The following is a 53,198-nucleotide window of genomic DNA, read 5'->3' as shown; positions in this document are numbered from 1 at the left end:
GCCGCCGAGCAGCTGGCCGCGCACATGGTGCCCGCGGCGTTCGTCGCGCTGGAGTCGCTGCCCATTACCCCGAACGGCAAGCTGGACCGCAAGGCGCTGCCCGCCCCGGCCTACAACATGCTCTCGACGGCCGGGTATCGCGGCCCGCGTTCGCCGCGCGAGGAGATCCTGTGTGGTCTGTTCGCCGAGGTGCTGGGCGTGGAGCGGGTCGGTATCGACGACGGCTTCTTCGACCTGGGCGGGCACTCCCTGCTGGCCACCCGTCTGGCGAACCGCATCCGCGCCACCCTCGGCGTCGAGCTGCCGGTCCGCCGTCTCTTCGAGACACCGACCGTCGCCGGACTCGCCGCGGCGCTCGACGAGAACGAAAGCGGGAACGAGCCCGGGCGCGGCGCACGTGCCCGCCTGACGCGGGCGGTTGAGCGCCCCGAGCGGGTGCCGCTGTCGTTCGCCCAGCGCAGGCTCTGGTTCCTGGACCGCTTCGAGGGGCCCAGCGCCACGTACAACATCCCCGCCGCGCTGCGGCTGACCGGTGACCTGGACCGCACCGCGCTCGAAGCGGCGCTGGCCGACGTGGTGGCCCGGCACGAGCCGCTGCGCACCGTCTTCGGTGAGGACGCCGACGGGCCGTACCAGCGGGTGCTGCCCGTGGACCAGGGCCGGCCCGGACTGGACGTCGTGTCTGTCGCGGACGCCTCCCAGCTGGACGCCGGGCTGCGTGCCGCGGCCCGGCACACCTTCGACCTGGAGCGGGAACTCCCCTTCCGGGCACGGCTCTTCGAGCTTGCGGAGCAGGAGCACGTACTGCTGCTGACGGTGCATCACATCGCCGGTGACGGCTGGTCGATGGGCCCGCTCTCGCGCGACCTGACCGCGGCCTACGCGGCTCGCTGCGCGGGCGTCGCTCCCGTGTGGACGGAACTGCCGGTGCAGTACGCGGACTTCGCGCTGTGGCAGCGCGAGGTGCTGGGCTCGGAGGAGGACCCCGACAGCGCGCTCACCGGGCAGGTGGAGTTCTGGCGCGAGGCGCTCACCGGCCTGCCGGAGGAGCTGGACCTGCCCCGCGACCGCACCCGGCCCGCCACCCCCTCGTACCGCGGCGACTTCGTGGAGTTCGAGGTGCCCGCCCAGGTGCACGAGCGGCTGGTGTCGCTGGCGCGGGAGAGCGGCGCGAGCGTGTTCATGGTGGTGCAGTCGGCGCTCGCGACGCTGCTGTCGCGGCTGGGCGCGGGCACGGACATCCCGATCGGCACGCCGATCGCGGGTCGCACCGACGGCGCCGTGGAGGACCTCGTCGGGTTCTTCGTGAACACGCTGGTACTGCGCACCGACCTCACCGGCGAGCCGTCCTTCCGTGAACTCATCGGTCGGGTCAAGGAGTTCGACCTGGCGGCCTACGCGCATCAGGATGTGCCGTTCGAGCGGCTGGTGGAGGTCCTCAACCCCGAGCGGTCGATGTCCCGCCACCCCCTGTTCCAGACCATGCTCACCTGGAACGACGCCACCCTCCTGGGTGCCGACGCCACCGCCGGACAGCAGCTGCCCGGCCTCACCGTGACGGGACACTCCGTCGGGACCGGGGTCGCCAAGTTCGATCTGTCCTTCGCCCTTCAGGAGCGCACCGGCGACGGCGGCGGGCTGCACGGGGCGCTCGGGTTCAGCACCGACCTCCACGACCGCGACTCGGCCGCCCGGATCGCGGAGCGGTTCGTCCGTGTCCTGGAAGCCGTCGTGGCCGACCCGGACCTCCCCGTGAGCCGGGCCGACATCATGGCGGAGGCCGAGCGCACCACGGTGCTCCAGCGGTGGAACGACACCGCACGCCCCGTGCCCGCCCTGGCGCTGCCGCAGCTGTTCGAGGCGCGCGCTGCCCGTGCTCCCGAGGCCGCCGCCGTCGTATGCGGCGACCGGAAGCTGACGTACGGGGAGCTCAACGCGCGGGCCAACCGGCTCGCACGGCTGCTCGTACGGCACGGCGCCTGTCCCGAGCGGCGGGTCGCCGTCAGGCTGCCGCGCTCGGCCGACCTGGTGACGGTCCTGCTCGCCGTGCTGAAGTCCGGTGCCGCCTATGTGCCGCTCGACCCCGACTTCCCGGACGAGCGCATCAGCTACATGATCGAGGACGCGCGTCCCGTGCTCGTGGTCGACGAGGAGTGGCTCGCCGCCGCGGACCTCGGCGGCCTCGACGCGGCCGACCTGCCGCCGGTACCGCTCGCGTCCGCCGCGTACGTGATCTACACCTCGGGTTCCACGGGACGGCCCAAGGGCGTTGTCGTCGGACACGCGGCGCTCGCCAACTTCCTCCAGGACATGGGGGAGCGGTGTGCGCTGACGCCGGACGAACGGCTGCTCGCCGTGACGACCGTCGGCTTCGACATCGCGGCGCTCGAACTGTACGTACCCCTGCTGGCCGGCGCCGCCGTGGTGCTCGCCGACCGGGACACCGTGCGCGATCCGCGGGCCCTCGCCGAGCTGATCGACGGGGCCGGGATCTCGGTCGTGCAGGCGACGCCCAGCCTGTGGCACGCGATCGTGGACGAGCACGCCGGCGCACTGTCGGGCATCAGGGTGCTCGTCGGCGGCGAGGCGCTGCCCGCCGACCTCGCCGCGTCCCTCGTCCGGCACGCGCACTCGGTGACCAACGTCTACGGTCCGACGGAGACCACCATCTGGTCCACCGCCGGAGCGGTCGACACCGACAGCGCACGCCGGGGCTCGATCGGCCGGCCGATCGCCAACACCCTGGTGTACGTGCTGGACGCGGCCCTGCGCCCGGTGCCCGCCGGAGTGGCCGGTGAGCTGTACATCGCCGGCGCGGGCCTGGCCCGCGGCTACCTGGACCGCCCGGCCCTGACGGCGGAACGCTTCGTCGCCGACCCCTACGGCACCCCGGGCACCCGCATGTACCGCACCGGCGACCTGGTGCGCTGGTCGGCCGACGGCGAGCTGGAGTACCTCGGCCGCGTCGACCACCAGGTCAAGGTGCGCGGTTACCGCATCGAGCCCGGCGAGATCGAGGCCGTCCTGCTCGCGCACGAGTCCGTGACGCGCGCCGCGGTCCTCGTCCGCGAGGACACTCCGGGGGACCGCCGGCTGGTCGCCTACGTGACCGGCACCGCCGACCCGGCGGAGCTGCGCGAGCACGCGGCGCGCCAACTGCCGGAGTACATGGTGCCGTCGGCGCTCGTGACGCTGGACGCGCTGCCGCTGACCCCGAACGGCAAGCTGGACCGCCGTGCCCTGCCCGCCCCCGACAGCACGGCACAGCCCACGGGCCGGTCGCCGCGTTCGCCGCGCGAGGAGATCCTGTGCGGTCTGTTCGCCGAGGTGCTGGGCGTGGAACGGGTCGGCATCGACGACGGCTTCTTCGACCTGGGCGGCCACTCCCTGCTCGCCACCCGCCTGGTGAGCCGCATCCGCTCCACGCTCGACGTGGAACTGTCCGTGCGGCAGCTCTTCGAACGCCCGACCGTGGCACGGCTCGGCGCCGTCCTGGACACCGCGTCCGGCTCCGCCCGCCGACCGCTGACCAGGGCGGAGCGTCCGGCCCGGATCCCGCTCTCCTACGCCCAGCAGCGGCTGTGGTTCCTGAACCGTCTGGAAGGCCCCAGCCCCACCTACAACATGCCGACGGCGCTGCGCCTCGACGGCGCGCTCGACCGGGCGGCGCTGACCGCGGCGCTGCACGACCTCGTGGTCCGCCACGAGTCCCTGCGCACCGTCTTCGCCGAGGACGGCCAGGGCGCCCACCAGGTCGTTCTGCCGCCCGAGGCGGCCCGCCCCGAACTGCACACCGTCCACACGGACGAGGACGGCCTCACCGAGGCGCTGACCTCGACGGCCCGCTACGCCTTCGACCTCGCCGCCGAACTCCCGCTGCGGACCTGGCTGTTCGAACTGGGACCGGAGCGGCACGTGCTGCTGGTGCTGGTGCACCACATCGCGGGCGACGGCTGGTCCGCGGGCCCGCTGGCCCGCGACCTCACCGGCGCGTACGCGGCCCGCAGCGCGGGCGCCGCTCCCGGCTGGTCCGAACTGCCCGTGCAGTACGCGGACTTCACGCTGTGGCAGCGCGAGGTGCTCGGCTCCGAGGACGACCCGGACAGCGTCCTCGCACAGCAGGTCTCCTTCTGGCGCGAGGCCCTGGCCGAGCTCCCGGAGGAACTCGCCCTGCCCGCCGACCGCCCCCGCGCCGACATCGCCTCGCAGCGCGGCGGCCGGGTTGCCTTCTCCGTACCTCAGGAGGTGCACGAGCGGCTGGTGGCGCTGGCGCGGGAGAGCGGCGCGAGCGTGTTCATGGTCGTGCAGTCGGCGCTCGCGACGCTGCTGTCGCGGCTGGGCGCGGGCACGGACATCCCGATCGGCACGCCGATCGCGGGCCGCACCGACGACGCGGTGGAGGACCTCGTCGGGTTCTTCGTCAACACGCTGGTGCTGCGCGCCGACCTGTCGGGCAACCCGTCCTTCCGTGAACTGGTCGGCCGGGTCAAGGAGTTCGACCTGGCGGCCTACGCGCATCAGGACGTGCCGTTCGAGCGGCTGGTGGAGGTCCTCAACCCCGAGCGGTCGATGTCCCGCCACCCGCTGTTCCAGACCATGCTCACCTGGAACAACCTCGACCAGCAGGGCGCGGCCGAAGCGGCCCGGAGCCTCTCCGGCCTCACCGTCCGACAGCAGCCGCTCCCGACGGGCGCGGCCAAGTTCGACCTCCTCTTCCGCATGGTCGAACAACACGCCCAGGACGCGCGTCCCGACGGCATCGCCGGTGTCCTCGAATTCAGCTCGGATCTGTTCGACGCGGTGACTGCTGAGCTGTTGGCCGAGCGGTTGGTTCGGGTGCTGGAGGCTGTGGTTGCTGATCCGGGGGTGCGGGTCGGTGGTGTGGATGTGCTCTCCGATGCTGAGCGGGGCTTGGTGTTGGGGGAGTGGATCGATACGGCCCGCAGTGTTTCGGTGTCGGCGTTGCCGCAGTTGTTTGAGGCGCAGGTGGAGCGGACTCCTGATGCGGTTGCGGTCGGGGAGTTGACCTATGCCGAGGTGAATGCGCGGGCGAATCGGCTGGCGCGGTTGCTGGTGGAGCGGGGTGCTGGTCCGGAGCGGCGGGTGGCGGTGGTGTTGCCGCCGTCTGCGGAGCTGGTGGCTGTGCTGCTGGCCGTCGTGAAGGCCGGGGCGGCCTACGTCCCTGTCGATCCCGGGTATCCGCAGGAGCGGATCGACTACATCCTGGAGGACGCCGACCCGGCGCTGGTCATCGACGAGCAGTGGCTGGAGCAGGCCGACTTCGACGATCTGTCGGCGGAGAACCTGCCTGCGGTGGAGCTGTCGTGGCCGGCGTATGTGATCTATACGTCGGGGTCGACGGGGCGTCCGAAGGGTGTGGTCGTCGAACACGCCTCGGTGGGTGCGTACTTGGTGCGGGCGCGGGAGGTGTATCCGCAGGCGGCCGGGGTGTCGCTGGTGCACTCGTCGTTCGCGTTCGACCTGACGGTGACCGCACTGTGGTCCCCGCTCGTCAGTGGCGGCCGGATCGTCGTCGGGGATCTCGACGAGTCCGTGTCGGACGTGACCTTCATGAAGGTCACCCCCTCGCACCTGGGCCTGCTGGAAGCGCTGCCCAAGGCGGCGTCGCCGTCGGGCACGCTCGTCATCGGCGGTGAAGCCCTGCGCGGTGAAGCCCTGGCGGGCTGGCGGGAGGCGCACCCGCAGGTCCAGGTGATCAACGCCTACGGCCCGACCGAGGCGACGGTCAACTGCGCCGAGTTCCGCCTCGAACCGGGGACGGAGACACCATCGGGTGCGGTGCCGATCGGCCGTCCGTTCGCCAACACCCGCACCTACGTCCTGGATGCGGCGTTGCAGCCGGTACCCGTCGGCACCCCAGGTGAGCTGTACGTCGCGGGCGTGGTCCTGGCCCGCGGCTACCTGGACCGCCCGGCCCTGACGGCGGAGCGGTTCGTCGCCGACCCCTACGGCCCGGCCGGCTCGCGCATGTACCGGACCGGTGACATCGCCCGCTGGAACCGTGACGGTCAGCTGGAGTACGTCGGCCGTGCCGATGACCAGGTCAAGGTGCGCGGTTACCGCATCGAGCTGGGCGAGATCCAGTCCGCCCTCGCAGCCCACCCGCACATCGCGCAGGCAGCCGTCATCGTCCGTGAGGGACGGCTGCTGGGTTACGTCGTCCCGCAGGACGAAGCCCCCGCCGCAGACACGCAGTTGCTGCGCAAGTCGCTGGCCGAATCCCTGCCGGAGTACATGGTCCCGGCCGCGATCGTCGTCCTGGACGCACTGCCGCTGACCTCCCACGGCAAGCTCGACCGCCGCGCCCTGCCCGACCCCGAGTACAGCGAGGGCGCCGGATCCCGGGAGCCGGTCTCGGTGAAGGAGCAGGTGCTGTGCGGGCTCTACGCAGAGGTCCTGCGTGTGCCCGAGGTCGGTGTCGACGACAGCTTCTTCGACCTGGGCGGCGACAGCATCATGTCGATCCAGTTGGTGAGCGCGGCACGCCGGGCCGGACTGCGGTTCTCTCCCCGGGACGTCTTCGAGTGCAGGACGGTGGCGCGCCTCGCCGAGGTCGCCCAGGACGCCGACGGGGCCGCCCCGGCGGCACCGGACGACGGGGTGGGCGAGGTCCCGCTGACGCCGATCATGAAGGAACTGGCGTCGCGCGGCGGTCCGTTCGCGGAGTTCAACCAGTCCACCGTCGTACAGGTCCCCGCCGAGCTGACCCGCGAGAGCCTGACGAAGGCGCTGCAGGCGGTACTTGACCACCACGACGCCCTGCGGTCGCGGCTCACCGTGCCGGACGGGAGCGACGAGTGGTCGCTTGAGGTGACCGCGCCCGGTTCGGTGAGCGCCGAGGACTGTGTCGAGCGGATCGACGCTTCGGGGCTCGACGACGGGGCGCTGCGCGCCCTGATGGCCGAGCGCGGGCCACGGGCCCGTACGCGCCTGTCCCCGCAGGACGGGGTCATGGTGCAGGCGGTCTGGTTCGACCGCGGGCGTGAGCTGTCCGGTCAACTGCTGCTCGTGCTGCACCACTTGGTGGTCGACGGGGTGTCCATCCGGATCCTCGTCCCGGACCTGGCGCAGGCCTGGCGGGATGTGTCGGCGGGCCGGGAAGCGGCGCTCGAACCGGTGGGCACCTCGCTGCGCCGCTGGGCACGGCATCTGCACGAGCTGGCCCACGAGCCCGAGACCACGGCCGAGTTGAGCCATTGGACGCGGGTGCTCCAGCACGTGGACGCGCCGCTGGGCGGGCGGGCGCTGGATCCGGCGCGCGACACCGCCGGCACGACCGGTCACCTGACCCAGGAGCTGCCCTCGGAGGTGACCGAGCCCCTGCTCACGACGGTGCAGGCGGCGTTCCACGCCGAGATCAACGACGTGCTGCTCACCGCCTTCGCGCTGGCGGTCCGCGCCTGGCGGGCCAGGGCGGCGGAGCACGGGGTGCTGGTGGAGCTGGAGGCCCACGGCCGTGCGGAGGAGGCGATGCCGGGTGCCGATCTCACCCGTACCGTCGGCTGGTTCACCAGCACCTACCCCGTCCGGCTCGACACGGCCCGGGCGGCCGACGAGGGCGCGGCGCTGAAGCAGGTCAAGGAGCAGCTGCGGACGGTGCCGGGCAAGGGGCTCGGGCACGGGCTGCTGCGCCGGCTCAACCCCAAGACGGCGGCGATCCTCGCCCCGATGGCGCGTCCCCAGATCAAGTTCAACTACCTGGGCAGGTTCGCCTCCCAGGAGCAGCAGGCGGCCGACTGGGCGACGGCGCCCGGCACCGCCGGCATCGGCGGCGGCCGGGACGCGGGAATGCCGCTGACGCACGCCGTCGAGCTGAACGCCATCACGCGTGACGGCGAGGACGGTCCCGAGCTCCTCGCCTCCTGGACCTGGGCCCAGGGGCTGCTCACCGAGCAAGAGGTGCAGGAGCTTGCCCAGGAGTGGTTCCGGGCGCTGCGTGCGCTCGTCGACCACGCGGCCGAGGACACGGCGGGCGGGTTCACCCCGTCCGACGTACCGCTGGCCATGTTGAACCAGAGCGACATCGATCGGCTCGAAGCCGAGTGGAGGACGTCGGAATGAAGCGGTCCGCGTTGGAGGACATACTGCCGCTGTCTCCGTTGCAGGAGGGGCTGCTGTTTCACAACGTCTTCGACGAGAAGGCGCTGGACATCTACACGGTCCAGATGGTCCTGGACCTCGAAGGGGCGCTGGACGCCAAGGCGTTGCGGACCGCGGCCGGGGCGCTGCTGGCCCGGCACGCCAACCTGCGCACGGCGCTGCGCCACGAGGGGCTCAGCCGGCCGGTCCAGATCGTCCTGCGGGACGTACCCCTGGCGTGGCACGAAGTGGATCTGAGCGCGCTGGGGCAGGAGGAGCGGGAACGCGAGGCGCGCCGGGTGCTCGACGAGGACCGCGCCCGCCGCTTCGACCTGTCCGAGCCCCCGCTCGTACGGTTCACCCTGCTGCGGTACGGGCCGGACCGGCACCGCTTCGTGCTGACCAACCACCATGTGCTGTGGGACGGCTGGTCGCGGCCGGTGCTGCTGCGCGAGCTGCTGGCGCTGTACCTGAACGGCGGCGACACCTCACAGCTGCCGCGCGTCCGCCCGTTCCGCGACTATCTGGGCTGGCTCGCCGGACGTGACCGTGAGGAGGGCGAGCGCGCCTGGCAGGAGGCGCTCGCCGGTCTTGAGGAGCCGTTCCGGGTGGCGCCCGCCGCCTCCGGGCGGGTGCCCGTGGTCCCCGGGCAGATCGACCTCACGCTCACCCCGCAGGAGACGGCACGGCTGACCGAGCGCGCCCGCGAACTCGGCGTGACCCTCAACACGGTGGCGCAGGCGGCCTGGGCGATCGTGCTGGCCAAGGTGGTGGGCCGCACCGACGTCGTGTTCGGCGTGACGGTCTCCGGCCGGCCGCCGGAGCTGGACGGCGTCGAGAACATGGTCGGCCTCTTCATCAACACCCTGCCGCTGCGCCTGAGGCTGGACCCGGCGGAGCCGCTCGCCGAGCTGCTGGCCCGGCTCCAGGCGGAGCAGGCCCGGCTGCTGGACCACCAGTACCTGGGCCTGACCCGGATCCAGGAACTGGCCGGTGTGGGCGAGCTGTTCGACTCGGCGCTGGTCTTCGAGAACTATCCGCTCGACCCGGCGAGCGCCACGCAGACGGGTCCGGCGGCGCCGCGGCACGGCGTGCGGGTGACCGGCGTGGAGACCCAGGACGGCATGCACTATCCGCTGGGCCTGATCGTCAAGCCGGGCCGCGGGCTGCGGTTCCGCGTCGACTTCCGTCCCGACGTGTTCACCGAAGAGGCGGCCACGGCCGTCAGCGAGCGGCTGCACCGGGTGCTGACCGCGGTCCTGGACGAGCCGCGGCGCCCCGTCGGCACGCTCGACGTGCTCTCGGCCACCGAGCGCCACCGGGTCCTTCAGGAGTGGAACGACACCGGCCGCGAGGTCCGCGAGACCGACGTCGTCACCCTCTTCCAGGAGCAGGTGGCCCGCACCCCCGACGCCGAGGCGGTGGTGAGCGGCGCGGAGACCCTGACCTACGCCGAGCTGAACGCGCGCGCGAACCGGCTGGCGAGGCTGCTGGTCGCCCGGGGCGCGGCGCCCGAGCGGTTCGTGGCCCTGGCGCTGCCGCGCACCGTCCAGGCCGCGGTCGGCCTGCTGGCCGTACTCAAGACGGGCGCGGCATACCTGCCGCTGGATCCCGACTATCCGGCGGACCGTATCGCCTACATGCTGGACAGCGCCGACCCGGCGCTGCTGGTCACCACGCGGGAGCTGGCCCCGGCGCTGCCGGAGCACCCCGCACCCCGGATCGTCCTGGACGACGTCGATCTCACGCCGTACTCCGGCACGGACCTCGGCGACGCCGACCGCGTGCTGCCGCCGGCCCTCGCCAACCCCGCGTACGTCGTGTTCACCTCGGGCTCGACGGGCCGCCCCAAGGGCGTCGTCATCGAGCACCGCTCGCTGGGCGCCTATCTGGTGCGGGCCAGGGAGGCCTACCCGACGGCCGCCGGCACCACCCTGCTGCACTCGCCGATCTCCTTCGACCTGACGGTGACCGGGCTGTACACGCCGCTGGTGAGCGGCGGCCGGGTGCACATCGCGGAACTCACTGAGGACGCCGCCGGCGGCCCGCGGGCCACCTTCCTCAAGGGCACCCCCAGCGTGCTGGCGCTCCTCGACGCACTGCCGGACGAGGTCTCGCCGACCCGGACGCTGATGCTCGGCGGCGAACTGCTGGTGGGCGAGGCCCTGGACCGCTGGCGGGCGCGGCACCCGGACGCGACCGTGTTCAACGTCTACGGCGCCACGGAAGCCACCGTGAACAGCGTCGAGAACCCCATCGCGCCCGGCACGAAGGTGCCCGCCGGTGCCATCGCCGTGGGCCGCCCCTTCTGGAACACCCGGATCCATGTCCTCGACACCGGACTCCAGCCGGTGCCGCCCGGCACGGCGGGCGAGGTGTACATCGCCGGCACCGGACTCGCCCGCGGCTACCTCGGGCGGCAGGACCTGACCGCGGAGCGCTTCGTGGCCTGCCCCTACGGCGCGCCCGGCGAGCGCATGTACCGCACCGGCGACCTGGCCCGCTGGAACGAGTCCGGCGAGCTGGAGTTCGTCGGCCGGGTCGACGGACAGGTCAAGATCCGCGGCTACCGGATCGAGCTCGGGGAGATCGAGTCCGTGGTCTCCGGCCACCCGGACGTGGCGCGCACGGCCGTAGTGGTGCGCGAGGACGTGCCCGGCGACCGGCGGCTCGTCGCCTACGTCGTCCCCGAGCACGGTGTCGTGCCCGCGCCGGCCGCCGTCCGCGAGCACGCCGCGGCCGCGCTGCCCGAGTACATGGTGCCGGACTCGGTGATCGTCCTCGACGCGCTGCCGCTGACGCCGAACGGCAAGCTGGACCGCCGGGCCCTGCCCGCGCCCGAGTACGAGGCGGGCCCCGGGGGGCGTGCGCCGCGCTCGCCGCGCGAGGAGATCCTCTGCTCCCTCTTCGCCGAGGTGCTGCGCCGGCCGGTCATCGGCATCGACGACAACTTCTTCGACCTCGGCGGCCACTCGCTGCTCGCCACGCGTCTCGTCAGCCGCATCCGCTCCACGCTCGACGTCGAGCTGTCGGTGCGTCAGCTGTTCGACACGCCGACCGTGGCGGGCGTTGCGGAGGCCCTGGACACCGGCAGCGGCGGCCGCCGCGCGGTCACCCGCCCGGCACGGCGGCCGGAGCGCCTGCCGCTGTCGTACGCCCAGTCACGGCTGTGGTTCCTGCACCGCATGGAAGGCCCCAGCCCCACCTACAACATCCCGGTCTCGCGCCGCTTCCACGGGCCCTTGGACCGGGACGCGCTGCGGCAGGCCCTCGACGACGTCGTGGCCCGCCACGAGTCGCTGCGGACCGTGTTCGCTGAGGACGCGGAGGGCGCCTACCAGAGCGTGCGCGAACCGGCCGACGCCCAGGTGCCGTTCGTCACCGTCGCCACCGACGAGGACGGGCTGCCGGACGCACTGCGCGCCGCGGCCCGGCACGGCTTCGACCTGGCACACGAACTGCCCGTACGCGCCACCCTGTTCGAGCTCGGCCCCGAGGACCATGTGCTGCTCCTGCTGGTGCACCACATCGCCAGCGACGCCTGGTCCAGGCGCCCGCTCGGCCGGGACCTCGCCCTCGCCTACGCCGCCCGCTGCGCCGGCAAGACCCCGCAGTGGCGCGAACTGGCCGTCCAGTACGCCGACTACACGCTGTGGCAGCGCGAGACGCTCGGCTCCGAGGACGACCCCGACAGCCTCATCTCCCGCCAGCTCACCCACTGGAAGGAGGCCCTCGCCGGGCTGCCCGAGGAGCTCGACCTGCCCGCCGACCGGCCCCGGCCCGCGGTGTCCAGCCAGACCGGCGCCAGGATCGCCGTCCAGGTGCCGGCCGACCTGCATGCCGCCGTGGTCGAACTGGCCCGCAAGAACCGGGCGACCGTCTTCATGGTCGTGCAGGCCGCGCTGGCCGTGACCCTGTCCCGGGTGGGCGCGGGCGAGGACATCCCGATCGGCACCCCGATCGCCGGACGCACCGACGACGCCCTGGAAGACCTGGTCGGCTTCTTCGTCAACACCCTCGTCCTGCGCACCGACACCTCCGGCGACCCGACCTTCGAGGAGCTGGTGCGCCGGGTCCGCGAGAACTCCCTGGCCGCCTACGCCCACCAGGACGTGCCGTTCGAGCGCCTGGTGGAACTGCTCAACCCCGTCAGGTCGATGGCCCGCCACCCCCTGTTCCAGGTGATGCTGGCGTTCAACAACACCGACCAGCAGGCCGCCCACGAGGCCATCGAGCAGCTGCCCGGGCTGAAGGTGACCGGCCAGGCCGTCGGCTCCGCCGTCTCCCGGTTCGACCTGCTCTTCGCCTTCGGTGACGTGCACGACGGCAAGGGCGCCCCCGGCGGCCTCAACGGCATCGTGGAGTACAGCGCCGACCTGTTCGACGCCGCCACGGCCGAGGCGCTCGCCGAACGCTTCGTACGCGTGCTGCGCGTGCTGGCCGAGGCGCCCGAACAGCCGATCGGCCGGGCCGAGATCCTGGCCCCCGAGGAGCGCGCGCGACTGCTCACCCGCCCCACCACGCGGGAACTGCCCACGGCGTCCCTCGCGGAGCGGTTCGAGGAGCAGGCGCGCCGCACCCCGCGGGCCGTGGCCGTGCAGGACGGGGACACCGTCCTGACGTACGAACAGCTCGACCGGGCGGCCAACCGGCTCGCCGCGCTGCTGGTCCGCGAAGGCTCCGGCCCCGAGCGTCTGGTGGGCCTGGCCCTGCGCCGCTCGGCGGACCTCGTCGTCGCGCTGCTCGCCGTACTCAAGACCGGCGCCGGCTATCTGCCACTCGACCCGGAGTACCCGGCGGAGCGCCTCGCGCACATGACCGAGGACGCGCGGCCGGTGCTCGTGGTGACGACGGCCGAGGTCGCCGGGCGGCTGCCCGGCGAGGCGGGCCCCCTGCTGGTCCTCGACGCGCCCGGAACGGTCCGGGACCTGGCCGCCGCGCCCACGACGGCGCCGCACACCGGACCGCTGTCCCCGGACCGCCCGGTGTACGCGATCTACACCTCGGGCTCGACGGGCCGCCCCAAGGGCGTCCTGATGCCGGCCCGGGCCATGGACAACCTGATCTCCTGGCACCAGGAGGCCATGCCCCCGCGCCGGCCGGGCGCGGCCGTCGCCCAGTTCGCGGCGATCAGCTTCGACGTGTCGGTGCACGAGATCCTCTCCGCGCTGCTCGGCGGAAAGCGTCTCGTGCCCTGCCCGGAGGACATCCGGCGCGATCCGCGGCGCCTGGTGCGCTGGCTGGAGGAGCACGAGGTCGAGCAGCTGCACGCGCCCAACCTGGTCGTGGAGGCGCTCGCCGAGGCCGCCGCGGAACTCGGCGCCGACCTGCCCCGCCTGACCGACGTCGCCCAGGCCGGCGAGGCGCTCAACCTCACCCCGACCGTGCGGGAGTTCTTCGGCCGGCGACCGGGAGTGCTGCTGCACAACCACTACGGCCCCAGCGAGACGCACGCGGCGACCGGCGCCACCCTGCCCGCCGACCCGGCCGACTGGCCCGCCACCGCCCCGATCGGCACGGCGATCGACAACACCGGCCTGTACGTCCTCGACGACCGGCTGCGCCCGGTGCCCCCGGGCGTGGTCGGCGAGCTCTACGCGTCCGGCGCCGGCCTTGCCCGCGGCTATCTCGGCCGCCCGGGGCTGACCGCGGAACGCTTCGTGGCCTGCCCCTTCGAGCCGGGCGAGCGTATGTACCGCACCGGTGACCGGGTGCGCACGCGCGCCGACGGGCAGCTGGAGTTCCTGGGCCGCGCCGACCAGCAGATCAAGCTGCGCGGCTTCCGCATCGAGCCCGGCGAGGTGGAGGCGGCGCTCACCGCGCACCCGGCCGTCGCCCAGGCAGCGGTCGTACTGCGCGAGGACCGGCCGGGCGACCGGCGTCTGGTGGCGTACGCGGTGGCGGCCGGGGAGCTGCCCGGCACCGCCGAACTCCGCACCCACCTCGGCGAGCGGCTGCCGGACTACATGATCCCGGCCGTCTTCATGGCCGTGGACGCGCTGCCGCTCACCCCGAACGGCAAGCTCGACCGGCGTGCCCTGCCCGTCCCGGACTACGCGGCGCAGTCCGGCCGCGGCCCGAACGGGCCCCGCGAGGAGGTGCTGTGCGCCCTGTTCGCCGAGGTCCTCAAGGTGCCCGAAGTGGGCGTCGACGACGACTTCTTCTCCCTCGGCGGGCACTCCCTGCTGGTCGCCAGGCTGCTCGGCCGGATCCGGACCGTCCTCGGCGTCGAGCTGTCCATACGCAGCCTGTTCGAGGCGCCGACCGTCGCGCGCCTCGCCGAGGAGATCGACCGGGGCACCAGCCACGACCCGTTCGCCGAACTGCTCCCGCTGCGCGAGAGCGGCACCGACGCCCCGCTGTTCTGCGTCCACCCGGCCGCCGGCCTCGGCTGGTGCTATGCCGGACTGCTCGCCCACCTCGGCCCGGACACCCCGGTGTACGCGCTGCAGGCGCGGGGGATCAGGGACCGCGACGCGGTGCTGCCCGCCGGGACGAGCGAGATGGCGGCCCAGTACGCCGAACTGATCCGCTCCGTGCGGCCCGAGGGGCCCTACCGCATCATGGGCTGGTCCTTCGGCGGGCCCGTCGCCCAGGCCGTCGCCACCCATCTGCAGGCGCTGGGCGCCGAGGTGGAGCTGCTGTGCCTGGTGGACGCCTACCCGTCGAGCCTGCGCGGCCAGGACGCCCCCGAGCGCTCCGAGGCGGAGATCGTCGGCAACAGCCTGCGGGCCGTCGGCTTCGAGTTCGACACGAGCGAGCTGACCGACGACAACTTCCCGCTGGAGCGCTACCGGGAATTCCTGCGGCGCGAGAACCGGGCGCTCGCCGAGCTGAGTGCGGACGAAGTCGTCGCGGTCAAGAACGTGTACGTGAACAATGTGCGGATGATGCCCCGTCATGAGCCGGACGTCTTCCGTGGTGATGTGCTCTTTTTCACAGCGACCCGGGTTTCCGAGGAAAGAAGGAATCGCCGTGACGTCACTGCCTGGAATCCCTATACGGAAGGGCGGTTGGAAAACTACGATGTGGATGCCGAGCATGAGGAAATGCTGACCGAGCCGGCACCCACCGCCCGGATAGGGCGGATTGTTGCTGAGAAGTTGAACGAGCTGCGGACGAACTCCGCACCGATACAGGGGGTATGAAACGATGAGCAACCCGTTCGAGGACGCCGACGGCAAGTACGTGGTCCTGGTGAACGACGAGGGCCAGTACTCGCTGTGGCCGTCCTTCGTCGAGGTGCCGGCCGGGTGGAACGTCGTCGTGCCGGAGACCGACCGGCAGACCTGCGTGGACTACATCAACGAGAACTGGACCGACATGCGGCCGGCCAGCCTGATCGCGGCGATGGACGCCGCGGGCGCCGCGAGCTGAGGGGCGGGCACGCAGTGTTCAGGACGATGCTGAAGTCGAAGATCCACCGAGCCACGGTCACCCAGGCCGACCTGAACTACGTGGGGTCGCTCACCCTGGACCCGGACCTGATGGAGGCCGCCGACCTCCTGCCGGGCGAGCTGGTCCACATTGTCGACATCAACAACGGCTCACGCCTGGAGACCTACGTCATCGAGGGCGAACGGGGCTCGGGCACGGTCAAGATCAACGGCGCGGCGGCGCGGCTCGTCCATGAGGGCGACCTCGTCATCATCATCGGGTACGGCGTCGTGGCCGACGCGCAGGCCCGTGAGCTGAAGCCGCGCGTGGTCTTCGTGGACGAGCGCAACCGCATTCTGGAGGAGAGCAACGACCCCGCGCTGGCCGGCGGGGTCGGGATCCTGGAGCCGGCGGTGCGCTGAGCCGCCGACACACGAAGGCCGGGGTGGTCGCGTCACAGGACGCGGCCACCCCGGCGGCTTTCGTGCAGTGCGATCAGAGGCGCGCCGAAACGCCCTCGGCACCCGTCAGCAGCCGGCCCAGCGACAGCCGGACCGCCGCGTCGAGCGCCTCCCGCACACTCTGCGGCACGGCCCGCTCGTCCAGCGTGCGCAGCGCGGCCTCGGTCATCCCGCCCGGGGAGGCGACCTGCTCCATGACGGCATCCGGGGTGGCCCCGGGCGCCGTCAGCAGCGCACCCGTGCCCCGGACGGCGTGCGCGGCCAGCACGGCGGCGGTGTCCGCGCTCAGCCCCTGCCCGATGCCCGCCCGGGCCAGCGCCTGCGCGAAGTGGGCGATCAGGGCCGGGCCCGCCCCGGACAGCGCACTGACCGTCTCCATCAGGTCCTCCGGCACCGTCAGCACCTCGCCCAGCGGCGCGAAGAGCGCCCGGGCGGTGTCGAGCGCCTCGGGCGGACAGCCCGGGCCGGACGACAGGACGGTCACCCCGCGGCGCGCGGCCACCGCGACGTTCGGCACCGCACGCACCACCGCGGTCCCCGGCAGCGCCGCGGTCACCGCCTCCGTGCGGCAGGAGGCCACCAACGACACCAGCACCGCCGTGCCGCCGGCCGGCGCCTGCGCAAGGGAGCGCAGCGCGGCCGGAGTCTCGTGCGGATGGACGGCGAGGACGACGACGTCCGCACCGGCCACCGCCTCCGGCACCGACGCCACGGCCCGGATGCCGAACTCCTCGCTCAGCGCCCGGGCCCCGGCCCCGGTACGGGAGACGCCCCGGATCGACTCCGGGGCGCCTCCCGCCGCGACAAGACCGCCCACCACGGCCCGGGCGATACGCCCGCAGCCGATGAACGCGACGGTCTCGCTCACCGCGTCTCCTCGACGAGCGAAGCCACCGCCGACACTCCGCGGACCAGGCGCTCCTCGCTCTCGGTGCCGACCGAGATCCGGACGAACCGGTCGCAGGAGGCGCCGTATCCGATCCCCGGGACCACCGCCACCCGGTGCCGGTCGAGCAGGGTCGCGGCGAACTCCTCGGAGTCCAGCCGGGAGGCGCCGAGCGAGGCGAACAGATAGAACGTGGCATCGCCGGGAAGGCATTCCACGCCGCGCTCCGCGAGCATCCCCGCCATCCGGTTGCGCAGTGACACGACCCGCTGGATCTGCGGCCGTGTGTTCTCCAGGATGTTCTCGAAGTGCTCGGCCAGGTAGTAACTGAGAATCGTCGGCGCACAGGTCACCAGATGCTGCTGCAATTTGATGAGCTGATCCGTCAGCTGCCGGTTGGCCATCACATAGCCGATGCGCCAGCCGGATATCCCGTAGTTCTTCGACATGGAATTGCAGACGATGGTGTGCCGTTTGTCCGGGTCGAGCGCGAGGGCCGAGACGAATTCCACGCCCTCCGGCACGAATTCGTGGTACGCCTCGTCGGCGATCAGGAACAGCCCGTGCCGCTCGGCCAGTTCGTGCAGCGTCCGCAGCTCCTCGGCGCCGAGCCTGCGGCCACTGGGATTGTGCGGGTTGTTGACGACGATGGCACGGGTGCGGGGGGTGACATAGGAGGCCAGGTCCTCCACGGTGTCGTACCACGGGGTCATCACCGGCACTCCGCGGGCCAGCCGCACCTGGTCGGGGTAGCTCACCCACAGCGGCTCCGGGATGATCACCTCGTCGCCCGGCTCCAGCAGCGCCGTGAGCACCATGAAGATCGCGGCCTTGGAGCCGGCCGTCACCAGGATCTCGTGGTCGGGGTCGACCGGCACGCCCGAGGCGGACGCGTGGTACTTGGCGAGCTTCTCCCGCAGCAGCGGCAGACCCCGCGAGTGCGAGTAGTGGTGCAGCCGGGACGCGGGCAGCCCTTCGAAGGACGGCACGGGCAGGTCGAAGAAGGCCTCCCCGAGGGAGAGCGTGACGACGTCGACCCCGGCGGCCTGCATCTCGTAGATCCGGTTGTTGAGCTTGATCGACGAGGCTTCCTGGACGGAGTCCAACAGGCTCGCGTGGTGCAGCGGGGGCATTGCGGCTTCGCCTTTCGCGGGTACCGGGGGTGCGGTCATGGCCTGCACCCGGCGTTCATATGACACGGATCTGCCCACTGCCCCAGACCACGTTCTTGACGCAGGTCAGGGATTCGAGCCCCATCGGGCCGCGGGCGTGCAGTTTCTGCGTGGAGACGCCGATCTCGACGCCGTAGCCGAACTCGCCGCCGTCGGAGTAGCGCGTGGAGGTGTTGACGAAGACGCTGCCCGAGTCGACCGCCAGGGCGAAGCGGCGGGCCACGTCGTAGTCCTGGGCCACGATTCCCTCGGCGTTGCGGGTGCCGTAGCGGTCGATGTGCCGGACGGCCTCGTCGAGATCGTCGACCACCTTCACGGCCAGGATCAGGTCCAGGTACTCGGTCTCCCAGTCGCTGTCCTGCGCCTCGGCGGCGGCCGGCCACACTTCGCGGACGCGCTCGTCGCCGCGGATGCTCACGCCGAGCCCCTGGAGGGTGTCCAGCACCTTGGGCAGCCAGTCGGCGGACAGGTCCCGGTGGACGAGCAGGGTCTCCACCGCGTTGCACACGCTGGGGCGCGAGGTCTTGCCGTTCACCACGATGTCCGTGGCGCGCGCGAGGTCGGCGCTGGCGTCGACGTAGACGTGGCAGTTGCCGTCGCCGTCGATCACGGTCGGCACCGTGGCGTTGTCCTTGACGGTCTGGATCAGGCTCGGGCCGCCGCGCGGCACCAGCAGGTCGACCAGGCCGTCCGCGTGCAGCAGCTCCATCGCGGCCTCGCGCGAGGTGTCCCGGATCAGCTGCACGGCGTCGTCGGGCACGTCCTGCCGCGCCCGCAGCACCTCGGCCAGTACGTCGGCGATGGCCGCGTTGGTGTGCTGCGCGATCGAGGAGCCGCGCAGCACGGCCGCGTTGCCGGACTTCAGGCACAGTGCCGCCACGTCGGCGGTGACGTTGGGACGGGCCTCGTAGATCACCGCGACGACCCCGAGCGGCTCCCGCACATGCTCGATGCGCAGCCCGTTGGGACGGGTACGGCCGCCCTCGACCTGTCCGACCGGGTCGGGCAGGTCGATGATGGTGCGGATCGCCCCGGTCATTCCCGCGATGCGCTTGTCGGTCAGCGTGAGCCGGTCGACCAGCGTGGCCGAGGTCCCCGCGGCGCGGGCCGCCGCCACGTCAAGGGCGTTGGCCTCCTTCAGCGCCTCGGCCGCCGCGTCGATCGCGTCGGCCATCTCGCGCAGCACCTGGTCCTTGACCTCGGTGGTCAGCTCACGGATGACCGTGGACGCGGCACGGGCGCGCCGGCAGATGTCGGTAACGGTGGCGGTAACGGTGGCGGACACTCTCACTCCTCCAACAGGCTGATGTACTCGGTGTGGTGAATCACGGTCGGATCGGCCGCGGCCGCGGCCGGCTGGGTGGCGCCCAGGGCGGTGCGGCCCCGGGCCACGACCAGGCCGTCCGGGTCGAGCACGTCCACGACGTCGTCCGCCTCGAACGGCTCGTCGCCGACCGTGATATGACGCGCCGTCAGCGGTGCGCCGTCGGCGATCAGGCGCCGGATGTCCGGGCCGCCCCGCAGCCGCGCGACCGGCGGCGCGGACAGGGCGCGCCACAGGCGGCGCAGGCCCGGTTGCTTGTCCCGGGTGCGGGCGTGGACCAGGGTGCCGATGTCCGCACCCCGCACCGCCCGGACCACCGCGTCCTCGGCGTCCGCGCCCGCGATCACCGTGGGCACGCCGGCCAGCGTGGCGATCCAGGCGGCGCACAGCTTGGCGGCCATGCCGCCGGTGCCGGGGCCGCCCGCCGCCGCGCCCGCGAGCCGTTCGATCTCGGGTGTCAGGGCGCGCACTTCAGGGATGCGCCGGGCGTCGGCGTCACGGCGCGGATCGCTCTCGTACAGGCCGGGGACATCGGTGAGCAGCACCAGCCGCTCGGCCCCCAGCGCGGCCGCCAGCAGTGCCGCGAGGACGTCGTTGTTGCGCACCATGACGGTGTCGTTCTCGTTGACGACGGGCACCAGACCCGCCCCCAGACAGGACTCCAGCACCGCACGGACGCTGTCACCGTGCTCCGGGCCGGTGACGTCGACCGGGGTCAGCAGGACCTGCGCCGCGGTCAGGCCCCGCTCCGCGAGGCCGCGCCGGAACGCCTCGAAGAGCAGGCCCTGCCCCACCGCGGCCGCCAACTGCCGTGCCGTGCCGCCCTGTCGGGCGTCCGGCGGCAGCTGTGCGGTGCCCAGGGCGATGGCCCCCGACGCCAGCAGCACGGGCCGCAGGCCGTCCTTGTGCAGCCGCAGCACCGCGTCGGCGAGGGCGGACAGTTTCGCGGGGTCGGGTGCTCCCGCGGAGATGAGTGACGACGTGCCGATCTTGATGACGACACGCGCCGGACGCACGTCGGAATGCATGGAACTCCCCCTGTTCCTTCAGACCGCTGTTTCTTCAGACCGCCTTGAATGGACAGCCGGCGGGTCAGAACCCGGCGTCGGCTGTGGTGTTCACTGACCGGAGCCGACCAGGCTCTCCCGGTGTGCAGGCCCGCCAAGGACCGCATCCCGGATGCCGACCGTGCGCAGCCAGCCCTCGGGCGCCGGCGCCCGCCCGGTGTGGATGTCGACCAGCGCGTCGCGCAGGGCGCGCGTGACCGGGCCCGCCAGGCCCGTCCCCACCTGCCACGACTCGGAGCCGTCACGCACCGCGCCGACCGGGGTGACGACGGCGGCCGTGCCGCTGGCGAAGGTCTCCGTGATCGTGCCGTCGAGGCACTCGGCCTGCCACTGCTCGATCGACAACGGCTCCTCGCGGACGGCGAGTCCGCGCGCGGCGGCCAGGTGCAGCAGCGAGTCCCGGGTGACACCGGGCAGCAGCGTCCCGGTCACCGGCGGCGTGACCAGCTGCGCCGAGGGGCCGCTGCCCCGGACGAAGAAGAGGTTCATCCCGCCGAGTTCGTCGACCCACCGACGCTCCACGGGGTCCAGCCACACCACCTGGTCGCAGCCGGCCAGGCGAGCCTGCTCCTGGGCGGCGTACGAGGGGGCGTAGTTCCCGGCGAACTTCACGCCGCCGGTGCCGCCCGGGGCCGCACGCGTGTAGTCGCGGCCGACCCAGACCCGCACCGGGTCCGGACGGTCGGAGAAGAACCCGCCCGTGACGAAGGCGATCAGCAGGAACGCATAGCTGCGGGCGGGACGCAGCGCCAGGTTCGCCTCGTTCGCGTAGAGGACCGGGCGCAGGTACAGACTCACCCCGGGCCGCTCGGGCAGCTGCCCGCCGTCGGCTTCGAGGATCAGGTCCACGGCCCTGAGCAGGCTCTCCTCGGGCAGGGCGGGAATGGCCAGCCGCTGCGCCGAGCGCTTGAGCCGGGCGGCATGGTCGGCGGGCCGGAAACAGGCCACGGCGTCGCTGCCCCGGCGGTAGGCCTTGAGGCCCTCGAAGACGACCTGGCCGTAGTGCAGTCCGACCATGGCCGGGGACATGGACAGCTCCCCGAAGGGGCTCAGCCGTGGTTCGGACCAGCCGTCCCGCTCGGTCCACTCGGCGGTGACCATATGCGCGGTGAACTGTTCCCCGAAGGGTATTCGGTCGGAATCGGCGGTGGCTTCATCGAATTGGCGCATGACAAAGAAAATCCCCCGGTGTCTTTCGTGGTCGACTCAGACGAGCGGCGCGTAGAAGAATGTCTCGCGCAGCGAGAATGTGCCGACTGGGTTCACGCTGAAGAAATCGGCGAATCGCACGGAAGTCTTCGTTCCGTCGTGCAGCACCCCTTCGAAGGTGCCGTGCACCGCCACTTCGCGGCCCTGGCTCACGATTTTGGAAAGGCGGTGCGTGCCGTCGGCGATGACACGGTCCTCGCGGTAGAAGCGCTCAAGCTCGGCACGGCCTGTGAGCTTGGCGTATCCGGGACGGTGGTACTCGGCGTCGGGTGCGAAGAGGCGCACGAGGCCGGGCACGTCGCCGGAGTCGACAAGACGGTAGTAGGTGCGGACGGTATGGACCGGATCGTTGGCTGCGGATTCCTCTATACCGGGTTCGTTCGTGAGCTGAGACATGGCTCCCCAGATGAGGTTGAGGGTGGTGCGCGCGCCGTTTTCGGGCAGCGCGAAAGAACCTTTCGATGGGAACGGGAAAGTGAGACGAGGGACGGTCGCTGCATCCGGCTGGGAACTGCCGTTCCACTCTGCGCTGTCCGGACGGATCATGGCAAGAGTCAACCGGCAGTTGCCTAAGGTCTCGGTGGAAGTCCTGACTAAAGTAAGGGTGAATACCTTCCCTTGGACTGATGTGATCGTGCCTGGCCAGAGCCTAGGTTCTCGGTGAGACAGAGACGCTGGAACGGCTGGGAGTATTCATCCATGATCACCCTGCAGGGGCTGACCAAGAGGTACGGCGATCAGACCGCCGTGGACAACCTGTCCCTCACCATCGGGGCGGGCAAGGTCACCGGATTCCTCGGGCCCAACGGCGCGGGCAAGTCCACCACGATGCGGATGATCATGGGCCTGGACCACCCCACGTCCGGCCAGGCACTCGTCGGCGGCCGCCCTTACGCCGAACTGGCCTACCCGCTGCGGGAGATCGGCGCCCTGCTGGACGCCAAGGCCGTGCATCCCGGCCGCAGTGCGCGCGCCCATCTGCGGGCGCTCGCCCGTACCAACGGCATCCCCGCCCGCCGGGTCGACGAGGTCCTGGAGACCGTGGGTCTCACCTCGGTCGCGGGCCGCCGGGCCGGCTCGTTCTCACTGGGCATGGGCCAGCGCCTGGGCATCGCCGGCGCCCTGCTGGGCAACCCCGGCGTCGTCATGTTCGACGAGCCGGTCAACGGACTCGACCCCGACGGCGTGCGCTGGATCCGCGGCCTGATGCGCGGACTCGCCGCCGAGGGCCGCACCGTCTTCGTCTCCAGCCACCTGATGAGCGAGATGCAGCTCACCGCGGACCACCTGGTGATCATCGGCAAGGGCCGGCTGATCACCGAGACGACCGTCCAGGCGCTCATCGAGAGCAGCTCCCTCAACGCCGTGCGGGCGCGCGGACCCGAGCAGGAGGGGCTGCAGAAGCTCATGGCCCGGCTGCACGAGTGGTCGGTGCCCGCCCGCTGGGAGAGCCACAACGAGCTGTACATCACGGGGCTCAGCGTCGACAAGGTGTCCGACATCGCCTTCGAGATGGGCGTCCGGCTGCACGAAGTCCGCAGCGTCGAGGCCTCCCTTGAGCAGGCGTACATGGAACTCACCGCGGACAGCGTCGAGTTCGGCGCCGCGTCCGGCCACCAGCAGTACCCGGGGACGGGGGCCTGATGTTAGAGACGACAACCGCGAACGTGCACCTCGCGAAGGCCGGCCCCGAGTACGGCGTCGGTGTCTACCGGGAGATCACGGAGTGGGCGGCCACCACGCCGGGCTGGATGCAGACGGCGGGCGAGATCGGCACCGAACTCGGCCTCCTCGTCTTCGCCGCCCTCTTCGCCCTCCAGTGGTGGCGGGCCCGCGGCTGTGACCACCGGTCGATGGCCGTGGCGCTGCTCGCACCGGCCACCGTCGTGGTGGTGTACGGACTGAGCGAGATCATCAAGGTCTGGCTGCACGAGGAACGGCCCTGCCGCGACATCCCGAACGTCCGGACCATCGCCGAATGTCCGGCGCCGGGCGACTGGGCCTTCCCGAGCAACCACTCCGTGATCGCCGCCGCCTCCGCCGCGACGTTCCTCATCACCTGGCGCCTCGTGGCCGCCTTCGCCCTCCCCCTCGCCGCGCTCGTCGCGCTGTCCCGGGTCTACGTCGGCGTGCACTACCTGCACGACGTGGCCGCCGGTGCCCTGCTCGGTGTGGTGCTGGCCCCGCTGCTCCTGCTGATCGCGATGATCCCGGGCACCTGGGCCGTCGCCCGGCTGCGCCAACGCCCGGCCCTCAAAGCGGTGCTCGGCGCCGCACCCCCGGCAGCACCCCGCCCGGAACCGGCGGCAGAACTCCACGCGACCGCGTCGAACCGTTGACTCAGCACAAGGATTTGGTCATGACGACATCAATGCCCGCCACGGCCGCCGGCCCGGCGGTACGTGCCTCAGGCGGCGGACTGCCCGGCGCCGTGGCAGCGGAATGGATCAAGCTCTGGTCCGTCAGGTCCACCTGGTGGTGCCTGCTCGGCGGCGCGGGGCTGATGCTGCTCACCACCCCGATCATCGGCGCGACCATGGCGAACAACAACAAGAAGGGCACCCTGGTGCCGGTCGGCGAAGTCGCCGTGGCCACCGTGTACGTCGCCCAGTTCGCGCTGATCGCCCTGGCCATGCTGATGATCACGGCCGAGTACGCCTCCGGCAGCATCCGCACCACGCTCCAGTCGGTGCCGATGCGCGGCCGGCTGCTGGTCGCCAAGACCGCGGTGGCCGGCGCGGTGAGCCTGCTCGCCGGCATCGGGTTCGGCCTGATCGGCGTCGGGGTCTCCGCGATGTCCCTGGGCGACGAGGCCGACACGGCCGGCGGCGATGCCGTGGGCAGTGCCCTGCGCATCGGCGTCTACCTCGCGCTCGTCGCCGTCCTCACGATCGCCGTCGCGGTGGCCGTACGCAGCGCCGCCGGCACGCTCACCCTGGTCTTCGTCGGCCTCACCGTCCTGCCGGTGATCCTGCAGGCCTCCGACATCGACCCGCTGGTCTCGCTCGCCGAGCGGATGCCCAACTCGGCCGGCACCGTCTTCATGAACGCGGAAACCTCGCCGTACGGACCCGGCATGGGGCTCCTGCTCCTCGCCCTGTGGGCCTTCGGGGCCCTGGCGCTGGGCTTCTACGCCTTCCGCAAGCGCGACGCGTGATTCGGCGTCACCCCTGAACGCGCCCCGGCAACAGGCCGGGGCGTACGGGGCGTCGTACCACCGGGAATCCCCCGCGCGGTGGACGGCGCCCCGTTCCTCTTCCCGGTCGTACCCCGGGCACCTCGGTGCCCGGGGTACGACGCGTTCTCACGCGTCCCGGTCGGTGACCAGCCCGGCCTCGTACGCGATGATCGCGGCCTGCACCCGGTTGCGCACGCCCAACGCCGTGAAGATGGCGCTGACATAGCTCTTGACGGTGCCCTCCACGACATGGAGCCGCTTGCCGATGTCGGCGTTGGACAGGCCGCTGCCCACCAGCGCGAGCACCTCCTGCTCCCGGTCGGTCAGCGCGCTCACCCGCTGCTGCGCGGCGGCGCCGCGCGACTCGGCCTGCCGCCCGGCGCCCCGGTTGAGCTCGGCGATGACCCGCTCGGCGACCTTCGCCGACAGATAGGAGGCACCGGCCGCCGCCGCGTGCACACCGGTCAACAGCTCCCGCGGATCACCGGACTTGAGCATGAAGCCACTCGCGCCGTCGCCCAGCGCCCGGGCCACGTACGAGTCCTCGGAGAACGTCGTCAGCACGAGCACCGAGGTCTGCGGCACCTGCCGCTTGATCTCGGCCGTGGCGGCGAGCCCGTCCATGACGGGCATCCGGATGTCCATGAGCACCACATCGGGCCGGTGCTCCAGCGTCAGGGCAATGGCCTCGCGCCCGTTGGCCGCCTCGGCGACCACGTCGATCTCGGGATCGGTGGCCAGGATGGCCTTCACCCCCGCGCGGATCATCGCTTCGTCGTCGGCCAGTACCAGGGTGATGGGAGTGATGGTCTTCTCCTCTTCGGGTTGAGCTCAGGTGGGGGGTGAGGGGGTCAGCCGTTGTCCACGGGGGCCCGGGACTCGGCGGTGATGACGTCCTTGGCCACGAGCCGCCCGTGGGCGAAACAGAGCCGGTAGACGTCGACCCGGACGAAGAGCGCATCACTGGAACGGTAGTAGCTGCAGGACGCGCCGGAGGGGACGGGCAGTTCCTCGGACGGCGGATCGTTCATGTCGTTGTCCGGTAGGACGCGGTTGACCTCGGCCGTGCGCTGCCCGACCCGGAGCCCCGCGAAGTCCTTCTCGGACAGCGTGGTGGACGCCGACAGGTACGCGTAGTAGCCGATCATCCCCACGACGAGCAGGACGAACAGGCCGAACGGCAGCGACACCGCGGTGATGAAGCGCCGGCGCACATGGGTGGTCGCGTCGGCGAGACCGCCCTCCGTCGCCGCGGCCTCCGGTGACACCCAGGCGGGATCCTCGTCGGGCCGGATCGCCGCGGGCACCCGGGGCAGCCGGGCCGTCACCTCGAAGCCGCCGTCCGGCAGCGGGGCGGCGTGCAGCCGTCCGCCGGCCAGCCGGGCCCGCTCCTGGAGCCCGATCAGCCCGCGCCGCCCGCTCGGCCGGTCGTCCGCCGGCGGTTCCAGGGGCGGGGCGTTGCGCACGGTCACCATGACCCCGGCGGGCCCGTACTCCAGCCGTACGGTCACGGGGGCGCCCGGGGCGTGCTTGATCGCGTTGGTCATCGACTCCTGCACCACCCGGTACAGCGCCTTGTCCGTCATGGCGGGCAACTGCTCCGGCTCGCCCACCTGTTGCAGACTCACCTGCACACCGGACGCCCGGGTCCGGTCGATCAGTGCGCCGATGCCGGACTGCGAGGGATCCAGCGGGGAGTCCGTGTCCTCCTCGCGCAGCACGCCGATGATGTCGCGCAGGTGCTCCATCGCCCGCGCGGTGCTCGCCCGCAGCTCACCGGCCGAGTCGCGGAAGCTCTCGTCCACGCCGGGAGCGACCTGGAGCGCCCCCGCGCGCAGGGCGATCAGGCTGAGTTCATGGCCCAGCGAGTCGTGCATGTCCTCGGCGATCCGGGTCCGCTCCCGCAGCCGGGCCTGGTCGACCAGGATGCGCTGCTGCAACTCCATCTGGCGGGCGTGCTCCCAGCCCGCGAGCTGCAGTTCGTGCCGCTGCTGCCAGTAGCGGCCCGTCAGCCACGGCAGCAGACAGGCGAAGATCAGCACGGTCAGCAGCAGGAACCACACCGGCAGCGACAGATGTACCACGACCGCCAGCAGCGAGCCGATGACGATCGTGCCGCCGACGGCCAGCAGCACCGCCGTGGTGGGCACCGGCAGCCGCCCCAGCGTGAAGCTGACGACGAAGACGGCGGGCAGGTACGGCGACAGGACCGTGGAGCCGAGGTCGTTGTCCAGCGTGCCGAGGGTCCACCACAGGGCGAGGCACAGTACGAACGAGACCAGGGGCCGGTCCCGGTGCAGCACGACGGCGGCACCGGTGACCACGGCCCCGATCAGGATCTGCCACCACATGTTCAGGCCGTCCGGGAAACCCGAGGACAGCAGCAGGGCCGGGACATTGAGCGCGACCCAGACGATCAGCGACGGGACCAGTGAGCGTCTCACGGGCCGCTTCTGCTCGACGGGGGGAGTGCCGGGCCGGACAGGGGCGGGGACGGTGACTGATCCTTTCACGACGGCAAGGCTAATTACTTTGGGCAGCCGTTGGTACTGACGAAGGTCATGAGGCCGTCGAGCGAGGTCCGTACCAGGCCGGTCACCTCCTCCACGGAGCGTCCGGAACAGTCGATGCGCCGCACGGCGACGCCCGGGCGGGCGTCACGGAACCAGTCCAGGACCAGCTCGTAGCGCTGCCGTGTCGCCGTGAGGAAGGCCGCGGTCTCGTGCAGCTCGCTGTCGCGCGCACGTTCCCGGGTGCGTCGCAGCGCCTCGTCCACGGGCAGGTCCAGCAGCAGCACCCCGTCGGGCAGCGTGACACCGAACCGCCGGCCGAGCCCGTCGAGCATCTCGTGGGGCGGCAGCGTGCCGAGCCGCAGCAGCTCCGTGCCGAGCAGCCAGGGATCGGTGTGCCCGCAGCACTCCTGGAGCCAGTCGCGCACGGCCCCGGCAGCGCCCGGGTCCTGCCCCCGCCACCAGGCCTCCACATCGTCCCCGGGCGCTTCGTCCCGCTCGATCCGCCCGAACATCGGCAGGTACACCAAAGGGTCCACGAGCGGGTGCCGGTCGGCGAGCAGCACCCGGCCCCGCCCGGCCGCCTGCCGTTCCGCCGGTCCGTACAGGCACATCTGCAGACAGAGCACGGCGAGCTTGAGCTGCACCCGGCCCAGGGCGTCCGCCACCGTGGAGGCGCCGGCCAGCGCCCTCGACAGGCCGGCGAAGGGGCTGTGCGGATCCTCGTGGGTCCGTACGGCGTGCACGACCGCGACGTCGTCCGTCTCCCGGAGGCGGCTCAGCACCGTGGTCTTGCCGGCGCCGTCGACTCCGACCACCGCGACCCGCATCTCACTCACCGTCCCGGGAGGCTTCGAGGTCCCACAGCCGGAACGCGGTCCGCACGACCCGCGGCAGAAAGTCGAACTCGCGCTGGGTGTGCCCGGCCGCGTACAGCGCCAGGCGGGTCATCAGGAACTCCCGCAGCGCAAGCCGGTAGCCGCGGCGCCAGTCGCAGCCGGCGACCAGGGTCGCCGCCCGCGGCGAGAGCGCGGCCACGGCCTCGGCGTGCACGGCGAGGAACCGGTCGACCTCGGCGGCCGTTGCCTCGGGCCCGAGCGTGAACGCGAGCAGCTCCACGAGGTCGCGCTGGGGCACGTCGACGGTGGCCAGTTCCCAGTCGTAGACGACCAGTCGACCCTCGTGCTCGGCGATATTGCGCGGGGTGAGGTCGTTGTGGACCAGCGTACGAGGCAGCTCGTGCAGTTCCTGGGTCCAGTAACCGGCGTCCGCGACGATGCCGAGCAGGATCTCCTCGTGCCGGGAGTCGAGCAGCCCGGGCAGCTCCGCCGCGGCGTGCCGGACCAGCGCCGCCCACAGCTCCGCCGCCTTGGCCAGATGGGCCGGCTCCGGCACCCGGTGCAACCAGCCCTCGGCGCTCAGCTCCTGGTCACGGCCGAGCCAGTGCCCGTGGACCCGGGCGATGGCGCGCAGCGTGGCGTCGATCCGCTCCGCGGTCCACGGCCCGCCCTCGTCCCGAAGCCGCTCCATGAGGATGACGTGGGCCTCGCGCTCCTCGTCCTCCAGGAGCCCGTAGCAGCGGGGGAGCAGGTCCGTCAGCGCGCTCTCCGTGCGCCGGTACACCGCCGGTTCGCGGCGGTGGGCGTCGGTGAACTCGGTGTCGGCGCCCCAGCGGCGCCAGGCACGGGCCACGTCCGGGCCGCACAGCGAGAACAGCGTCGCGATGCCGGCGACGATCTCCTCACCGCGCGGCTTGACCTTGGCCACCAGCTCGACCGTCCGCTCGGCTCCGTCACCCGGCGTCCAGGTCACGGTGAGCGGGTGCAGCCCGGTCAGCTTGCGGCGCTCACCCAGCGCACCGAGTTCGCTGGCGATGCCGTCGCCGTGCAGCGGCTCGGCCGGGCTCACCCGCGTGACATGCAGCCGCGGATCGCCGAGCCCCTCGGCCAGCACCGGCTGCAGCAGCGCCGCGTCCAGGTCGCCGGCCCGCAGCCAGTCGACGCGCCGGGCCCGGCCGAGCCGCTGGTGCGCTTCGGCGAACTGACCGCTGACCACCGCCGCCATGGTCGACACGTCGAGGGCGAGGGCGAATCCGGCGACGATCTCGGCGAACCGCCCCGCGCCGCCGGCACCCGCGCAGCCGAGCGCGGTGAGCAGCCCCCGCTGGTCCGGCAGCGCGGTGCCGCCGCCGACGGTGCCCACGACCAGGTTGGGCAGCAGGATCGTGGCGACCAGGTCGTCGCCGTCCAGCTCCAGCGAGAAGACGGACACCCCCGACTCATGGACGCAGGCCACGTCCTGCCCGGTGGCCACGAACAGCGCGGCGACGATGTTCGCCGCGTTGACCCCGTACCCGGTCATGCCGGCCTGCTGGGCGCCCAGGACCGTCGCGGCATGACTCTTCACCATGGCCTCGGGCGTGGTCTTGAGGACCTGCGCCACGACGTCCCGGCGCAGCCGGCACTCCGCGGTCACCCGGGTACCTCGGCCGGCCAGCAAGGACCCGGCGGTCACCTTCTTGTCGCCGCTGAGGTTGCCCTCCAGCAGCAGCTCCCTGGGACGCAGGTCCTCCTCGGCGGCGAGCACGTCCGTCAGCCAGCGGCAGATCTGCCAGGTCGCCGCCGTCGTCATGTTCTGTCCGGCCGCGTCGGCGGTCTCGAAGACGAAGCGCACATGCAGATACCGGCCGATCTGGTGGGGATCGACGTCGACCAGCCGGGTGTGCCGGGACACACTGCGCACCTGCTCGTCCAGCCGGCCGCGCTGCTCGTGCAGCCAGTCGGTGAACCGTGCCGCCCCGGTGATGTCGGCGAACTCGAACACGGGCGCCCGGGTCATGCGCTGGGACAGCACCCTCGTCGTCACCCCGCCGGAGGCGGTGACGGCGCGTGCGCCGCGGGACGCCGAGGCGACGAGGGCGCCCTCGGTGGTGGCCAGCGGGGCCACCAGACTTCCCCGCGCCTGCTCCCCGACGAACAGCAGGGGACCGGCGAGGCCCACCGGCACCTCGACGGAGCCGACGAAATTCTCCACGTTGCCGACCAGGTTCCGCGCCTCAAGGCCGGTGCTCTCCAGCGACGCCAGCGCCGATCGGCTGCGGGTGCGCAGCCACTCCAGCCGCCGCCTGCGGGCCTGCTCGGTGTACTGCCCCCGGCCGGGGACGACGTCGGTCATGCGGCACTCCCTGTCCACGCGGGGGCGGTGGCGACGAGCCGGTGCCAGGCGTCGTCGCCCGGCAGGAAGATCCGGTCCTTGACCCGCGGCGGGCGCTGTCCGGCGCGCACGGCGCGTTCCCACTCCTTCAGGAAGGCGTCCGGGTGGACGGTGATCACCTCGACGGGGGCGATCAGCCCGGCGTGCCGGCCGGACCGGTAGCCGGGGCACTGCTCCGACAGGCGGGTGTCGAGGGCCGCGGCCAGGGCCGGCACCGGCGGGCCCGCGAAGGCGACGGCGAGCTGATAGCGCCCGCCGCTGCCGCTCCCGTCGCTGTCCAGGCGGTACGTCGCGTTGCGGATCTCCGCTCCGGTGTCGGCACACGCGGCGCGCAGCGCCCGCAGGGCGGCGGCCTCGGTCAGGTTCTCCCCGGCGGCGGAGCGGACGGTGTTGCGTCCGGCGTACTCGATGCGCGGGGTGCGGCCCACATGGCCCACGACCCGCACGACATCGGTGACGGCACACCGGTACATGCCGCCGAAGTGGCTGAACACGAGGTGGTAGTCGCGGTTCTCCTCGACCTCGGTGGCCAGCAGCGTCGCGCTGTCGGCGGTGACCGGCCCGTCGGCCGGGACGAACTCGTACAGACAGCCCGGCAGGAACAGCGGCGCTCCGCTGGGGTGCCGGTCGACGGGCACCCCGGCCGGTCCTTCGCAGGACGCGATGGGCGCGGCCAGCAACTGGACGCCCGGCCCGTACAACTCACGGACCCGGGGCAGATACAGGGAGGCGAGCGCGCTGTTCCAGACGAGGACGGCGGCCAGCCGCGGCCACAGGTGGTAGGGCAGGACCGTCCCGAACACCTTGGCGTACCGCTCGATCTCGTCGGCGCGTTCCGGGTTCGGCGCGGTGTGCGGGCGGCCGTCGAGGGTTCCGGCCCGTACGTCCTCGACGAGCCGCGGCCACAACTCCCGCAGCTGGTAGGGGAGACCGGCGACCATGGCCGGGTTGACGCCGATGACGACCCGGATGTCCTGCTCGGCGGCGAGGCGCAGTTTGTAGTAGCTGCGGTCCCAGGGGTTGGCCTCGGCCAGCTCCTCGGGGATCCGGCTCCACGCGGCGTCGTTGCCCGGTCCGGTCGCGGACTCCTCGCCGAACGCCCGGTAGTCGACCTGGCTGGCGCCGATGTGCGGCCGGCCGTTGCGGGCGCGGGCGATGGGTGCGGTGGGGTCCTGCCACAGGTTCAGCACGCCGTTCGGGGCGGCCAGCGCCTCGGGGGCGGTCTGCAGCAGCGGGGCGAAACTGGCGTGGTAGAAGGGCAGGAAGGTGCGCTGCATATGGGTGCGGGTGACCGGGATGTGCTTCTCCCGGCCGGTGCTTCCGCTGGACGAGAAGTAGACGACCGGTTCCTCGGCGGTCAGCACGTTCGGCTCGCCGTCCATCGCCCGCTCGATCCAGGGCATCAGCGCCTCATGGGTGCGGATCGGCACCGCCCGGCGCAGCTCGTCGACGGTGCGCACGCTGGCCAGACCGTGCTCGCGGCCGAACGCCGTGTGCGCGTTCTGCTCCAGAATTGCGGTGGCAAGAGCGCGCTGCGCCTCTTCGGGGCGGTCCAGGCTGTCCATGAACCGGCGGTGCTCCGCCAGCACTCGTTCGGCCTGCATTCAGGGTCCTCCTTCAGGACGGGTCGAGGTCAGCACGCCGTACAGGCGCAGGCGGCCGGGATCCGTCGGGCTGTGGCCGATGCGGGTCTGGACCCGGTCGGCGCGGGCCGGGTCGATGAGGGTGCGCAGCCGGTCGGGGTCGAGGTCCGGCCGGTGGTCGACGCGGACGGTGTCGCCCGGCCCGACGAGCCCGCGCAGCGCGGCCTCGGCGATCAGGTGGTGCACATGGACGAGGTACTCGCGGGTGCTGACACCGCCGGTCGCGACCGTCGCGTCCACGACGTGTCCCGAGGGCGTTCCGGAGACGGCCGTCGTCAGCGGCCCGGACGGCACGTCGATCGGCGCCGGCCCGTGGAAGGCGCGCAGCAGCCGGGACAGCGGACGCAGGGTGCCGCGCGGGGCGGGACCGTGCCAGGCGAGGCGGTTGTCGGCGGTGGCGTGCCGGTGCGGATGCCGGGCGGCCACGCTGGCGGGGGCGCCGGCGAGGAACGCGGTTCTGGTGTACGACCGGTACCAGCCGTCACGCAGTCCGGGCGGGAGGGCGAGGGCGAAGTCGGCGGCACCGGCGATGAACGCCGGCACGTCGAGGTCGGCCACGACGACGGTGACGCTCAGCCCCCAGGGCGCCGGGGCATCGCTCAGCCCGTCCCGGACGGCGGTACGGCGTGACTGCGCGGCGGCCGTCAGCAGCTCGGCGCCGGACTGCCCGGCGGAGGCGGTCCCGCTCATGTGTAGATCGCCCGGAGCGCGGGGTCCGGCGGGGCGGCCCTTCGGCCCAGTACGGCGGAGGTCAGCCGGTAGGGGTCGACGTAGCCGCGCTGGGCCTGTAATCGGGACAGCGTCCGGTCGAGGTCCAAGTCCCGTTCGGCGGGCGTCCGTTCCAGCAGGCGGGCGGCGCGTCCCACACAGCGGCGCAGCAGCGGCAGCCGGAACGACTGTGCCGAGCGCCGGTGGTGCATCCCGGCGAAGTACATCCGCATGCCGAGCCGGTACGCGGCCCGGCCGGCGGTGCCGGGGACGGCGGAGAGGTCGGCGAGCGTCGCCCCGCGCCAGCCGCCGTAACGGCTGGAGCGCACAGTGCCGTTGACGGGCACGCGGCCGAGGGCGAGCCGGGTCGCGGTGGCCCCGAACGTGCCCAGCACGCGCTCCAGCAGCAGGTAGTCGGCGGTGAGTTCCTCGTCGTGGACGAGCAGGAACATCCGGTGCGGACGGACCATCGGGAGGAGCTCGCGCAGGATCGGCAGCAGATAGTTGGGGTGGCCCTCCGCGCTGATCAGCTGCCGGAGCGGCAGGCCCCAGCGGGGTCCGTCGAGGTGGACGGGGCCGCCGAAGCGGCGGTGGTCCACGAGGAGGCCGCGCCCGGCCAGCGCCGCGAGGACGTCCGTCGCCGATCCGGGCAGCGGGCGGTCGTCTGCGAGGCCCAGGTCGGTGACGCCCAGCAGATCGAGCTCGGCACGCCACAGATCGAGCATGCGACGGCCGGCGGGGTGGATCCAGCCGTCGTCGGCGCGGGCCAGACAGTCCCGCAGTGCCCGCGGGTCGCTCGCGCGGCGCTCGGCATGGAAGCGGACGTACCGCTCACCGATCTGGGTCTGGGACTGGCCGCTCCAGTCGGTGTGCGGCTCGGTGAGATCGAGGTGGTGCCAGAAGGCCGTCGACTGGGTGGTCTGCGTGGCCATGCGGTTGTTCCACACCAACCGCACCGGGCCGAGTCGTGCGCTCGCCTTGACGAGGATGTCGGTCCACAGCAGCCCTTTGACATGGGTCGGTGTGAGCGGCTTCGTGGGAGTGATCGTCACCGGTGCGACGACGAGCTCGGTGACCGGTGCGCGGGTGGTCTTTCGCGTTCGTAATGGAGGCACGTCAAGGCCCATGTGGTGACCGTTTCTCCGGAGGAATACGCGGAAAATCGAGGGGGGGCGAGCAGGGCGAAGAGGAGGGAGGCGAGCAGGGAGAAGAGAAGAGTGAGTCCGTGCCGACCGGCTCTGTCGGCTCGCCGGACGCCGGTGGCCGCCCCGTCCCCGTGACGGCGGCCGTCAAACACTTGGTTCGAACAGCTGTTCCCGCAGCGCTACTGGATCAAGCTTGTCCCGTACCCGTCGGATATGTCAACGGTGTTCTTCCCGGTGCCGGAGTGGCCACCGGGGAGCCGCCCTCGCACCCGTGACGCGGACGTCCGTTCGAACGGTGGACATCTGGTTGTTACGCGCACTGATCCACCGTGCTCTTAGGGTGGTAGTTGTGGCGCGAGCGTTCGAGTCGTTCCTGAGCCCGGCGGCGGCTGAGCCGGCCGGGGCCGCAGACGTGCCCGTCCGGGGCGCCGGCGGGTCCACCCTGAGCGCGCTGCGCTCGGCGGCGGCCCGGATCGGCACCACGCTCGACGAGGACACCACCTGCGCCGAGCTGACCCGGGAGGTCGCCCGGCAGGTGGGAGCCACGGTCGCGGTGCTACGGCCGCACGGCGAGGACCGCGCGGAGTACGAGGCCGTCAGCGGCAACCCCGCGGTGCTGCCCGACCCCGGGTGGGCCGAGAAGGCCGCGCTCGGAACGACGGACGCCGCCGGGCCCGCGCTCTGCCTGCCGCTCGTCGCGGGCGGACACCACTACGGCGTCCTGGTGTGCGCCCGCAAGGGAGCACCGTTCACCCCCGCGGAAGGAGAGGTCGTCGCGTTCCTCGCCGAACGCGCCGCCTCGACCGTCCGGCACGCCCGCGAGCACGACGCGGTGAGCGGCATCGTCGGCAGACTGCAACGCGCCCTGCTCGCCGAACCCGGCCGGCCGCACCCGAACCTGGACGTCGCCATCCGCTATCTGCCCGTCGGACAGCGCGCCCTGGTCGGCGGCGACTGGTGCGAGACCGTCCGGCTGCACTTCGGCCGCACGCTGCTCGTCGTCGGCGACGTCATGGGCCACGGCCTGGACGCCGCCGTCGACATGACCGCCTACCGCTCGTCCCTGCGCTACATCGCCTCCGCCGACCTGCCGCCGCACCGTGTGCTGCGCCAGCTCGACGACATCGCGGCCGGCGAGCCGGACCGCCGCCCGGCCACCTGCCTCATCGCGCGCGTGGACCCGGGCCGCGGGCAGGTGACCCTGGCCAGCGCCGGCCATCTGCCGCCGGTCGTGATCGACGCACAGGGCCGGGCCGCACTCCTGCCGGTGCCGGTCGGCCCGCCGCTGGGCACCGGCCTCGGCGGCTACGAACCCGCGACCCACCGGCTGGAGCCCGGCCAGACGCTGATGCTGTTCACCGACGGGCTCGTCGAGCGCCGCGGCGAGGACATCGACCGGTCCCTGGACCGGCTGGCCGGACTCGGCTTCTCCGCCGGCGCGGGCGTCGAGGACGTCCTCGACACCGCGCTCGCCCGCCTCGACGCCCGGCACGCCGAGGACGACGTCGCCGTACTCGCCGCGCGGCCCCGGCAGCGCCCCCAGCGCGCACACGGTGCGGAGTGACGGCGCGGCGTACCGCGTCGGTCGTACCGAACCCGCCCGGCTGCTCCGACCGGGCCCCATAAAGACGTAGTTGCGGTGCGCCAGGGTGTCCGCGCGGCGGGGGCTCTGGTAAGGCCTGAATGCGGGACGGACGGACTGCGGATCGGGTGAGGGCGCAATGGCTGATTCTTTCGTGAGACCGCTGATTCTGGTGCGCGGGTTCGGCGGCCCCTTCCTGGGCGGCGTTCAGCGCAACGCCTACCAGGGCTTCAACGACGGCACGGTCTACCCGGGCCGGCGCGGCGAGAACTACATCTACGAGGGCTTCGTGCTGCGGGCCCTGAAGTACGCCGAGCATCCGTACCGGGACGCCACCAACGTCGTCGGCTACTACGCCAAGCCCCAGGCGGCGCTGCCCGGGAAGTGGAACTGGGACGCCGACCTGCTCACCGGGCGCGTGGTCCTCGACCCGGCCACGGCGGACCGCGTCCTCGGCGACGGCGTCGGCGGGACGCTGTGGATCTACCGCTACTACGACCTCGAACCGCGGACGATGAAGGGGTACGGAGAGGGCCTGGTGCGGCTGATCGACATCATCCGGCGCGCCGCCGCCCAGCGCGACGAGCCGTTCCACGGCGTCGACATCGTGGCCCACAGCATGGGCGGGCTCGTCGTGCGCGCGGCGCTCAGGGAGCTGAGCGTGATGGACGGCAGGGCCGGGGAACTGATCCACCGGATCGTGACGCTGGGCACCCCGCACCGCGGCATCGCCTTCCAGGTGCTGCCCCGCGGCCTCGTCGAACAGCTGCCCGGCCTCGCCTCGACCGCGGACGAACTCGCGGCCTTCGACCCGGACAGCACCGAGTTCAGGCACTGGGGCGAGTGGTTCCCGCTGGAGCGCGTCCTGACGGTCGTGGGCACCGACTACCGCTCGTACGGCATCGACGTCGCCTCCCTGGGCAACCGGCTGGCGAGCCTGGCCGACGAGGGCAGCCTGGTCTACAACCGCAGCGACGGACTGGTCAAGCAGGCCTCCGCCCAACTCCCCGGTGCACCAAGGACGTTCGTCCACAAGTGCCACGGCGGAGGGGACTCGCTCGTCACCTCGCGCGAGGCGTTCGAGATCGCCATGAGGTTCTTCCACGGCACCCACCGGGTGCGGTTGTGGCTCGACGACGCCGAAGTGCGGCGCGGGAAGGACTTCTTCGGCCGCAGCGAGTTCTATTTCGGGGCGTCGGTGAAGCCCAGGGGCGTCGACTTCGACCTGTTCCACCAGAGCCCCGAGGCGGAGAACTGCTACGGCCCCTTCCGCTCGGACCGGCTGACCGACGGGCCGCCCTCGCTGAAGGAGGAGCTGACCCGGCCGCTGTCGGCCGAGGGAGACGCGACGACCGGCTGGGCCGGGCCGGACCGGCTGATCTGGGAGGGCTGGTTCGACCGGTCGGTGCGGCCGGTGACCCCGTCCGGGGCCACCGGTGTGGTGTTCCGCCTCGATGTGTACCTCGGCGAACGGGACTCGTTCGGCGTCGGCTTCTCGGACAACGTCGTCTTCCGCAAGCAGTACTACGTCCAGCTGCTGCCGGGCGACCGGCCGGTCCTGTACGTGCACACGGGCGAGGCCCGACTCGGCGAAGGGCAGCAGGAGTTGGACGCCGCCGCGCGCGAGGAGGACTCCGGCGTCGTACGGGCGGCCGAAACCGCAAAGCCGAACGAGTGGCGGTTCCCCGTGGGCGGTACCGGCTTCGGCGCGACCCTGCGCGCGGCGTTCCAGGCCGACGACGGGTCCGCGTAGCGGGGGCTCACCGTACGGCCCCCGCGGTCATGCCCGCGATGACCTGCTTCTGGAAGGCCGCGTAGATCACCAGCTGCGGCAGCAGGACGAGGGTGGCGGACGCCATCATCGCGCCGTAGTCGACGCTGTACACGCCCTGGAACTGGGACACTCCGAGCGAGACGGTGGTGAGCGTCGGGTCGTTGATGAGCGTGACCGCGAAGGGGAACTCGTTCCAGACGTAGATGACGTTGAGGATGGCGAGGGTGGCGACGACCGGTCGCATCAGCGGGAAGACGACCCGCCACGCCACCCGCCACAGCCCGGCCCCGTCCACCACGGCCGCCTGCTCGATCTCCTCGGGGAAGTCCCGCAGGAACCCCGTCAGCAACAGGATGTTGAAGGGGATCGTGACGGCGATGTACGGCAGGATCAGCGCCGCGTAGGTGCCGAACAGGCCCAGCGCGATGTCGATCCGGTACACCGGGAACAGCAGGATGTAGACCGGGACGGCGAGCCCGGCGAGGAAGTAGTAGCGCAGGGTGTTCTGGGTGCGCCGGCCGCCCCGGCGGAAGACCATGCGGGTGAGCGCGAACGCCGCCATGAACGACACCACCAGGCCGACCGTGACCGACACGAGGGCCAGGATCAGCGTGTTCTTGTACATCACCAGCAGGTTGAGGGTCTCCAGGGCCTGCTCGTAGTTGGCCAGGGTGAGGTCCGACAGCGAGATCGAACGCTCCAGGATGTGGTCGTTGCTCTGGAACGACAGCAGCACGATCCACAGCAGCGGGAACAGGATCACGAAGGTGATCAGATAGGCGGCCGCGGAGGCGATGACCAGGCCGCGCCGCCGGCGGACCGGCGGTTCGGCCGGCCGTGCGGGCGCCGACGGCGCACGGGTCGTGACCCGGGGGCTGGTTTCCGTGCTCAACTGTGCTTCTCCCTTCGGCGGTTGCCGAGGAACGTGGCCGCCGAGGCGAGCCCGCCGACCACGAACACCACCACCGCCAGGGCCATGCCGTAGCCGTACTGCTGGGTGGTGAAAGTGATGTGGTACATGTAGCTGACCAGCACCTCGGAGAGGTGCACCGGGCCGCCGCCGGTGAGCGCGTAGACCAGCTCGAAGACCTTGAAGACGCCGGTGACGACCAGCGCGGTGACGATGCCGAACGTCTCGCGCAGCATGGGGATCTGGACGTACCGCAGCTGCTGCCACCGGCTCGCGCCGTCCAGGCTGCTCGCCTCCAGCACATCCCTCGGCAGCATGCGCAGACCCGCGTAGAAGATGGTGAGCACGAAGCCGATCTGCTGCCAGAGGTAGACGAAGGCCATCGAGTACGGACTGAGCGTGGGACCGCCGATCCACTGCGGATGCGCGGGGACGCCGATCGCCAGCAGGAAGGCGTTCACCAGACCGATCTCGGGGTCCAGGATGAAGATCCAGATCAGGCCCACCAGGATCGGCGCGACGATCGCCGGCGCGAAGACCAGCGCCCGCAGCGCGCCGCTGCCCCGGATCCGCCCGCTGAGCAGGACCGCCAGCAGAAAGCCCAGCGGGATCAGCAGGAACAGGGCGATGCCGAGGATGATCCCGGTATTGCGCAGCGAGGTCCAGAACGACGGATCCTGCGCCATGGTCCGGTAGTTGTCCAGGCCGGAGAAGGCGGTGGCGCCCACGCCGTCGTAGTCGGTGAAGCTGTAGTACAGCGAGTAGAGGATCGGGTAGATCATGTAGACGCTGTAGACGAGGAGGGCCGGCGCGATCATCAGGGTGAAGTGCCGGCGGGTGGTGAGCCAGTTCATGCCGGCCGTCACTTCAGCGACTTCTGCACACCGGCCACGGCCTCTTCGGGGCTGAGGCTGCCGCCCATCACGCCGTAGAGGCTGTCGTACATGGCGCTGGCGGTGGCGGCGGAGACGACCAGGTCGGGCTGGGCCTTCGGGCTCTTCCAGCCGGGCCTGGCGGCCTCGGCGAGCACGGCGGCGAAGACCGGGTCCTTCGCGGTGTCGACCTGCGGACGGTAGGTCGTCACCGGCGGCTGGGCGTTGTCGACCAGGATCTTCTGGCCCTCGTCGCTGTAGTAGAAGGCGATGAACTCCTTCACCGCGGCGTATTTCTTCGGGTCCTTCTTCACCTGGGCGCTGACCACGAACGGCGCCGACGGCACGTTCATCACCAGCCGCTGCTCGCCCACCCCGTCGTCGAAGGTGGGGCCCGCCCAGAAGCCGGTGTCGGCGCCCACCTCGCTCTTCTGGATCTTCGCCGCCTCCCACACGCCGGCGTCGAGGAAGGCCGCCTTGCCGGCGGTGTAGGAGGCGACGGCCTGGGCGTACGTCTGCGTCGACATGTTGGCCGGGAAGGCGCCGGCCTCGGCGAGTTCGCGGACGTGCTCGTACAGGCGCAGGAAGTCGGCGTTGTCGTAACGGGCCTTCCCCGCAAGGATCTTCGGGTACTTCTCCTCGTACCCGAAGCGGTCGAGCATGGTCAGGAACGCCCAGACGCTGAACGAGGAGCTGTTGGCGCCCTGCGCGATCGGCACCACGCCCGCGGCCTTGAGCTTCTTCACCGCGGCGAGCAGGTCGTCGAAGGTCTCGGGGACGGCGATGCCGTGCTCGTCCAGGATCGCCTTGTTGTAGTAGAAGCCGGTGATCAGCGCCTGGTACGGGACGCCGTACTGGATGCCCTTCGTGCGGAAGGCGGCGAGCATGCTCGGGGCGAACTTCGCGGTGAGGCCCTTCTCTTCGAGGATCGGGGCGAGGTCCAGCAGGTCGTCGTCCTCGACCATCGTCTTCGCCAGTGAGTCGTACACCCAGAAGATCTCCGGCAGGGTGTCGCTCTGCGCCGCGATGGTCATCCGCTGCTCGTGCTGCTCGACGGGCTGGCCCTCCAGCCGGATCTTCATGTCCGGGTGCTCGGCGTTGAACTCCTCGACGAGTCGGTAGGTCGCCGGGTCCTGGGTGCTGCTGTCCGGGTTGTGCATGGACAGGGTGATCAGGCCGTCCCCGGCGGAACCGCCGCCCGTGTTCGTCGCGGAACCACAGGCGGTGGCGAGCAGGGCGCTCGCGGTGGCGGTGATCAGAAGCCGGCGGGAGAGGCCGGGACGGTGTCCCGGGGTGCGTGCGAGGTGCGGGGAGGTCGACATGGTGCTGCCTTCCGAGGAGCGCGCAAACGTTTCGATGGAAGGTACTCGGGAGCGCCAGGGTGTCAATACTGTGCGTAGGAGAAAGTTTCAGGGCGGGATGGTGCGCTGCTGGTCAGAGTCGTTGACGGAGTTCGGCGGCGCATGCGATGGTCAGTGAAATCGTTTCGATACGGCGGGCTCGCAGGAGCCGACGGCGTATCTTCCGTACCTGTACGGATCGAGGAGGCGGCGAAGCAGCAGTGGCTACGATTTCCGACGTCGCGCGGATGGCGGGCGTGTCCATGTCCACCGTGTCGCACGTCATCAACGGCACGCGGCCCGTCCGCGACGAGACCCGCGCCCGTGTCGAGGAGGCGGTCAGGGCCACCGGCTACCGCCGCGACGGCCTCGCCCGCGCGCTGCGGCGCTCCCGCACCGACTCCATCGGCCTGATCGTCTCCGATGTGTCCGAGCCCGCCTTCGCCGCGATGGCCCGGGGAGTCGAACGGGAGGCGATGGGCGCCGGATACACCCTGCTGCTGGCCAACTCGGGGGAGGACCCCGACCTGGAGGCGCGGGCGCTGCGGGTGCTGACCGAGCGCCGGGTCGACGGCCTCGTCATCGCCCCGGTCGCCCGCTCCCGGCGCGAGGAACTCACCGCCGTACTGGAACAGGGCACGCCGGCCGTGCTGATGGACCGCCTCGGCGGCGTCCGCGCCGACCAGGTGGGCGTGGAGAACACCGCGCCCATGCGGGAGTTGGTGCTGCACCTGGTGGCCCACGGCCACCGCCGTATCGCGCTCGCCGCGGGGGACACCGGGGTCTCCACCATCGCCGAACGGCGGCGCGGCTACCTGGAGGCGCTTGCGGAGGCGGACATCCCCACCGAGGAGGACCTCGTCGTCACCGGCAGCGGCCGGTCGGACGACACGCGCGAGCGGATGCTGGAGATCCTACGAGGGCCACAGGCGCCCTCCGCGGTGGTCGCGGCCGGCACCGAGACCGCCGTGGGCGTCCTCGAAGCGGCGAACCGGCTGGGCCTGCGCACCCCGGACGACCTGGCCTTCGCCACCTTCGACGGCTTCCCGCACGCCGATCTGTTCCGGCCCGGCATCACCACCGTCACCCAGCCCGCCCACGAGATCGGCGCCACCGCGATGCAGCTCCTGGCCAGCCGCATCGACGGCACCCTCACCGCGCGCCACCGCTCCATCCGCCTGGACCCGGAGATCACCTATCGGGAGTCCTGCGGGTGCCCTGTATGAGCCGGGGGGCGGCGGACGCGGGCGGTGCCCGGTGATCTCGCTCCCCGAGGGGTCCTGGTGGGACTGGGACGTCGTGGAGTGGAACGCGGGGCGGCTCAGGCTGGGGGCCGGGCACGACCTCACCTACGCCCACGGCCTGGAACTGGTCTTCGGTGACCCGGCCTTCGTCATGTGCCCCGCCGCGTTCCAGGACCCCGAATTCCGCGCGCCCACACCGCAGGAAGCGCGGCTGGTCACCGACCGGCTCGGACAGCTGCCGCCCGTCGTCCTCGCCTTCGACGCCGACGCGGGCGGCCCCCACCCCGCGGCCTGTCTGGTCGCCGCCGAGCGGCTCGACGTCGTCACCGGCACCGTCTACCGGTACTGGCGCGAGGAGTTGGCCGCCGGGGAACGCCTCGCACCCTGGGTGCGGCCCCCGGCGGCCTGACGTGCGGGCGGGTCAGGGCTTGCGGCCCACCGCGCCGTAGGCGTCCACGGCCGGGGCGGTCGGGGCCGCGGACTCGGGGCGCCAGTCGGTCACCGGGACGACGCCCGGCTCCACCAGGTCGAGGCCGTCGAAGAACGCGGCGATCTCCTCGACACTGCGCACGTAGTACGGCACGGCGCCGCTCGCGTTGTAGGCCTCCGACGCGGCGATCATGCCCTCGCTGGTCGACGTGCTGTCACTGATCACCAGGTAACTGCCCGACGGCAGGCCGGACATGAGCCGCTGGATCAGGGCGACCGCCCGGCCGTGGTCCTCGACGTGGCCCAGGGTGTTGAGGATCATCAGGGCGACCGGCTGGGAGAGGTCGAGCGTGCCCGCCGCGGCCTTCAGCACGGCGTCGGGGTCGTAGAGGTCCGCGTCCAGATAGGCGGTCCTGCCCTCGGGGGTGCTGGTCAGCAGGGCGTTGGCGTGGGCCAGCACGATCGGGTCGTTGTCGACGTACACGATGCGGGCGTCCGGAGCCACACGCTGGGCCACCTCATGCGTGTTGTCGGCGGTCGGCAGGCCGGTGCCGATGTCCAGGAACTGCCGCACCCCCTGCTCCCCGGCCAGATACCGCACGGCCCGCCCCAGGAAGTGCCGGCTGGTGACCGCCACGTCGACCAGGCCCGGGAAGATCTCCTTGATGTGGTCGCCGATCTCCCGGTCGACCGGATAGTTGTCCTTGCCCCCGACGAAGTAGTTCCAGAACCGGGCTGAGTGCGGCTTCGTCGTGTCGATGCGGGCACGTATCTCGGCGGCGGCGGCAACCTCGGGGTTGGTGTCCGACACGGCAGGGCCTCCTGCGGCTTGGCGTTGATGATCAGGCCACCAACCTAGGCGAACCTGTCGTGGGTGCGGAGGAGTTGTGCAGGAGAGCGGGCCGTGCGGGGTGCGTTTTCGGCCATGGCGGCGGCATCGCGGTCTTGTTTACGGTCTTCTGACGCCCTCTTAGCGGACACCGGCACTTTTCGCGTCCCGAACACTGCCGGAAGTCGGCAATGCGACCAAGGCCCGGCAGCGGAAAGATGAGCGCAAGGGGAGCACGGGATCGGTTTCCGGTGCCGGACACCGGCAGGTGACCGGCACCGGAACCGAAGTGCTCCGACATACCTACAGGCGGCAGGATCGGGGGTTGGGCATGCGGACGTTCTTCGAGGCCGCCACCGGTTTCCCGACCTTCGTGTGCACCGTCGCCCTGGTCGTGGTCGTGGGCTTCTGGCTGCTGGTCGCGATCGGCCTGGCCGAATCCGGCAGTTTCGACGAGGACCTGGACACCGAGGCCTGGGGGCTCGGCAGCGGGCCCGCCGCGGTCGCGGTGTCCCTCTTCACCGGTTTCGCCTGGCTCGGCAGCCTCTCGGCGGCCGTTCTGCTCGAACCGGTCGTCCCGCCCGGCCCGGTCCGCGTGGCGGCCGGTTTCGCCGTCCTCGCCACCGCACCGCCGCTCGCCTGGTGCGCGACCCGCGCGGTCGTGGGCCCGCTCCAACGCCTCCTGCCGGACAAACCCGGGCCCGCGGGGCGAACCTCGTCGGCCGTCTGAGCCGCAACCCACAGTCTTCCGAAGTCGGTCCCGGCCTCTCCCCGGACGCGACGGGACTTCGGCCTCTTCACCTGCCAAGGACGTCTGCCATGAATGCCATCTCCCTGGGCGTCGGCGCGCTCGTAGCCGTCGCCGTGCTCGTCGCCCTCGTCGTACTTTTCGTCGCCCGGCTGTTCCGCAAGGTGGAGCAGGGCAAGGCGCTCATCGTCTCCAAGATGCGCAAGGTCGACGTGACCTTCACCGGACAGGTCGTTCTGCCGGTGCTGCACAAGGCCGAGGTGATGGACATCTCGGTGAAGACCATCGAGATCACCCGGGCCGGGCGGGAAGGGCTGATCTGCCGCGACAACATCCGCGCCGACATCCGCATCTCGTTCTTCGTCAAGGTCAACAAGACCGTCGACGACGTCATCAAGGTCGCCCAGGCCGTCGGCACCGCGCGCGCCAGCCACCGGGACACGCTCCAGGAACTCTTCCACGCGAAGTTCTCCGAGGCGCTGAAGACCGTCGGCAAGCAGCTCGACTTCACCGACCTCTACACCAAGCGCGAGGAACTCCGTTACAAGATCATTGAGTTGATCGGCGTCGACCTCAACGGCTACCACCTGGAGGACGCGGCGATCGACTACCTGGAGCAGACGCCGCTGACCCAGCTCGACCCGGCCAACGTCCTCGACGCCCAGGGCATCCGCAAGATCACCGAGCTGACGGCCGTCGAGCACGTGCGCACCAACGAGGCCCAGCGCACCGAGGAGAAGGAGATCACCCGGCAGAACGTCGACGCCCGCGAGGCCATCCTGGAGCTGGAGCGCCGCCAGGTCGACGCCGAGATCAAGCAGAAGCGGGAGATCGAGACCGTACGGGCCCGGGAGGAGGCCGAGACCGCGCGGGTCGTCGAGGAGGAGCGGCTGCGGGCGCAGAGCGCCTTCCTGAAGACCGAGGAGCACCTCGGGGTGCAGCGCGAGAACCAGGCGCGCGAGGTCGCCGTCGCCGCGAAGAACCGCGAGCGGGTCATCGCCATCGAGAACGAGCGCATCGAGAAGGACCGGCTCCTCGAAGTCATCGCCCGCGAACGGGAGACCGAGCTGACCCGGATCTCGGCATCCAAGGAGGTCGAGGCGGAGAAGCGGGAGATCGCCGAGGTCATCCGCGAGCGGGTCGCCGTGGACCGCACGGTCGCCGAGCAGGAGGAGTCCATCAAGAAGCTGCGCGCCGTGGAGGAGGCCGAGCGGCAGCGGCAGGCCGTCGTCATCGCCGCCGAGGCGGAGGCGCAGGAGAAGCTGGTCAAGGACATCAAGGCCGCGGAGGCCGCCGAACAGGCCGCCGTGCACCGCGCCGCCGAGGAACTCACCCTCGCCGAGGCCCGGTTGAAGAGCGCCGACCTCGACGCGCAGGCCAAGCTGCGGCTCGCCGAGGGCGTCCAGGCGGAGTCCGCGGCCGAGGGCCTGGCCGCCGTCCAGGTCCGCGACAAGGAGGCCGAGGTCATCGAGAAGGCCGGCCGCGCGGAGGCCGAGGCCACCGAGGCGCGGATGCGGGCCGAGGCGGAGGGCGCCCGTGCCAAGGCGCTCGCCGAGGCGGCGGCCATCGGCGAGAAGCTGAAGGCCGAGGCCGCAGGCCTCACCGAGAAGGCCGCCGCGATGGCCGCACTCGACGAGGCGTCCCGGACGCACGAGGAGTACCGGCTGCGGCTGGAGGCCGAGAAGGACATCCGGCTCGCCGGTCTCGACGTGCAGCGGCAGGTCGCCGAGGCGCAGGCCACCGTGCTCGCCACCGGCCTGGAGAACGCCGACATCAACATCGTCGGCGGCGAGTCGGTCTTCTTCGACCGGCTGATGTCCTCCATCGCGCTCGGCAAGGGCGTCGACGGGTTCGTCAAGCACTCCGAGACCGCGCAGACCCTGGCGGGACCGTGGCTCGACGGGACCCGGAACCTGCCCGAGGACCTCGGCCGTGTCCTCGGCTCGGTCTCCACGGCCGACGTGCAGAACCTGACCGTGTCCGCGCTGCTGATGAAGCTCATGAAGACGGACACCATGAACACCGGTCAGCTCCAGCAACTGCCGGACAAGGCAGGCGAGTCGGGCCTCGCCGACGCCTCCCCCACCACCCAGGGCGGCAGGGGCAGGGGCTGACCGGCCCAGGGTTCCGGAGCCGCCGCACAGGGGACGGCGGCTCCGGACCACGCACTTCTTACGACGCTTCCTTCTTCTGACCCTTCGAGAGGGACCCCATGACCACCGGCCTGGACACCGGCATGTACGAGGCGCTGGACACCGGCACGTACGAGGTGCTGCGCGACCGCCTCACCGCGCAGGCCGCCGAGCTCGCCCGCCGCGCGGAGACGCTCAACACCCGCCGCGCCGAGGAGTTCGGCTCCACCCGGCTCGAACTGGCCGGCACCGAGCGGCTGCGCACCGAGCACAACTGCGTGCCCCGCGACCTCGTCTCCGTCGGTGACACCCTGCTCTTCGGCCACAACGTCTTCCTCGGCCTGAAGCCCGAGACGACCGTCGCCGACGTCTTCGCGCTGCACGACCGCGACCTGAACCGGCTGCCCGACGACGCCGTGCCCGGCCTGCTCGACGACCCCGCGTTCCGGCGCGAGTTCGCCGCCCTCTACCGCTACTACCGCCAGGCCCACCTCCTCCAACTGCGCCGCGTCGACGGCAAGTTGCTGGCCGTCTTCCAGACCGGCGAGAAGCCCGGCGACATCCGCGTGCTGCGCTGGACGCTCACCGACGACGGACAGGCCACGTTCCTCGACGCGCGCGGCGACCGCGACCACGTCTTCCCGCCCTCCCACGACTTCGAGTGGACCCCGGCCACCCGCGAGGACCACGTCCTCGGCCGCCACCCGCACGTCTCCGTCGTCGGCGAGGTCTTCGTCGAGACCGTCGGCGGCACCCTCACCGTCAAGGTCGAGAACAACACCGAGACCGGCGAGGGCATTTACGCCGAGCCCGTCGCCGAGCCCCTCCAGGCCCTCGCCGACGCCGACATCGCGCACGCGCGCGTGGGCGCCCTGATCCTGCTGCGCATCCGTCCCTACAAGGAGGACATCGACCGCTACCTGGTCTTCAACACCCTCACCAGGACCGTCGTCCGCCTCGACGGCATCGGCCGGGCCTGCCGCCGGCTGCCCGAGGACCAGGGCATCGTCTTCCCCGGCGGCTACTGCCTGGCCACGGGCACCCACAAGACGTACGAACTCCTCACGGACGACCTGGAGTTCGAGCGCGAGGTGCGCTCACCCAACGGCGAGGACGTGCTGTACGCCTTCCACGCGCGCGTGGAGGGCCGCAGCCTGCTGCTGCCGTACAACATGATCCGCAAGGAGGTCGCCAACCCGCTGTCCTGCCACGGCTGGGCGCTCTTCGACGACGGAGCCCTCCTCGTCCTGCGCGCCGACAGCGACGAACCGCAGCGTGTGCACCCCGTCCAGCGGTGGAACTCCCCGTACGTCTCCGACCTGCACGCCGCCGCCCGCCCCGTCGGCACCGGTCCGCTCGCCCGCGTCGGCAACGCCGACCTCGTCCGCGGCATCTCCGACTGCCTGTCCATCACTCGTGCGGTGGCCGGGACGAGCCCGACCGGCGAGGTGTACGAGGCGCTGGCCGCCGCCTGCGTGCGGGCCGCCGACTCCTACCACTGGCTGGGCGAGCCCGAACTCGGCGAACTGCTCGCGCCGCTCACCCAGGTGCGGACCACCGCCGAACAGGTGCTGTCCGAGTTCGAGACCGTCCAGGCCCTCACCCGCCAGGCCGCCGAAGCCCTCGCCGAGGCCGCGGCCCAGGTCGCCGGAGTCGTCCGCCGCCTGCGCGGCGAGGCGCCCCGCGGGGCCGCCGCCTGGGTCACCGGCCTGACCGAACTCCGCCATGCCCAAGGACACTTGCTCACTCTGAAGGACATGCGGTACGCGGACACCGCCCGGATCGACGAACTCGCCACCGATGTCGAGTCCGACCTGGACACCTTCGGCCGGCGGGCCGTCGCCCACCTCGCCCACGAGGACGCCTTCGCCGGCCACCGGGCCGACATCGAGCAGCTCGTCGCCGACGCCGAGGCGATCGCCACCGTCGCCGAGGCCGCGCCCCTCGCCGCCCGCGTCGACGAACTCACCGACGGGCTGCGCACGGTCACCGAGGTCGTCGCCGGGCTCGACATCGGCGACGCCACCGTCCGCACGTCCATCCTGGAGCGCATCGCCGAGGTCCTCGGCGGCGCCAACCGCGCCCGCGCCACCCTCGACGGCCGCCGCCGCGCACTCCTCGACCGCGAGGGCCGCGCCGAGTTCGCCGCCGAGTTCGCCCTGCTCGGCCAGTCCGTCACCGGCGCCCTCGCCGCCGCCGACAGCCCCGAGGCCTGCGACGAGCAGCTCGCGCGGATGCTCGTACAGGTGGAGAACCTGGAGTCGCGGTTCGCCGAGTCCGACGACTTCCTGGGCGAGCTCGCCGACAAACGCGACGAGGTCCACGAGGCGTTCGCGGCCCGCAAGCAGACCCTCGCCGACGCCCGCGCCCGCCGCGCCGAGCGGCTGGCCGACTCCGCGAACCGGGTACTGGGGACGGTCACCCGCCGTGCCGCCACCCTCGCCGACGCGGACGCCGTCACCACGTACTTCACCTCCGACCCGATGCCGGCCAAGGTCCGCCGGGTGGCCGACGAGCTGCGCGAACTCGGCGACCAGGTGCGGGCGGAGGAGCTGGACGGCCGACTGAAGTCGGCGCGGCAGGAGGCGCTGCGGGGTCTGCGCGACCGCAACGACCTGTACGCCGACGGCGGCCGCACGATCCGGCTGGGCGCGCATCGCTTCGCGGTCAACACGCAGCCCCTGGACCTGACGTTGGTCCCGCAGGGCGAGGGGCTGGCGTTCGCGCTGACGGGTACGGACTATCGGGCGCCGGTTGTGGATGCCGACTTCGCGTCCACGCGGCCGTATTGGGACCGTCCGCTGGCGTCGGAGTCGCCGGACGTGTACCGGGCCGAGCACCTTGCGACGCGGCTGTTGGAGGAACATGGCCCGGCGGCCCTTGCGGAGGCCGATCTTCCCGCACTTGTGCGACAGGCCGCAGAGGCGGCGTATGACGAGGGGTACGAGCGTGGGGTTCATGACCACGATGCGGTTCTGATTCTCGGGGCGCTGTTGCGTCTGTACGAGGGTGCGGGGTTGCTGCGGCACGAGCCTGCCGCCCGCGCCGCCGCCCTGATGTTCTGGGTGCACGGGACGACGGTGGAGGAGCGTGAGAGCTGGCGGCGGCGTGCGGTGTCGATGGCTCGGGCCCGGGACACGTTCGGGCCGGCGCCCGTGATTGCCGATCTGCAGGGTGAGTTGGCCGAAGCTGCGGGTTCGTCGTGGCTGGTCGCGCAGTTCCCGGCGCCCCTTTGGGGCGCCGCTGCCGCCTACCTTCTTGAGGAGCTGACCTCTGGGTCCGACGGGTTCGTCATCAGCGGCGGTACCCGCACCCTCCTCGACAAGTTCCGTCGTGCCGTGGGGACTTCGGACTACGACGACGATCTCGCCGCACTCGGTGACCTGGCCGCCCGCAAGCAGCTCGTCGAGGCGTGGCTGACGTCGTACACCGCCTCGACCGGCGTCGACCTCGCCCCCGGCGACCTCGCCGAGGCCGTAGCCGCCGAGCTCTGCCCGGAGTTGGAGCGGTACCTGTCCGACGCGCCGCTGAGCGAGACCGTTGACGGGCTGCTGGGCAGCCACCCGCGCATCAACGGCCGTACGCTCACCGTCCGCGTGGACGAACTCCTCGCCCGTACCCGGCACTTCCGTGCCCATGAGGTTCCCGGCCACCGTGACTACCAGCGGCGGCGTACGGCGTTGGTGGCCGCCGAGCGTGCCCGGATGCGGGTGGACGAGTTCCGGCCGCGGGTGATGTCGGCGTTCGTGCGCGGCCGGCTCATCGACGAGGTGTACCTGCCGTTGATCGGGGACAGCCTCGCCAGGCAGATCGGCACGACCGGCGACGCCAAGCGCACCGACACCGGCGGTCTGCTGCTGCTCATCTCCCCGCCGGGCTACGGCAAGACGACGTTGATGGAGTACGTCGCCGACCGGCTCGGGCTGGTTCTGGTGAAGGTCAACGGCCCCGCGCTCGGCCATGCCGTGACCTCCCTCGACCCGGCCGAGGCGCCGAACGCGACCGCCCGCCAGGAGGTCGAGAAGATCAACTTCGCGCTGGAGGCCGGCAACAACACGCTCCTCTACGTGGACGACATCCAGCACACCTCGCCCGAGCTGCTCCAGAAGTTCATCCCGCTGTGCGACGCGACCCGTCGCATCGAGGGTGTGCGGGACGGGCAGCCGCGCACCTACGACCTGCGGGGGAAGCGGTTCGCCGTGTGTATGGCGGGCAACCCCTACACCGAGTCCGGCAGCCGTTTCCGCGTGCCCGACATGCTCGCCAACCGGGCCGATGTGTGGAACCTGGGCGACGTGCTGACCGGCAAGGCGGACTCCTTCGCCGTGAGCTTCGTCGAGAACGCGCTCACCGCCAATCCGGTCCTCGCCCCGCTGGCCGGCCGTGACCGCGCCGACCTCGACCTGCTGATCAGGCTGGCCGAGGGCGACACCACGGTCCGCGCCGACCGGCTGATCCACCCGTACACCCCCGCTGAACTGGAGCGGATCCTCGCCGTGCTGCGGCACCTGCTGACGGCCCGTGAGACGGTGCTGGCGGTCAACGCGGCGTACATCGCCTCGGCGGCCCAGTCCGACGCGACGCGCTCCGAGCCGCCCTTCCGGCTCCAGGGCTCGTACCGCAACATGAACAAGATCGCCCAGCGTGTCCAGCCGGTCATGAACGACGGGGAGTTGGCGGCCCTGATCGACGACCACTACACCGCCGAGGCCCAGACCCTCACCACCGGCGCCGAGGCCAACCTGCTCAAACTGGCCGAGCTGCGCGGCACTCTGACGGCACCTCAGGCCTCCCGCTGGGCCGAGCTGAAGGCGGCCCACGTCCGGACGCAGACCCTCGGCGGCCCGGAGACCGACCCCCTGACCCGCGCGGTCGCCACCCTCGGTCTCCTCGCCGACCGGATCGCGGCCGTGGAGTCGGCCATCACCCGAGCCACCGACCCACGCCATCTCGTGGCCAACCCGGCCGCCCGGCACGCGGTCCGCCGGTCGGAGTGAGATGGCGCCCGCCGCCCCGGTGCCCCCGCCCGAGCCCGGCACCGTCCGCCGTCGGGCCCGCGGGGGCGCCTGTCTCGTCCTGGCGCTGCTCGCCCTGCCCTTCGTGGTGTGCGCCCTGCCGGGCCTGCGTCAGCCGGGCGCGGCCCTGGGGTTCCTGACCGGCGTACTCGCCTTCGCGCTGTCCGGCATGCTGGTGGAGGAATCCGCGCCCGCCCGTCACTCCACGACGAGGATCACCGCCCGGACCCTGACCGGCATCCGCTCGGTGGATCTGACCCGCCTCACCCACGTCAGGCTGCTGACGACGTTCTCGTACGGCTCCGTCCACCGCACCCTCTTCGTCCGCGACGCCGACGGCGTGTGGCTCGGGGTCACCTCCACCGCCGGGAAGCGCGCGCTGCGCAGGGCGCTGCAACGCCGGCCGGAGGACGGGCCGCGGGTGAGCCGGGCGGCCAGGGCCCACCTGGATACGACGGGTTCCGGGCAGCTTGCCGCGCACACCGTGCTCGTGTTCCTCGGTCTCGTGCTGGGCATCTGCGGGTATGTGGCCGCGCTGGTCGAACTGGGCGGGCTCGCCTGACCGGCGACCGCCCGCCACCTGTCAGCCGGCGCTCATCGCCCCCGCCGCACCCAGCAGCTCGTGCAGCAGGTGCGAGGCCGTGACCACGCCCAGCAGCTGGGTGCCGGCCTTGTCCCGCTTCGCGACCGCCACGAGCGGGCTGCGCACGCGGGCCATCAGGGCCGCCACCTCCAGTGCCGTGTCGTCCGGGTCGGCGATGGGCGGCGGCTCGGCCTTGCTGGACAGGCAGTCCCCGACGCGGCGGCCCGCCAGCGCCTGGCACAGCCGGTCGGCGTGCCTCTCGTCGACCACGGCGGCCAGGGTCGGGTCCTCGATCACATAGGTGGGGACCAGCACCTTGACCATCTGGGACGCGGGCAGGATCGCCTTCGGCTCCCCGTGCTCGTCGAGGACCAGCAGGCCGGGCAGCTTGTGCTCGGCCATCAGCCGGGCCGCCTCCAGGGCGCCGCTGTCGACACTCACCGTTTCGTATTCGACCGCCAGGTCACGAGCGCGCACGGCGGGCTCCTCATCTGCTGGAAAGGTACCTGGCCTCAGCGTCGTACACCCGGCGTGCGGGGGCCAGGACATTGACGCGAAACATACGCAGACCCCGACTTCGGGGGCACACTGGAGATGTGCTGTCGGTGCTCGCTAGGGGGTGTGGCCGATGGCTGCGGCACAGTGCGCGCGAGTACGGCTGTGGCGGTGGCGGCGCAGCCCGCTGAGGCGGCGCAGTGACCTCGTCGAGGCCTGGGTCGTGCTCGCCGGATGGGCGTTCGCCCTGGTAGGTGGCCTGATCGCGGGCCTGGTGGCGGTCGGCGCGGTGGAGCGTGCCGCCGATCAGCAGCGGGAGCGGAGCCGACAGGTGTCGGCCGTGCTCATGGAGAACGCCGAGGACCGCTCGCCGGCCCGGGTGGCGGCCGACTACCGGGTGTGGGCCAAGGTGCGCTGGACCGAGCCGGACGGCTCGACGCACACCGACGACGCGCGGGTGCCGCCCAAGACCAAGGCGGGATCCCAGGTCACCGTATGGACGGACGGCAGCGGCCAGGTCACCGCCGAGCCCCTGAGCGGCGGCGAGACCCAGCTGCACGCCGTCTCCGGCGGCGTCCTGGCAGCCCTGTGCACGGCCGGCACGGTCCTCGGCACGGTCTGGGTGCTGCGGCTGTGGCTGGAGCGGCGACGGCTGGAGCAGTGGGCCGTGGAATGGGAGCGGATCGACACCCGCAACGGCTGGAAGACCGGCTGAGGCTCCCGGTCAGGCAAGGGCGAAGTAGCGCAGCCACACGTACAGGGCGGACAGCGCGACCGTCACGACGGTGACGACCAGACCGTACTTGGTGAACTGCCAGAAGGAGATGGGCTGTCGGTTGCGCTCGGCGATGCCGAGGACCACCACGTTGGCGCTGGCCCCGATCGCGGTGGCGTTGCCGCCGAGGTCCGCGCCGAGGGCCAGGGCCCACCACATGACGTGGGTGCCCGAACCGCCCATGCTCTCCACCAGGTCGGAGGTGATCGGCGCCATGGTGGCCACGTACGGGATGTTGTCGACGATGCCCGACAGGACGGCCGAGGCGCTCAGCATCAGCATGGAGCCGCCGAGTTCGTTGTCGCCGATGGCGTCGGCGAGGGACTGGGAGATCTCGCCGATGACGCCGGTCTCGATCAGGCCGCCGATCATGATGAACAGGCCCGCGAAGAAGGCGAGCGTGGGCCACTCGACCTCGTCGAGCACCTCGCCGGTCTCCACCGAGGAGATCGCGATCAGCAGGCCCGCACCCAGCAG

At 71.9% G+C, this 53,198-nt stretch carries 35 protein-coding genes (1 of these 35 only partly in view); 16 read left to right on the top strand and 19 right to left on the bottom strand.

Features of this window, described 5'->3' with window-relative positions; all coding sequences use genetic code 11:
* Positions 1-24: 24 nt before the first annotated feature.
* Genes AB0Q90_RS35950 through panD form a run of 4 tightly spaced genes read left to right on the top strand, consistent with a single transcriptional unit; the run spans position 25 to position 15,899 of the window.
* Complete coding sequence (locus tag AB0Q90_RS35950; RefSeq protein ID WP_363163044.1) at positions 25-8,082, top strand: amino acid adenylation domain-containing protein; 8,058 nt, start codon at positions 25-27, stop codon at positions 8,080-8,082.
* A complete protein-coding gene (locus AB0Q90_RS35945; protein ID WP_363163045.1) occupies positions 8,079-15,248 on the top strand; it encodes an amino acid adenylation domain-containing protein in 7,170 nt (2,389 codons plus the stop codon). The genes AB0Q90_RS35950 and AB0Q90_RS35945 overlap by 4 nt, the downstream gene beginning before the upstream one ends.
* A gap of 4 nt (positions 15,249-15,252) precedes the next feature.
* Positions 15,253-15,477: an MbtH family protein gene (locus AB0Q90_RS35940; RefSeq protein ID WP_363163046.1), complete on the top strand. Its 225-nt coding sequence runs from the start codon at positions 15,253-15,255 to the stop codon at positions 15,475-15,477.
* A 14-nt stretch (positions 15,478-15,491) separates the two neighbouring features.
* The gene (gene panD, locus AB0Q90_RS35935; RefSeq protein WP_363163047.1) at positions 15,492-15,899 is read left to right on the top strand and encodes an aspartate 1-decarboxylase; all 408 of its coding nucleotides are present in this window, start codon (positions 15,492-15,494) and stop codon (positions 15,897-15,899) included.
* Between the two features lie 73 nt (positions 15,900-15,972).
* Here panD and AB0Q90_RS35930 read toward each other — a convergent pair whose 3' ends face one another.
* The 6 genes from AB0Q90_RS35930 to AB0Q90_RS35905 form a co-directional block, all read right to left on the bottom strand.
* A complete protein-coding gene (locus AB0Q90_RS35930) occupies positions 15,973-16,806 on the bottom strand; it encodes a pyrroline-5-carboxylate reductase (protein WP_363163048.1) in 834 nt (277 codons plus the stop codon).
* Entirely contained in the window at positions 16,803-17,957 is a 1,155-nt protein-coding gene (locus AB0Q90_RS35925; protein ID WP_363163049.1) for an aminotransferase class I/II-fold pyridoxal phosphate-dependent enzyme, read from the bottom strand. Before AB0Q90_RS35925 ends, AB0Q90_RS35930 begins: the two co-directional genes overlap by 4 nt.
* Positions 17,958-18,012: 55 nt before the next feature.
* Entirely contained in the window at positions 18,013-19,281 is a 1,269-nt protein-coding gene (locus tag AB0Q90_RS35920; protein WP_363163050.1) for a glutamate-5-semialdehyde dehydrogenase, read from the bottom strand.
* 2 nt (positions 19,282-19,283) lie between these two features.
* Positions 19,284-20,348, bottom strand: a complete 1,065-nt coding sequence (gene proB, locus AB0Q90_RS35915; protein ID WP_363163051.1) for a glutamate 5-kinase — start codon at positions 20,346-20,348, stop codon at positions 19,284-19,286.
* 90 nt (positions 20,349-20,438) lie between these two features.
* Positions 20,439-21,557, bottom strand: coding sequence for a branched-chain amino acid aminotransferase (locus tag AB0Q90_RS35910; protein WP_363163052.1), 1,119 nt, complete (start codon positions 21,555-21,557; stop codon positions 20,439-20,441).
* Between the two features lie 36 nt (positions 21,558-21,593).
* The gene (locus AB0Q90_RS35905; RefSeq protein WP_363163053.1) at positions 21,594-22,142 is read right to left on the bottom strand and encodes a nuclear transport factor 2 family protein; all 549 of its coding nucleotides are present in this window, start codon (positions 22,140-22,142) and stop codon (positions 21,594-21,596) included.
* Between the two features lie 153 nt (positions 22,143-22,295).
* Here AB0Q90_RS35905 and AB0Q90_RS35900 point away from each other — a divergent pair, with 153 nt between their 5' ends.
* From AB0Q90_RS35900 to AB0Q90_RS35890, 3 genes are read left to right on the top strand one after another with little or no spacing between them, the layout of a single operon-like run.
* On the top strand, positions 22,296-23,240 hold the full coding sequence (locus AB0Q90_RS35900) for an ABC transporter ATP-binding protein (protein ID WP_363163054.1): 945 nt from the start codon (positions 22,296-22,298) through the stop codon (positions 23,238-23,240).
* Positions 23,240-23,935, top strand: a complete 696-nt coding sequence (locus tag AB0Q90_RS35895) for a phosphatase PAP2 family protein (RefSeq protein ID WP_363163055.1) — start codon at positions 23,240-23,242, stop codon at positions 23,933-23,935. The genes AB0Q90_RS35900 and AB0Q90_RS35895 overlap by 1 nt, the downstream gene beginning before the upstream one ends.
* Before the next feature lie 20 nt (positions 23,936-23,955).
* A complete protein-coding gene (locus AB0Q90_RS35890; RefSeq protein ID WP_363163056.1) occupies positions 23,956-24,753 on the top strand; it encodes an ABC transporter in 798 nt (265 codons plus the stop codon).
* A gap of 147 nt (positions 24,754-24,900) precedes the next feature.
* Here the strand turns inward: AB0Q90_RS35890 and AB0Q90_RS35885 are convergent, their stop codons facing one another.
* From AB0Q90_RS35885 to AB0Q90_RS35855, 7 genes are all read right to left on the bottom strand, one after another.
* Entirely contained in the window at positions 24,901-25,542 is a 642-nt protein-coding gene (locus tag AB0Q90_RS35885; protein ID WP_363163057.1) for a response regulator transcription factor, read from the bottom strand.
* 83 nt (positions 25,543-25,625) lie between these two features.
* Positions 25,626-27,218: a histidine kinase gene (locus AB0Q90_RS35880; protein WP_363163058.1), complete on the bottom strand. Its 1,593-nt coding sequence runs from the start codon at positions 27,216-27,218 to the stop codon at positions 25,626-25,628.
* A gap of 83 nt (positions 27,219-27,301) precedes the next feature.
* Positions 27,302-28,114: a hypothetical protein gene (locus tag AB0Q90_RS35875; RefSeq protein ID WP_363163059.1), complete on the bottom strand. Its 813-nt coding sequence runs from the start codon at positions 28,112-28,114 to the stop codon at positions 27,302-27,304.
* 1 nt (position 28,115) lies between these two features.
* Positions 28,116-30,458, bottom strand: coding sequence for a hypothetical protein (locus tag AB0Q90_RS35870; protein ID WP_363163060.1), 2,343 nt, complete (start codon positions 30,456-30,458; stop codon positions 28,116-28,118).
* Positions 30,455-32,101 carry a GH3 auxin-responsive promoter family protein gene (locus AB0Q90_RS35865; protein WP_363163061.1) on the bottom strand — a complete coding sequence of 549 codons (1,647 nt, stop codon included), beginning with the start codon at positions 32,099-32,101 and terminating at the stop codon, positions 30,455-30,457. The genes AB0Q90_RS35870 and AB0Q90_RS35865 overlap by 4 nt, the downstream gene beginning before the upstream one ends.
* Complete coding sequence (locus AB0Q90_RS35860; RefSeq protein ID WP_363163062.1) at positions 32,102-32,830, bottom strand: DUF6182 family protein; 729 nt, start codon at positions 32,828-32,830, stop codon at positions 32,102-32,104.
* Positions 32,827-33,900 (bottom strand): hypothetical protein, encoded by a 1,074-nt coding sequence (locus AB0Q90_RS35855; RefSeq protein ID WP_363163063.1) that lies wholly within the window; start codon positions 33,898-33,900, stop codon positions 32,827-32,829. Before AB0Q90_RS35855 ends, AB0Q90_RS35860 begins: the two co-directional genes overlap by 4 nt.
* Before the next feature lie 442 nt (positions 33,901-34,342).
* Here AB0Q90_RS35855 and AB0Q90_RS35850 point away from each other — a divergent pair, with 442 nt between their 5' ends.
* A complete protein-coding gene (locus AB0Q90_RS35850) occupies positions 34,343-35,557 on the top strand; it encodes a SpoIIE family protein phosphatase (protein ID WP_363163064.1) in 1,215 nt (404 codons plus the stop codon).
* Positions 35,558-35,729: 172 nt separating this feature from the next.
* Positions 35,730-37,328 (top strand): hypothetical protein, encoded by a 1,599-nt coding sequence (locus AB0Q90_RS35845; protein ID WP_363163065.1) that lies wholly within the window; start codon positions 35,730-35,732, stop codon positions 37,326-37,328.
* A gap of 7 nt (positions 37,329-37,335) precedes the next feature.
* Here AB0Q90_RS35845 and AB0Q90_RS35840 read toward each other — a convergent pair whose 3' ends face one another.
* From AB0Q90_RS35840 to AB0Q90_RS35830, 3 genes are read right to left on the bottom strand one after another with little or no spacing between them, the layout of a single operon-like run.
* Positions 37,336-38,241: a carbohydrate ABC transporter permease gene (locus AB0Q90_RS35840; RefSeq protein WP_363163066.1), complete on the bottom strand. Its 906-nt coding sequence runs from the start codon at positions 38,239-38,241 to the stop codon at positions 37,336-37,338.
* Complete coding sequence (locus AB0Q90_RS35835; protein ID WP_365734149.1) at positions 38,238-39,113, bottom strand: sugar ABC transporter permease; 876 nt, start codon at positions 39,111-39,113, stop codon at positions 38,238-38,240. The genes AB0Q90_RS35840 and AB0Q90_RS35835 overlap by 4 nt, the downstream gene beginning before the upstream one ends.
* Before the next feature lie 8 nt (positions 39,114-39,121).
* A complete protein-coding gene (locus tag AB0Q90_RS35830; protein ID WP_363163068.1) occupies positions 39,122-40,453 on the bottom strand; it encodes an extracellular solute-binding protein in 1,332 nt (443 codons plus the stop codon).
* Between the two features lie 239 nt (positions 40,454-40,692).
* On the opposite strand from AB0Q90_RS35830, the gene AB0Q90_RS35825 reads away from it, so the two are divergent.
* Both AB0Q90_RS35825 and AB0Q90_RS35820 read left to right on the top strand, forming a co-directional pair.
* Complete coding sequence (locus tag AB0Q90_RS35825) at positions 40,693-41,697, top strand: LacI family DNA-binding transcriptional regulator (protein ID WP_363163069.1); 1,005 nt, start codon at positions 40,693-40,695, stop codon at positions 41,695-41,697.
* Positions 41,698-41,728: 31 nt separating this feature from the next.
* Positions 41,729-42,124, top strand: coding sequence for a hypothetical protein (locus AB0Q90_RS35820; protein WP_363163070.1), 396 nt, complete (start codon positions 41,729-41,731; stop codon positions 42,122-42,124).
* A gap of 12 nt (positions 42,125-42,136) precedes the next feature.
* Here AB0Q90_RS35820 and AB0Q90_RS35815 read toward each other — a convergent pair whose 3' ends face one another.
* Positions 42,137-42,955, bottom strand: coding sequence for an SAM-dependent methyltransferase (locus AB0Q90_RS35815; RefSeq protein ID WP_363163071.1), 819 nt, complete (start codon positions 42,953-42,955; stop codon positions 42,137-42,139).
* 349 nt (positions 42,956-43,304) lie between these two features.
* On the opposite strand from AB0Q90_RS35815, the gene AB0Q90_RS35810 reads away from it, so the two are divergent.
* The 4 genes from AB0Q90_RS35810 to AB0Q90_RS35795 all read left to right on the top strand — a co-directional run bounded on the left by AB0Q90_RS35810 (position 43,305) and on the right by AB0Q90_RS35795 (position 51,430).
* On the top strand, positions 43,305-43,703 hold the full coding sequence (locus AB0Q90_RS35810; protein WP_363163072.1) for a hypothetical protein: 399 nt from the start codon (positions 43,305-43,307) through the stop codon (positions 43,701-43,703).
* Between the two features lie 89 nt (positions 43,704-43,792).
* On the top strand, positions 43,793-45,835 hold the full coding sequence (locus AB0Q90_RS35805) for a flotillin family protein (protein ID WP_363163073.1): 2,043 nt from the start codon (positions 43,793-43,795) through the stop codon (positions 45,833-45,835).
* Between the two features lie 98 nt (positions 45,836-45,933).
* Positions 45,934-50,850 (top strand): DNA repair ATPase, encoded by a 4,917-nt coding sequence (locus AB0Q90_RS35800; protein WP_363163074.1) that lies wholly within the window; start codon positions 45,934-45,936, stop codon positions 50,848-50,850.
* A gap of 1 nt (position 50,851) precedes the next feature.
* Complete coding sequence (locus tag AB0Q90_RS35795; RefSeq protein ID WP_363163075.1) at positions 50,852-51,430, top strand: hypothetical protein; 579 nt, start codon at positions 50,852-50,854, stop codon at positions 51,428-51,430.
* A gap of 21 nt (positions 51,431-51,451) precedes the next feature.
* On the opposite strand, the gene AB0Q90_RS35790 is transcribed toward AB0Q90_RS35795, so the two are convergent.
* The gene (locus AB0Q90_RS35790; protein WP_363163076.1) at positions 51,452-51,928 is read right to left on the bottom strand and encodes a CBS domain-containing protein; all 477 of its coding nucleotides are present in this window, start codon (positions 51,926-51,928) and stop codon (positions 51,452-51,454) included.
* A 151-nt stretch (positions 51,929-52,079) separates the two neighbouring features.
* Between AB0Q90_RS35790 and AB0Q90_RS35785 the strand changes: the two genes are divergently transcribed.
* A complete protein-coding gene (locus tag AB0Q90_RS35785) occupies positions 52,080-52,661 on the top strand; it encodes a hypothetical protein (protein WP_363163077.1) in 582 nt (193 codons plus the stop codon).
* A 9-nt stretch (positions 52,662-52,670) separates the two neighbouring features.
* Here the strand turns inward: AB0Q90_RS35785 and AB0Q90_RS35780 are convergent, their stop codons facing one another.
* Positions 52,671-53,198: the final stretch of an ArsB/NhaD family transporter gene (locus AB0Q90_RS35780; protein WP_363163078.1), read on the bottom strand. It continues 771 nt past the right edge of the window; the window shows 528 of its 1,299 coding nt (coding positions 772-1,299); its start codon lies off the right edge, out of view; the stop codon is at positions 52,671-52,673.

Origin of the sequence: Streptomyces sp. NPDC079141 (assembly GCF_040686775.1) — a bacterium.
Classification (GTDB): Bacteria; Actinomycetota; Actinomycetes; order Streptomycetales; family Streptomycetaceae; genus Streptomyces.
Note: the sequence above shows the minus strand (reverse complement) of the source record. Positions and strands in the feature narration are given on the sequence as shown.

Coding starts and splice junctions, on each gene's coding strand:
- AB0Q90_RS35950 (WP_363163044.1), top strand. CDS start 25: ATGGTGCCCGCGGCGTTCGTCGCGCTGGAGTCGCTGCCCATTACCCCG.
- AB0Q90_RS35945 (WP_363163045.1), top strand. CDS start 8,079: ATGAAGCGGTCCGCGTTGGAGGACATACTGCCGCTGTCTCCGTTGCAG.
- AB0Q90_RS35940 (WP_363163046.1), top strand. CDS start 15,253: ATGAGCAACCCGTTCGAGGACGCCGACGGCAAGTACGTGGTCCTGGTG.
- AB0Q90_RS35925 (WP_363163049.1), bottom strand. CDS start 17,957: ATGCCCCCGCTGCACCACGCGAGCCTGTTGGACTCCGTCCAGGAAGCC.
- proB (WP_363163051.1), bottom strand. CDS start 20,348: ATGCATTCCGACGTGCGTCCGGCGCGTGTCGTCATCAAGATCGGCACG.
- AB0Q90_RS35910 (WP_363163052.1), bottom strand. CDS start 21,557: ATGCGCCAATTCGATGAAGCCACCGCCGATTCCGACCGAATACCCTTC.
- AB0Q90_RS35905 (WP_363163053.1), bottom strand. CDS start 22,142: ATGATCCGTCCGGACAGCGCAGAGTGGAACGGCAGTTCCCAGCCGGAT.
- AB0Q90_RS35900 (WP_363163054.1), top strand. CDS start 22,296: ATGATCACCCTGCAGGGGCTGACCAAGAGGTACGGCGATCAGACCGCC.
- AB0Q90_RS35895 (WP_363163055.1), top strand. CDS start 23,240: ATGTTAGAGACGACAACCGCGAACGTGCACCTCGCGAAGGCCGGCCCC.
- AB0Q90_RS35890 (WP_363163056.1), top strand. CDS start 23,956: ATGACGACATCAATGCCCGCCACGGCCGCCGGCCCGGCGGTACGTGCC.
- AB0Q90_RS35885 (WP_363163057.1), bottom strand. CDS start 25,542: ATGATCCGCGCGGGGGTGAAGGCCATCCTGGCCACCGATCCCGAGATC.
- AB0Q90_RS35875 (WP_363163059.1), bottom strand. CDS start 28,114: ATGCGGGTCGCGGTGGTCGGAGTCGACGGCGCCGGCAAGACCACGGTG.
- AB0Q90_RS35870 (WP_363163060.1), bottom strand. CDS start 30,458: ATGACCGACGTCGTCCCCGGCCGGGGGCAGTACACCGAGCAGGCCCGC.
- AB0Q90_RS35865 (WP_363163061.1), bottom strand. CDS start 32,101: ATGCAGGCCGAACGAGTGCTGGCGGAGCACCGCCGGTTCATGGACAGC.
- AB0Q90_RS35860 (WP_363163062.1), bottom strand. CDS start 32,830: ATGAGCGGGACCGCCTCCGCCGGGCAGTCCGGCGCCGAGCTGCTGACG.
- AB0Q90_RS35835 (WP_365734149.1), bottom strand. CDS start 39,113: ATGAACTGGCTCACCACCCGCCGGCACTTCACCCTGATGATCGCGCCG.
- AB0Q90_RS35830 (WP_363163068.1), bottom strand. CDS start 40,453: ATGTCGACCTCCCCGCACCTCGCACGCACCCCGGGACACCGTCCCGGC.
- AB0Q90_RS35810 (WP_363163072.1), top strand. CDS start 43,305: ATGCGGACGTTCTTCGAGGCCGCCACCGGTTTCCCGACCTTCGTGTGC.
- AB0Q90_RS35805 (WP_363163073.1), top strand. CDS start 43,793: ATGAATGCCATCTCCCTGGGCGTCGGCGCGCTCGTAGCCGTCGCCGTG.
- AB0Q90_RS35800 (WP_363163074.1), top strand. CDS start 45,934: ATGACCACCGGCCTGGACACCGGCATGTACGAGGCGCTGGACACCGGC.
- AB0Q90_RS35795 (WP_363163075.1), top strand. CDS start 50,852: ATGGCGCCCGCCGCCCCGGTGCCCCCGCCCGAGCCCGGCACCGTCCGC.
- AB0Q90_RS35785 (WP_363163077.1), top strand. CDS start 52,080: ATGGCTGCGGCACAGTGCGCGCGAGTACGGCTGTGGCGGTGGCGGCGC.